The organism is Methanosarcina sp. KYL-1, assembly GCF_024372725.1.
GTDB lineage: Archaea > Halobacteriota > Methanosarcinia > Methanosarcinales > Methanosarcinaceae > Methanosarcina.
Genome location: NZ_VOUA01000001.1, coordinates 228,450 through 285,816 on the forward strand (window position 1 = coordinate 228,450; position 57,367 = coordinate 285,816).

Consider the following 57,367-nt stretch of genomic DNA (forward strand, 5'->3'; position numbering starts at 1 on the left):
CAAACCCGCCCCCGAGAAGGGTGACCGAATTCTTTATTATGTGGTCAAGCACGGCAACCGTAAACCCCACTTCCGGTTTGATTCCACCAAGCCCGAAAACCGCTGTGAGGGCGACTTCGTATGTCCCGATCGCTCCCGGGGTTATCGGGAATATCTTTGCAATATTTCCGATGGCAACTGCCAGGAAGACGAGGGAGATCATAAATGTGGAAGACAGGTCGGTTCCTGCCGCTGAAAAAGATTTCAGGACCAGGAAACAGGTGAGGATGTCCGTTCCCCAGATAAGGAGGGAAGACGCAAGTACCGCCGCAAACGCACCAGGACGGACGGCAACAATGCTCATCTGGCGGATAAAACTGGCTACAAAGTCCATTATTTTGTCCAGGTGCCTGTCGTGAGTTTTTTCCTGGATTTTGTTTTCTGGCTTTTTTTTCAGGCTTTCCTCCCTGAAAGATACCGAAAAGAGGGCTGCAAAAAACAAGATGACCGCAATCCCGGAAAACCTGATCAGGGACTCCATCCAGGGAGCGAGTTCGAGCCCGGAAGCTGCGCCTGAAGAGGCAAGTACGGCAATTAAAGTAATTGCAACTATGTCAAAGACCCGTTCTACTGTCAGGGAGGAGAGGCCTGTTGTGAGGGCAAGCCCTTTGTTTTTTTTCAGGATATACAGCCTGCTCAGGTCCCCTATACGGGCCGGAAGTACCACGTTTGCGGACTGGCTGATGAAAATGCTGCCCGTTAGAAATCCGAGGCCAAAACTGTTTCCCAGCCTTTTGAGGATTTGCTGGAAACGGACTCCTCTCAGGGGCCAGGAAATGCAGTATACGAGGAAAGCCAGGGTCAGGGTCCGGGGGGAGGCTTGCCTGGCATTTTCCAGGATTTCGGACACCCCAAGAAGGGTTGCTATAAGTGTAAGGATCAGAAGTGCGAGGAGGGCTGTTAGAAGGATTTTTCTTTTTCCCGTAAATAAACCTGCAGCAAAGAGTTCCCACCAGAGCCGGAAAATCTCCGACCCCATTCCTATGACATCTTTTACAATGTTTACCTTGCTTGACCCGCCGTGCCTCCAGTACACTGGAAATTCCAGGACCCTGTAACCTTTGTGCTGGGCCCTGACGAGTAGTTCCGTATCCCAGAACCAGTGCTGGTTTTTTATTTCATCTAGCAGTTCAAAGAGGGCTTCTCTCCTGAAGGCCTTAAAACCGCACTGATGATCGTAAAGTTTTGAATGCAAAAAAAGACGGACCAGGAAATTATAACCCTGGCTTGCAAATTCCCGCTTGAAGGGCCTTCTTGAATCGCTTTCCGGCATCATTCTCGAGCCCGTGGCAAAGTCATATCCTCCGGTGCTCACCGCCCTGACCAGTTTCTCAAGGTATTTCATGTCGGTTGCAAGGTCCACATCAATATAGCAGAGCACCTCCCCGGAAGCTGCCTTAAATGCCCTGTTCAACGCCCTGCCCCTCCCCTGGCGTTCTTCCGAGTGCAGGTGGATGACATAGTTGTACCGTTCCGAAAGCCCTGCAGCTATCCGGTCCGTGCCGTCCGTACTTCCGTCCTCGGCTATGATTATCTCAAAACAATCCGTTATTTTTGAAAGGGTATCTGCTGTAATGGACACGGTATTTTCTATTCTGGCTGCTTCATTATAGGCAGGCAAAACAACAGAAATGCTTGTAATGGTTAAAACCTCTTGATTTTCATTTCGGGCTTTTCCGAAACAGGAACTTCAGAAATCATTTTTTATCCGGTATATTTTGACAGAGCCAAGGTAAACCAGTTCGAAATAAGTTTCGTCTTCGAATTTATCCAGTCTACCTCCGTATCTATCCCTTTCAAGTTCCCCTATGTATACGTAACTTATATTATATTTTTCGATAAGTTCAATGGCTTTTTCTTCGCTGTCTGTGTTGTAGATGGAACTTATATCTTTTATCCTTGTCCTTACTTCAGCGCGGTCCCTCCCCCAGAACCTCTCGTGCCTTGCCCAGCCCAGGACTGTGGGAAGCCCGGTGTTTGCAGAGACCCTTGAGGTGTAGGAATAGCTGCTCTGGTCTGAGGCGGCTTCGAGGATTACGGGAGTCCCCTCTATATTTTCCTGCATCCATTTTATGGCGTTGTAATCTCCCCTATCAAGTTCTTTCATGTATTCCATCCCGTCAAGGGCCGGTTTGGCCTGCATATCCTGAATTCTCGTAAGGGTCCCAACGACCGGAAAGAAGGTACAGGAGATAAGCAGGAGCAAAAATAAAACTGTCCAGGCCTTGTTTCCGGCATTTTCCGGGTATTCAGGAAAAAAAGCATGTTCCTGGGTCCGGACTCCATAACGGGAACGGATTTCATAATAGGAATAAGAGGCTGCGATAGCCAGGAATATCCAGGCGTGCATGTAGAATTTAAAGACCGTGTTCATGCGGGCATAATTCCCCGGACAGGGGTCTTCGAGATAAATGAATTCACACATCAGTGTGATGAAAGCGGCTGCCGCAGCAAGCAGGGATACGAACCCTGTGGAACTCCTTTGAGAGAGGTCTTTTAAGAACGATATGAAGGAGAGGCCGAGCAGAGGCAGAAGGACCAGTAACAGAGGAGTTCCCCACTCAATGGAAAGCAGGGCAGGGATTCCAAATCCCAGGGTGAAGTACCTGACTTTTTGCTTGAAGTCCAGATGGGTGCTAAGGTGTGTAATTAGAAAAGAGAATATCAGGTACAGGAAAAGGCCGAAAAGAATGAAGAATTTGTCAATTCCTGTCCGAAGTTCCGGGTCCAATAAGCCGAATCCTTCTGCGGCTTGAGGATGAAAGGACAGGTAAAAGGGCAAATATAACAAAAAGCTGAGGGTGGAGATAAGGACTAATGTCCTGGAAAAGCCTGAAAAGGCCCGGGAAATATCTTTTTTCCGAATACCTGATCCGGAATAAAATGCGGATCTAGAATAAAATGTGGAGCTTGAATTAAAGACGGAACCAGAATAAAAGGCAAAGATAACCGATACCATAAGGCCGAAATATATGGGGAAATCCCAGGCGTTGGCGGGGAATAAAAAACCAAGAGATATTGAGAAGGCAAGAAATGCCGGAGCGTTTTCAAATGCCGAATTTCCGTTTCTTCGGAAATAGATGTTGAGAAGAAAGGCAAGTACGAGCAACTGAAAGGGGATCGCCAGCATATGGGCGTGAAGGTCTCCGTGTATGAAACTGAAATATGGGAATTCGTTTATGGTGTAGGGGATCACTCTCGAACTGCTCCAGTAGTATCCCATGGAAACTGGATTTTTGAGGATGTAGATGGAGACGAATCCTATCAGCCCCTGTATATTCCCGAGCAGCGCTCCGAATGCTGCCGTTATCACCCCGAATTTCACATTTCCGCGAGTAAGGTTGTACCCAATCCCAAATAACAGGTTGAGGGAAAGGGCGAAGGTAAGTGCGATTGCCAGGTTAAACAGTATGGAAGGCTCGACAGCGCTTAGTTTTCCGGGAACTCCCACGGAGAGGTACCCTAAGTAGTAGTAAAAATCAAGGGTTCCGCCTGCAAACCAGGGGTCCGGAGGAGGAAAAGAAGAAGTCCTTATCACCGTATTCAAAAAAGCAAAATCCATAAACTTTTCGTGCCCGTGAATTTCGGGGAGGTACATGCGCACGAGCAGGAAAAAAAAGAACCCTGCGGTGAAGACAAATTCGTTCAGGAGCACGACATTCCTGTTCGGTAAGATTCTTTGTTTCCTGTACAGGTTTATTGATATAAGGCAGAGTACAAGGATCGCAATTATGACCGTACTTACTTTAAAGCTCCAAATATACGAAAAAATCCACGACAGATAGGTGACAAGTACAATCCCGAGGGTCCTGGATGCCGAATACCCCCCATCAGCAAGCCGGTTTCCGAGAGCCCCGGCGAGTGGAATGGAAATTAAGCCCAGGCCCTGGATAAGAATAAACCATAAAATTACGTGAAGATAGTCTGACATTGTTTTATGTCCCTGAAAAATACATTCCCCTAAATTCATTTCCCTATATGCATTCCCCTAAATTCATTTCCCTATATGTATTCTTTACTTTTAAATAGCTGGAATCTTCCCCCCAAACGAATCCCCATCCCCAACGTATTCTTTTTTTCAGGGGGCTGCCTTGATAGGTAGCATACATCTTGTTAATAGGCTTATATTCCTGTTGAATGGGAAATTTTTTTCTCTTTTCCTTTCTCTCCCTCTTCTTCCTCTCTTCCTCTTCTTCCTCTCTTCCTCTTCTTCCTCTCTTCCTCTTCTTCCTCTCTTCCTCTTCTTCCTCTCTTCCTCTTCTTCCTCTCTTCCTCTTCTTCCTCTCTCCCTCTTCTTCCTCTCTCCCTCTTCTTCCTCTCCCTCTTTCTCCTTCTCCTGCCTTTTTTCTTCTTGCCCTTCTCCTTCTTCTTCTCCTTTCTTTACTTCCAGGTTATTATCTATACATTCTTCTCTATTATTATTCAAAAGTTCCTATAAACCTTGTTATCTTAAAATATATGCTCGCAAATAGTGGTAGTTATGAAAATGCAGATTAATGGAAAAGCTGTCGAAGCATGCGGCGGGGAGTTTTTTGATGTTAAAAACCCGGCAACGGGTGAACTTATTGATAGGGTTCCCATGGGTTCCGAAAATGACGTGGATATGGCGGTTGGAGCCGCTGCTGCAGCTTCTGGCGGCTGGGCTGCAACTTCTCCCCAGCAGAGGGGCGTTATTCTTTACAGGGCTGCCGGGATCGTAAGGCAGAAAAAGGATGAACTTGCCGTCCTGCTTACGCGGGAACAGGGAAAACCTCTTTTCGAAGCTAAAAATGAGATCGAAGGTTTTGCAAATGTCCTGGAATATTATTGTGGGCTTGCAGGCAGCCTGCGGGGGGATTTTGTTACCGTTCCCCAAAACGGCTATGCTTTTACTGCAAAAAAACCCCTGGGGGTCTGCGCGGCAATAATCCCCTGGAACATGCCTGCCCTGATCATGGCCTGGAAAATAGGTCCTGCCCTTATTTCGGGGAACACTGTTGTGCTGAAGCCGGCAAGCAATACTCCCCTTACCAACCTTGCCCTGGCTTCGGTCCTGAATGAAGCCGGGCTGCCTGCCGGAGTGCTGAATGTTGTCACAGGCCCCGGAAATTCCGTTGGGGAAGCCCTGGTCCGCAGCCGGGAAGTGAAGAAAATCTCTTTTACTGGGGAATCAGGGACTGGAAAGCGTGTGGCAGAACTTGCCGCCGGTGGGATGAAAAGAGTGACCCTGGAACTCGGGGGAAGCGACCCCATGCTGGTCTGCGACGACGCTGAAATTGAAAGTGCGGCTATAGGAGCTCTCAGGGGGAGGTTTTACAACTGCGGGCAGACCTGTACTGCCGTCAAGCGAGTTTACGTTTTTGAGTCCGTGGCTGAAGAATTCATAAAAAAGCTTGAGGCCGGCATCCGGAATTTGAGAGTCGGAAACGGTCTGGATGGAAATATCAGTGTCGGGCCCCTTAATAACCTATCGCAGTGGGAATATGTGAAAGGGCTGGTAACCGAAATTAAGGAGAAGGATGAGGGTAAGGTCCTTACCGGAGGGAAGGTCCCGGAAGGCTGTGAATATGAAAAAGGGTATTTCTTCGAACCTTCTCTTGTCGTGGATGTGCCCCGGGATTCCAGGCTCCTGAATGAAGAGGTTTTCGGTCCGGTGTTGCCCGTAGTTACTGTAAAGGACCTTGACGAGGCAATTGAAGAGGCAAACAACACACGTTACGGGCTTGGGGCATCTCTCTGGACAAAGAATCTTGACAGAATCCGTACGGGCTGCGAAAAGTTGAATGCGGGAGTTGTGTGGATTAACCAGCACCTTAAGGTAGCTCCTGAAGTTCCTTTCGGGGGGGTTAAGGAGAGTGGTATGGGAAGAGAAAACGGTCCTGACGCTCTTCTCGAATATATGGATACGAAAACTATAATGCTAAAAGTTTGAATATGTTGCAAAGGCAAAAACAAAGAAAAAGATAAGACAAGTAATGATAAATCAAGACAGTCAAAGGAAAAGCTGCAAGGAAACAGAATTCCCGTGGATTCGCATATTTCAAAAGAATAAAATAAAGAAGTTTCGATGAGTTCAATATCGATCAGCAAAACCATCTTATGAACTCACTGTCGATTAATAAAAACATCTCGATGAGCCTAACATCTGTTGGCCCATCGAATTCCCCTTTTTTCTTTAAACAGGCTATTAATAAGCTTTTGAAGTTTACTTCTTGTACTTGGGCAGGAGCTGCATGAATTCGGCAGCTTCCATCACGGGAACACTATCTATTATGCAGATGTCGGACCAGGGCAGGTTGAAGGCCCCGTAAGCTTCGGAACTTTCGGCTTCGTAAAGGATAAAGTATCGGTTGCCTGAAAGATCAATCCACTGGTTGATAATATCGATTCCCTCAGGTACCTCCAGTTTCTTGAAGTGTTCAAGGATCTGATCGCGGGTCGCTGGGTCCCAGGTGCTAATGTCCATGAATAACATCTTTTACCACTCCTTTTCTTTGTTGCACAGTGCTGCCAATTCCCCTCCCCGGAAACCAGGGCAGCCTTTATACAGTATCCGGGTTTTTTAAGAGCTCCGCTCCAAGTGGAAAACATATCTGCTTCCCCCGGCTATGCCATCCCCACAGGTGCAGGTGTGACATGCGTGCCCCTAAAAGGCCAATATGCGGCCAAAGTTTCAAAGTTTCTTTTTATTAAATTATTAACTGTCCTTTCCTAATTCATCATTCCCCAAAATCCCCTCAGGATGATAAACTCGGTCAGACAGGTAGTCGTGCAGATAGTTCTGCAGGTATAGGCAGTATAATATCCTCCCTTAGACTATATAATAGTTAGTCCTAAAATTTATATCGATCTTGAAAATGGAATTAAGTCCTCATAAGAAACTCTTCATTAGCAGCCGGGCGCATTCAAATCCGGCTTTAACCGACCCGTTTATGCTTCTTTCAGGGTAATTCTCGGGAGAAAACATGCCTGCAAGGTAAAGCCCCCGGGGCCCCGGAGCTGCAGGAAGTACTTTTTCAAGATATCCCTGCTCGTACACCGGTGCGGTATCCAGTCGGCGGAAGAGTTTTTTCCAGCGCACTTCTTTTCTGGAAAAGGCAGGAAATATCTTTTCAAGCCCCGAAAGATAGGAATCAAGGACCTCTTCTTCCTTTTGCACCCATAGGGGGTCCTTTTCATTCTGGAAATAAGAAGCCAGATAGACCAGGTGTTCTCCGTAGTCCTCAAAGGGTAAAAAGTTAGTGTGTTCGATAACGGCTCCGAAAGGCACGTCTGCTTTTATGTTCAGCCAGTAAGTCCCGTCCTGCATAAGCCCTCTATCAAGCCCCAGGAGAGCGCATGCGGTTCCCTGGTACCGAATGCCCCGGAGGGTCTCGTGCAAAGCCTCAGGTTTGCCTTTTGTAAGCGCATCCAGCACTCCGGGTTCTACGGTTGAGATCACCGCATCACAGGCTACAAAAGTTCCGTTAGCGACCACCCCCTGTACAGCGTTATCCTGGATGACGATTTCGCTTACAGGGGTATTTTTCTGGATTATGCCGCCATTTTCACGCACTTCCTCTGCCAGGGCTTCTACCAGGGCATTGAACCCTCCTTTCATGTATCCAAGTTTTTCCCCGCCTCTGCCCCTGTCCGACCTGATTTTCACGCGCCCGATTAGCCAGGCTGCGGAAACGTTTTCGGCGTTGTCCCCGAATTTGCTTTTCAGAAGGGGGGCAAAAAAGTTTTCGTACACGTTGCTCCCTGCGGTATCGAGGATCCAGTCCTTTGCCTTTATTTTGTCATAAGGGGCCGTATCTTTAATGCCCCTGATCCTGAGGACCATCAGGCCCAGCCTTACAAGGTCAGAGAGGGAAAGGGGCTTGAAGCGCAGGATTTCCAGGGGTGTGTTCATCGGGTAAGCTTTTCCGTCCACAAAATAGGCATTTTTTCCCTCAAGCCACAGCATTTTCCTCTCGAGCCCCAGTTCCTCTATCAGGGCAAGGAGTTCGGAATCACTCCGGAAGATGTGGTGGTAGTATTTTTCAATGAAATATGGATTTTCCGCACTTTCCTGGCAGCAGCTTGCGGCCATTCCCCCAATTTCCGCATCTTTTTCAAAAATAAGGACTTCATTCTCTTTGCAAAGTCTGTACCCGGCTGACAGCCCTGCAATTCCGGATCCGATTATTGCTATTTTCATAGATTTTTTCCTCTTTCGTAAGACTTGCGGCAAGTTTGCCTCTCAAGCCTTTCTCCTTTTTAAATTTTTACTTCGCCTGAGTGCCCCAGGAACTGAGTGTCCCCCGGATATTTTCTTTTTTCCTGCTGTGGAAAAGGCTTCATTCAGCCCTTTCCAGGCTCCTTTTGTAATAAAGGGTGAACTCTTTTCCGGGACGCAGGGTGAAATTGTAGGATGCATAGTCTTCTTCCGGAATCTCCCTGTACATCTGGTATGCTGCAGGCACGATTATTGCATCATATTTTTTGTTCATGGGAAGCTTTGACATGTATCCTGTTTTTTCGTAGTCCCGAAGGTACCAGGGCAGGGGCCAGTACAGGTTTTTCGGGTCCACCACGTAGATCTTCATACTCTTTGGCCCGAGTTTTAACCCATCTATCTTTTCTATGAGCTCACGGATGTCCGGGGATGCTTGGGTGTAGGTCATCGGTTCTGCCGGCTCCATACTCCTGTAGTAGTTTACCGAGATGCCCTGTACCAGGGAAATTACCAGGGTGAGGGCAAGAACCCCTGCCAGTATAGTGCGGCTTCTCCTAAAAAGCTCTGGCCGGAAAGCTGGAAAATGTTTTGGTTCGGAGGTTTTTGGTTTTGTCCCATCGGCATTTTCCACGGGACTGCTTTTAAGTCTTCGGGGAAACATTTCTCCAAGGTATGCTCCTGCAAGAATCCCGAAAGGCAGGATGATATGCACGACTAGCCAGGGGACTTTTTCCTGGAGGTAGGAATAGAGCAGCAGGCTTGCAAGGGCCCAGTAGCAGAGGAAAAGGAAAAATTGGGAATTTTTCCCTCTCTTTTTAAGGAAGTGCAGGAAGCCTGCGGTCCCGAAGAGCAGGACGGGGATTTCGTACACGAGGAGAAGGGGGAAGTAGTAGTAAAAGGGTCCTCCTATGCGCTCGGTCCTGTGCATTGCCATCCAGTGGGAAAAAGCCCTTTCCACGATTGAGAAAAGGGATTCCGGGTTCCTGAAAAGGCTTGTGTAAAACAGCATTACAATGAAAATGAAGAGTGCGCCTGAAAGGAGGACATCAGGAATATAGGGTAAGAGGACAGAACTTTTGAAAAGAGCTTCACGCCCCTTTTTGGGTTCCGATGGCCTAAACTTTCCTTTCCTCCATCCGGAATAAATTCCGTATAAAATGCTAAGCCCTGCATAGCTTCCGAAGATAAGGATTATCAGGTAAGCGTTTTCCTTTGCAGTCACTGCAAGGGCAAGGGCCGATACGGCAAGGATGAGATACGGATATCTCTTTAGACTGTGAAGGTTCTCGAGGTATCGGACCCCTCCTGCGATGGCAGCAATAGTGCAGAAGACGATTATCATGTCATTTCTGAAGAACCTTGAAAAGTAAACCATGCTGGGAGAAGCTGCAAGCAAAAACGCTGACCAGAGGACGCCTCTTTTCCCCAGTTCTTTCTTCAGCAAAAAAAGCACCAGGATTGCGGCTGTTCCGAAAAGTACCGGGAGCAGGCGGGCTGTGGAGTCATTTATTCCGAGGAAGTGAAAGACCAGGGCTGTGGAATGGTAAAGGAAGGGGCCGTGGTAGGCGGGGTCGTAACTGTACTGCCCGTGTTCGAGGAGTTTCAGGGTAAGGCTGGAGTGTATACTCTCGTCATGGTGGAAAACCCGTTCCCCCAGATGAAAAAACCTGAGGAAGAGGGCAAAAAGGATGATCAAAAGTCCAAAAACCCTGTATTTTTTCTCCGAAAGCTCCGGCAAATTTGCGGGATCTGAACTGGAAAACCGAATAAACCCAGGGCTCTGGCCGCCGTCAGGCTCTGCCCCGTTTTCCTCGTCCTTCATGCTGCCCGTAGTCTGCATTATTTCCAAACCCTCCAGAACTGGCTCTTTTCCTATATGCACAGCTATATTTAAGGAATGGGGTGAAATAGCTTCCCCATGGCCGGATAAATCAAATCCGTTCCTTCTTTATTCTCCGTGTGTAAAATAAGTTTCAGTTCAAGACCATGTTGTTTTTGTGAGGGGTGAGGATATCACTCAAAAAAACAAGGAGTTCCAAAGCTCAACAGAAGCGGTTTCCCTGACCTTAAAGGGTTTTGAACTTTTCATCTCCGGCTAAAATGCCCTTAAAATCTTATGTGGTAAGGGACATCTCCTGCGCCCGGATCAACCTGTTCTAATCCGGTTTAAATGCCCTTCGGAACTTCATTTGCTAAGGATAGTTCATAATAATAGGGAAAGGACACTTATGAAACCGAGAATTATGCAGAAATTAGAAAAATTGACTTTTTGGGTTACTTTTAATAAGAAGTTGATAGTAAGCAGTCCGAATACAAAGGAAAAAATTAGTGCAAGAAGCGAGGGGATGTCTATCGCTATAAGGTCCATAATTCCGATTCCTATTTCGGCGCCAAGGACTGCGGGTATACTCATCAAAAAACTAAATTTAAGAGCCCTTTCGGAATCAAAGTCTCTGAAGAGAAGGGCTGCAACTGTAATTCCTGAACGGCTGATTCCGGGAAATGCAGAAAAGCCCTGAGCCGCGCCTACAAGCAGAGCATCCTTCGTATCCGGTATTTTTTTTGAATTTTTCGTATCTGCTGAAATTCGCTGGAATAAGCCGGTTAGTATTAAAAAAATTCCTACGGCAGCGGTAGCAAGTTCCCCGGAAACCTCTGCTGCCTCGGTTACGAACAGCATGATTGGCAGCCCGATGCACCCTGTGAGAAAAGTGGAGATTATAAGGAAGCTAATCAAAAGGTTTGTCTCCCCCGAATTTTCGGAAGAAGGCTTTTCCTGTTCCTTTTTCCCGGAATTTACTTTGCTAAATATTACTTTGCTAAAATAATCTGGGAGCTTCCTTATAATCAAAAGCACTTCTTCTCTAAAGTAGACAAGGGCCGCCAGGAGGGTTCCCATGTGCAGCCAGATGGCAATAGGAATTGCCTCTGATATCGATTTCCCAAAAAAGTTGATCATAATAAGGGAAGCTACCCCTTCACTGCTTACCGGCAGCCACTCTGCAACTCCCTGAACAATACCCAGGACAACAGCCTCAAAAAATGTCAGCATCCATATTCAATATGTTTGCCCGCTATATATACATTAAACCTTTTTTATAATGGGTAAGGACAATCAGTGATAACGAATCAATGATACGTAATTAACGATACGTAATTAATGATACAGAATTAATGTTAAGGACAATTAAACAAAAGGTACTATCCTGAAGATAAGGGAATATGAGGAATTCCAAGTGTATCACGACCAGGAAGTTACATCCGTTTTTGAGGTGCTGGAGACATCTGAATCCGGGTTGAGTCCCGAAGAAGCCGAAAAGAGGCTTCTTGAGTTCGGAAAAAACGAACTTGAAGAGGAAGAGAAAATTTCTGTCCTAAAACTTTTCCTTTCCCAGTTCAAAAGCATCCTTATAATCATTCTTATAGCAGCAGCAGTCGTCTCGGCCTGGCTTGGGGAGCTTGTGGATGCAGTCGTGATAATGTTTACGGTCTTTCTGGCAGGGATACTGGGTTTTGTGCAGGAGTACAGGGCAGAAAAGGCAATTGAACTCCTTAAGTCCCTGACAGCCCCCGAAGCCCTGGTTATCAGAAACGGGGCTGAGAAAAAGATCCCTTCGAAAGAACTGGTCCCCGGAGACATCATCCTGCTCCAGGCAGGGGACCGCATCCCCGCCGACTCAAGGCTTGTCGAGGGCTTTAACCTCAGGGTGGACGAATCCGCCCTGACCGGGGAATCCGTGCCTGTTGAAAAGCATAGTGATCTCCTGCCCCCGGAAACTCCCGAAGCCGACAGGAGAAACATTGTCTACACCGGAACTGCAGTCTCCTATGGGAGAGGAAAGGCAGTGGTCACGGCAACCGGGATGAAGACCGCCTTTGGGATGCTTGCGGGGCTTCTTGGGCAGATCGAACGGAAGCGGACCCCTCTGCAGGAAAGCCTGGACAAGTTCGGGAGGTGGATTGGCATCGCAACCCTTGTGGTTGTGGCTTTTGTCGCTTTGCTTGGAGTCCTTAACGGTTTTCCTCTTTTTGACATGTTCCTCTGGGGCGTTGCCCTGGCAGTTGCTGCAATCCCCGAAGCCCTCCCGGCTGTTGTGGCCGTGGGGCTGGGGCTCGGGGTCAGGCGGATGGTCGCCCGGCACGCCCTTGTGAGAAAACTGCCTTCAGTGGAGACACTGGGCGCAACCAATGTTATCTGTTCGGACAAGACCGGAACCCTGACCCAGAACAAGATGACGGTTGAGCGGATATACGTCAATGGAAAAGGGCTGGATGTCACAGGCACAGGGTACGAGCCTGAAGGGAAGTTTTTAAGCGGGGAAACCGAGCTTTCTCCGGAAGAGCCCCACCTCAGGAGGCTGCTGGTCACGGGTGCGCTTTGCAATGATTCGGGCCTTTTTAATGAGGACGGGGAATGGGATATAAAGGGTGACCCTACCGAAGCCGCTCTTGTGGTCGCTGCTGCCAAAGCAGGTTTCCGAAAAGCCGAACTTGAAGAAAAGTACAGGCGGGTCGGAGAAATTCCCTTTTCTTCGGAAAGCAAGAGGATGACCACCCTGAATGCTCTTGATGATACGGAACGTGTGTCGGGAATCAGGCTTTTTGCCTGCTCTAAAGGGGCTCCGGAAGTGATCCTTGATTCCTGCACAAAAATCTTTCTTGAAGGTGAGGAAAGGTCTTTAAGCCCTGGCCTCAGGGAAGAGGTCCTCGGGCAGGTAAGGGAGATGGCAGACCAGGCCCTTCGGGTGATGGCGTTTGCCTTCAGGTTTCTGGAAGAAGAGCTTCCTTCCGGGGAAACGGAGCAGGAAATGGTTTTTGTAGGGCTTATGGGGATGCGCGACCCTCCAAGAGAAGAGGTTAAAGCTGCAATCCTTACCTGTGCGAACGCCGGCATCAAGACCGTGATGATCACCGGAGACCATAAAATTACGGCATCGGCTATTGCAAGGGAACTCGGGATCTTCGGGGAAAACGACCTGATCCTCACGGGCAGCGAACTGGACAGCCTGGGAGCCGTTGAGTTTGAGGAGATTGTCGAAAGGGTCTCGGTCTATGCGAGGGTGTATCCCATCCACAAGCTCAGGGTTGTGGAAGCCTTAAAGAAAAAAGGTTATGTTGTGGCAATGACCGGGGACGGAGTAAACGATGCCCCTGCCCTGAAAGCTGCGGATATGGGCATTGCCATGGGCATCACGGGTACGGACGTGAGCAAAGAAGCCTCAAGCATGATCCTCACCGACGACAACTTTGCGTCAATTGTGGCTGCGGTGGAGGAAGGGCGAAACATATTCAAAAACATTAAAAATTTTATCGCATACGGGCTCACAACCCATCTTGGAGAAGTCCTTATCGTCCTGATCGCGGTTCTGGGCTGGCAGGTCCTTCCCCTGATCGCCGTGCAGATCCTCTGGATAAACCTTATCACGGACGGCCTGCCCCCCATGGCCCTTTCCGTAGAGCCTCCCGACAGGGGGCTCATGAAGCAGAAGCCAAGGGATGTTAAGGAAGGGCTGATTACCCGCCGGGAGGTCGCAGCGGCGCTGGGAATCGGGGGTCTGATTGCCCTGCAGGGCCTGATCGTCCTGCTATGGTCTCTCGACAGCGGTTTTCCCCTGGCTAAACTGCAAACCCTTATCTTCACTCTGGTGGTCTTTTCAGAGCTGTTCAATGCCTTTAACTGGCGCTCGGACAGGTATTCGATTTTTGCCCTGGGGCTTTTTACGAACAAACCCCTCCTATATGCCGTGGGAGCCACGGTTGGCCTGCAGCTCCTTGTGGTCTATGTCCCGTTCATGCAAACGGCTTTCCGGACAGTGCCGCTTTCGCTGGCCGACTGGGGAGTCATCCTTCCCCTTGCATCGACCACGTTTATAGCCATGGAGCTCGTGAAATATCTCCGGGCAAGAGTGTATAAATGAAATGTGGAGATACCTCCATTTTGTTCCTTTTTTGGGGGTATTTCGTTCCTTTTTGGGGGTGAACTTCGCTTCAGTCCTGTTCAATCTCCTGATTTCTTTTTCTTCTTCAGGATTGCCCATTTCAAACAGACCGGGGAGACAATAATCGACACTGCAACCATCACCACGATAGCCGAAAAAACCTCCTTGCTGATGATTCCCAGCCCCCTTCCTATGGAGAGCACGACAAGCTCGACTCCGGCCCGAGGCATCACTCCTATCCCGAAAATCAGGCTGTCATAGAAGTCGAATCCCACGGCTTTTGACCCTATGAAGCCTCCTATCAGTTTTCCGGAAAGGGCCGCAACGGTCACCAGCAGGGTGAAAAGTCCCGTGCCTTCGAGGGAAGCCAATTCTATTGAGTATCCTATGAAAGCAAAAAAGAAAGGGATCAGGATCCCGTAGGCAAGCCCGCTTACCTTGCTCTGGACATCCTGGAGTTTGGCAAGGGGAATTTCGGAAATAAGGACCCCGCCTATGAAGGCCCCTATGACGGCATGCAGTTCGAAGAGTTCGGCAAGGTAGGCTGAAAAGAGGGCGACCATTACCACGAAAGCAAAAATGGCTTCTTTTGCGTGCATGCGCTGGACGTACACAAAAAGGCGGGGGAAAAAGTATTTTCCCAGCAGGTACATGAGCCCCAGGAAGGCCAGGATTTTTCCTGCAATGAGCAGGACCTGGCCGGCCGAAGGCACCTGCTGGAAACGGGCAAAAGTGACCACTATGGAAAGGAAAAAGATTCCTATGATGTCGTCCAGGATTGAGGAGGAGAGCATTACCGTGCCTGGCCTTGTGGAGAGATAGTCCAGGTCGATAAGGGTCCTGACCACCACTCCTATGCTTGTGGGGCTGAAGGCAACTGCCATGAAGAGGCTCTCAAGGAAACCGAAGGAAAAAAGTCTGCCTATCCCGAAACCGAAAGCAAAGGCAAGGATAATCTGGAAGAGGGTCGGGACAAGAGCTATTTCGGATGCAGATTTCAGATCCTTCAGGTGCACTTCTTTGTACCCTGCGGTAAAGAGAAGGAAAATTGCTCCCAGTTCGGCAAAAAAAGATAGGACTTCAAGGTCTATGTCCAGAAAGAGTACTCCCAGAGTCACTCCGGCGAGGATCTCTCCCAGAATTGCCGGGATTCCGATCCTTTCGAATATTTCTCCGAAAACCTTTACGGTAAACAGGAGAAACAGTACCTGCAAAAGGGCACTCACGTCTTTCGGACCTCCCCTCTTTCTTTTTAACCCATTTCAAGGGCTCTTCTTCTGGAAACTTCCCTTACGATATCTCTTTTGGATATGACTCCTACCAGTTTTCCTTTCTCGGTTACGCAGACGCGGTCAAACCGGTGCTTCATCATCATTTCTGCTGCATCTATGAGTGTAGATCCAGGAGGGATTGTCACAGGGTGTGTGATCATGACATCTTTTGCGTGTACCCCAAGAGACCTCACAGCTACAAGGTGGGTGTGCTTTGCCCTCGGGATATGGGCAAAAAGCAGAATTTCAAGTACAATATCCTGATCGATTATCCCTGCCAGTTCCCCTCTGGAGTTCAATACCGGTAAGGTATGGTATAAGTACTTTTCAAAGAGGGTAAAGATTTCTTCAAGTAGAGCATCTTCGTGTACAGTGACCACTTCCCGGGTCATGAGCTCCTCTATTTTTATTTCAAGGCAGCTCTTGCAGTTCCAGGCCCCGGTTTCAGATTTCCCTTTTTCGGATCCTCCAGACAACTCGCCAGCCTCCGGGCTTTCAGGAGAATCAGGATCTTCCGGGTTTTCTATAGAAAAATTTTCCTTTCTTTTTGGTCCTTTTTCCGTTCCTCTGCCCCCTCCGGAATTGAAGATTTTAATTAGATTCCCCACTTAATGTGAAAAATTCTCTTTTAAGGAACCCCGGTTAATTTCTTATTTTTAAGCACTTTTAAGCACTTTCAAGTTATGTCCTCTGTCCCAATATAATATCCGTTTTCCTGTATTATGACATTTCCGTATCCGGAATGCCCGCTGCTTTATCCATAGGTATTTTAAGGAATTGTGAAATACTGTACCTCATGGCTGAGGTGAAAATCAAATTATTTGCAAATCTGCGTGAAGCTGCGGGGACGTCGGAACTGCAGCTTTCCGGAGAAAAAGTGAGTGATGTCCTTTTATCCCTTGCGGAAAAATTTCCCGAATTAAAGAAACTCATTTTTGAAAACGAATCTCAGGAAGTCGAATGTAAAGACCCGGTCCTCTGCGGAAATATTAATGTCCTGATCAATGGAAACAATGTCCGCCATCTGGAAGGGCTTGACACTCTTCTGTCCGAGGCCGACGAAATCGCAGTTCTGCCCCCGGTTTCCGGAGGCTGATTTTTTCGCGGGAGGTCCTGATAGCATGGGCAGGATATTCAAAGCGCGCACTCCGGTTGAAGAAGCCGGGCAAGTCTTCCTTGAACATATCTCCCCTCTTCGGGAAGCTGAGGAAGTCGCCCTTGAAGCTTGTGCAGGTAGGGTGCTGGCAGATGAAATTGTTGCAGGAAGGAATGTCCCCCATTACAGGCGTTCCGCAATGGATGGCTACGCTGTAAGGGCCTCCGATACCTTCGGGGCCTCCCCGGCAAGTCCCGTGCTGCTGCAGCTTTCCGATCGGGTGGAGGACGGGAGCTGCACCTGGGTCCATACAGGGGCAGCCGTGCCGGAGGAAGCCGATGCCGTGCTCATGGTCGAGGATACGGCTGTAGTCGGAAACCTGGTCGAAGTCAGGGCCCAGGTCTACCCTAACAGGAACGTGGGGCCTGTCGGGGAAGACATAAAAGCCGGAGACCCGGTCTTTGAAGTGGGACACCTCCTCCGTCCCTGTGATGCTTCAGTGCTTGCTTCACTCGGCCTTAACAGGGTCAGGGTTTTCCGAAAACCGGTCGTTGCGGTCATCCCCACAGGGGACGAACTCATAAGCCGGGAAAAAGCCGGTGAAGTTCCGCCTCCCGGGAAGGTCCTTGAGACAAACGGGTTGATGGCCGCCCTCTATGTGGAGAAATGGGGAGGGATCTCCCGTTGTACCGGGATCGTGCCTGACGACCCCCGGAAGATCAGGGAGGCTGTGGAAGCTAATCTGGATGCGGACATGATCCTCCTCTCAGGCGGCACTTCGGTGGGAAAGCGGGACCATGCCCCCCAGGTAGTTGAGGGGCTGGGAAATCTGCTCGTACACGGGGTAGGCTTAATCCCAGGAAAACCCACGGCACTTGGTGTCATAGGTGAGGTTCCGGTTGTCTGTCTTCCCGGCTATCCCGTAGCAGGGCTTGTTGCAATGTACTTCTTTGTCCGGCCAGGACTTCGAAAGCGCGGGTCAATCCCGGAACCTCCGGAAATTCCCCTGAGAAGGCAACTGGCTTCAAAAATCAGCTCAAAGATAGGCTATGTCAATTTTGTCCGGGTAGTCTTTGAAGGCGACCTCGTGCGCCCCCTGATGGGAGCCGGAGCAGGGGTCCTTAGCTCCGTTGCAAAAGCCGACGGCTTTGTGCTTGTGCCTGAAAATGTGGAAGGGTACGAAGCAGGAGAGGAAGTAGACGTCTTTTTAATTGAATGATTCCGGAGAATCCCGGATAACCCCTGGCAATTATGGGTTCAGGCTTGCAGGCCAAAGCCGCAAAAGCGGTGGAAACTCCACAAACAGGCCGCAAGTTCCCTGAATCGGGTTGAAATTACCGGGCTTTGTGGGCACAGGAAGGCTTCAAGCAGGTTTCCGCCTGCCGATAGATAAAATTTTATATACATAGCCATAATATGCGGGAAGAATTAACAACCTTCAAAGTGAAGACTATGTCCTCTCCGGAAAAAGACACGGACAAAATCCTCCTTATAGGGGTCGGCGGATTTCTTGGAGCCGTATGCCGGTTTTTGCTCTGCGAGCTTGTGGAAGCGCAGCTGGGCATTCTTTCGGTAAACGTACTCGGGAGCTTCATGCTTGGGTTGATCATGTATGATACGGAGTACCTGGGGTTTATAGGCCCTAAGGGAAGGATTGCATTCGGAACCGGTTTTATGGGTGCATTTACCACCTTTTCCACATTTGCAGTCCAGTCTTTCGAAATGTCTTTTTTCCCGGCCCTCGGAAACATCAGCTTAAATCTCTTTTTGACCCTAACCGGGGTTTTCCTCGGCAGGAGCGTCATAAAGTCGATTTCAAGCTGGAGGGCCTGAAATGTTAGAACTTCCGGTTTTCGGAAAACTCTTCCTTGTAGGTTCGGGAGGTTTCATTGGGGCATCCCTGCGCTATGCGGTCTCAAGCCGGATCCCGAAAATCCAGAACATTCCTGCCGGGACACTTTCCGTAAACTTCCTGGGCAGCGTCTTGCTCGCATTTCTTACTTTTTCCTCGGAACCGGAATCCATGGTCTACCTGGTAAACATCGGGATGCTCGGCTCCTTTACGACATTTTCCACTTTCGCCTATGAAACCTTCAGGCTGCTTGAGGAAGGAAAAAATGTTTCTTTTTTCCTGAACATCTTCCTGAATGTCGCGCTCTGCCTTGTAGGGGTTAGTGTTGCATATCTGGCTTTCAATACCTGGGCCTGAACTCGTGGCGGAAGGTCCGGAATTCACAGTGGGTAAATCAACCCTGGGCAATTTTCCAATACAACCATCATACGTTCCAGGGGCGGCCAGCCGATAAATAAACCCATACCACAGGAAAAATCCAATATAAACAACAGAATAAATCCAATATAAACAACAGAATAAATCCAATATAAACAACAGAATAAATCCAATATCAGTAACAACAGGATAAATCCAATATAAACAACAGAATAAATCCAATATCAGTAACAACAGGATAAATCCAATATAAACAACAGGAAAAATACAAGAAAAAGTAAAAAAGAAAAAGCCCTTCAAATCACTTCACAAGGGCTTTTGCGGATCTCTTCATGAAGCGTCTCTTGTGACCTGATGAAGTGAAACGCTGTGCGGGCCCAGGGTGTGCCTTGTGGGCCTTTGACTTCTCGATCTTGATTACTCTTCCTTTTCTGCCTTTTGCTTTTATCCATTCAATGCTGCCGGTTTTGCCCATTGTCATGCCTCGTTAATTTTCAATCTGGATTTGCTATAGATTCAGTGATAATTTCTTCGTATCCCATATCTCTTTATTGCGGGCCACTGCTGACTGCCGCGGATTTCTATCCTTCTCAGCGAGCCCTGGCAATATAGCATCATGATACGATTAATATACAATCGATAATTTCTCAATGATCTTGATGAGAATTTCCAATGTCCATAATAGCCTGAAACTGTGAAATTATATGCTATCAAGCTTTGGGTTTATCATAAAAAGAAATGCTAGTAATTAAATGTTACGGACACGGACCTAAAATCGGACACAATATCTCTGAAAGAGGCATGCAAAATAGGTTACTAAGGTATAAATCGTGTAAGATATAAATAGTGTATGACTCTTTTTTGAAAAAGGTGATCAGCGTAAATAACAATTCCATTGAAACCAGGCTTGCAGAAGCAAAAGAGGAACTTACTGGCGTAAGGAGTTTCCCGGACCCGGAATTTGTCAGCATCATCAAAGAACTGGGGTTCAAATGCGAACTCTGCGCCCGCTGTTGTACGAAAGAGTTCAACGACCATGTCTTCCTGCTCGATGCAGACCTGGCAGTGATTCTGGAGATCGATCCCGATGCCCCCATCCCTGCTCCTTATTACGAGTTTTGTGATCAGAAAGGCAGGTTCTATGTCTCGGGTTATGCCCTTAAAACAAAACCTGACGGTTCCTGCATCTTCCTGGAGAACAATCGCTGCAAAATATATGGGAGCCGCCCTTTAATCTGCAGGGTCTACCCCTATATGCTCCACAGAGAAGCCGACGAAACTGGTCGGGTGGACTGGAGGCAGATAAGCGGCTTAAACGAGCACGGGAGCTACCACTGCGATCTTTCGGATTCCGAATGCGAATCAATTGCCAGGGAGACAAAAGCATATGAAGAAGCCTACATTCGGCAGATTATAGGTTTTTTGGAGGCAGTGGATGCTCACTTTACGAAAAATGGCTTGAAGCATGTCCAGCGTACCTATGACCGCAGGATGAGGGACTTCTTGAAAGGGGGATGCGAACTCGAGGTCTTCGTATACAGGGAGGGTGGGTTTGAAAAACACCTGCTCAGGCCTAAAGCCGATTGATCGGGTTATGAAAAGCCGGGTAAAAAAGCAGAATAAAAAAGCAGAATAAAAAAGCAGAATAAAAAAGCCGGGTAAAAAAGCCGGGTAAAAAAGCAGAATAAAAAAGCAGAATAAAAAAGCTGGGTAAAAAAGCAGAATAAAAAAATGATTAAACAGGGAAAGCTTCAGGTCCGCTTTCCTCTGACCTTCCATTTCAGGAGCATACCATCTTCGACTTTTTCGGCTGAGAGCAGTTCAAGTTCCAGAATTTCGTTTTCCTTAAACCCTTCTCCGTCCGTGAATGTGGGGGATGTCGCCCCTCCGATAATAAGGTTTCCTACGAAGGTATAGATCTCATCCGCCAGGCCTTCGGAGAGCATGCCCCAGTTCAGGGTTGCGCCTCCTTCGACCATCAGGGTGTTTATGCCCATCTCCTTCAATTTCCTTGCAAGTGCGGAAAGGTCAACTTTCCGGTCTCCGGTTTTGATTACCAGGGCTTTTTCTTCTAACTTTTTGACTTTCTCAGCAGGGGCGGAATTTGAAACTGCAATGATCCTTTTTCCTTCCCCTTTTTTGAAAATGTCTGCTTCAAGTGGGGTCCTGGCAGCACTATCCACAATGATCCGGATGGGGTTCTCATCTTTACCGGCAGCTTTCCTGGCTGCCTTTCTCTCGGGAGACTTTACGGTGAGACTCGGGTCATCGGCCATTACGGTCCCGATCCCTACCATGATGGCATCAGTCCCGGCCCGGAGTTCGTCAACCCGCTCAAAATCCAGTTTTCCCGAGATCCTTACCTGTTTCCTCTCCTTTGTTGAAAGCTTACCGTCAGCGGACATTGCTGAATTTATGAAAATAAAAGGCCTGTCCATTTTTTTGACTCCTTAAAAAAGTATGTTTTGGAAGGCCCAGCCTCGGGAAAAGGTGCCTTCCTTATTGTTTTTAAACAGGATGTTTTAAGGGCGTATTTTAATCAGAGTTTTTTGAACCTGATGTTTTTTACTCCGCTTCCATCAGTGGTTTCAGGAGGTCGCGGTCTCTTAAGAGGCCCTGGAGTTTTCGGTTTGCGTTGATGATGGGGATCTGGTCGATCCTGTTGCGTTTCATCTTCCGGGCGCAGTCACTGACCGAAGCGATATAAGTGGCAGTGATCGGTTCCCTTATCATAATGTCGCTGGCAAGCAGGTTCGGGACTTTGATCCTTGATACGCTGTAGTATATGCTCATGGTGTCTCTCATGGATTCCCAGGTCCAGGCATCATCGTCCGAGCCTGCGGACATATCAGACATCTCAACGCTGTCTTCGATTACACTGGCAGCAATGATGTCTCGGTCCGAGATGATTCCCACAAGTTCCAGGTTTGCATCAAGCACCGGCACGGCTTTGACGCCGGCAAGCTCCATTATCCTGGCGACAACAGGCAAAGGTGTTTCACTGTAGGCCGCAACTACCTCCTCATCCACATAATCCTTTATCGGGGTATCGATGTTCATGTCAGCGATCGTACCTATAACGTCCGCTATCGTAACAAGCCCTACGAGTTTTCCATCGTCTACGACAGGAAGTCTGCGGATCCTGTGTTCCAGGAGTATGCGTGCAGCAGTTTGCAGGTCTGAATTGGGGGATATGGTCATCGGGTCCCGGGTCATGAGGAGGGCCAGCTGCTCTTCTTCCGGGTTTTGCAAAAGGTTTGTTCTGGTGACAATCCCTACAACCCTGGAATCTTTGAGCACGGGGACCCCCGATATCTGTTTGTTCTTAAGGATCTTAAGAACCTCGTCTCTAGAACCGGGGAGAGTCGCGCATGCAACGTCCCTCACCATGATGTCTTCAATGAAAATGTTTTTTGGCATCTCATCTACACCTTTGTTATCATCTGAATCCTGGATTCTTTTCCCTGAAATCCTGTTTCCCTGGAAATTTCTTTTCTCCATGTGCACAGGCTCAGGTTTTTTCTTCACTCCGGACGACCATTACCGGAATTTTGGAATTTCTCACCACTTTTTCTGCAACACTTCCGAGGAGGAACCGGTCGATTCCGCTTTTCCCCAGCGTGCCCATAACTATCAGGTCTGCGTTGTTTTCTTCCGCAAAACTTATTATCTCATTACTTGGATGCCCTTCCCCGAGCACTTCTTTTACCTCAACCCCTGAAGCTTCCCCTATTTCTTTCACATTGGAAACCGCTTTTTCACCTTCCTTTCTCAGGAGTTCGTACATTGCTTCCCAGCCGGCATCCATTGGTATTGAGGAAAAAGAAGATGTATCCAACACGTAGAGGGCGTGGACTGTTGCCCCGCTGAGTTTTGCAATCTCAATCCCGTAGGAAATGGCCCTGTTGGTATTCTCGGATCCGTCTGTTGCAATTATTATGTTTCGGTAAAACTCGCCTGTCATGTCATGTTCTCCATCTGCTTTACGTATGAAGCACAGATAATATGTCGTCGGGCCTTGCCCTCCTGACGATTCCGTTTATCGGGTTCTTTATCCCTGAAAGATTGTTTGAATTTCCATTAAGGATCATCAAATTAGCTTTATTCCCCTTTTCTATCGAACCCGCGGAATCGAGCCCCATTACAAAAGAACCATTAAGTGTGCAAATTTTAAATACTTGTCTGTCATCTATTGAAAAAACTTTAGACATAAATTCCATTTCGGAAAACATATTTACAGAATTTAACATTACATTATCTGTTCCTGCAGCTACCCTGATTCCCGCTTCCAGCATTTCGGCAATAGGCGCCATGCCAACCCCTGTCATAAAATTCGACCTCGGGCAAATAACTACGGGAATCCCGGCTTCGGCTATTTCATCAAGGTCTTTTTTTTCGGCTTTTGTAAGGTGGATCAATATGTCGGGGTCCAGGGATAGGGCTTTTTCTATATCACTCCTGTTTTTTTCCCCTGCATGAATGGCGAAGATTTTTTTGTGTTTTCTTGTGCAGGAGGCAATCTCCTTAAGCCGTTCAAACTCCAGGTCGTTTGCTCCGCTCATCCCAAGCCCGTCGGAATGCAGAAGAACCCTCTTTACCTCATTCAGTACGATTGGCAGGGGTAATTCGGGTTGAGTGGGTCTCCCAAGTACCAGGGAATCTAGCTCCATCCCTTCCAGAGCTTTATTCAGAGCTGCAGCCCCTACAACTCCTCCTTCCCTGAAATCTGCAAAAGCATAGGTGCCGGTTTCTATCATGTCCAGCAGAGATCTCCTTATGCTTTCTATTAATTTTTTGTAGGGAGTTTCCTGAAGTATTCTGTGTTTAAGCCCGTCAGGTGGTTTTACGAGGGAGTCAAGGTCCCTTTCTACCCTAAAACCGGATACCTCTCCCATTCGGGGATCCTTGCACACGGAATCCCCAAGGTGGGTATGGGCATTGACAAAGCAGGGAGCTACAATGTTTGCAGACCCGTTCCTTTCCTCTCCTATCTCCGTAATGGTCCCGTTTTTTACACAGATATACCCTTCAATGGGCTCCAGTTCGGGACCTGCGATGATAGTTCCGGAAATTATCTGCTCAGTGCCGTACATAAAATAGTACTCCTGCCGTTTATCCAGCACCAGGGTTCAGTTTATGGAAGACCAGATATATGCATAATATATAACTTTACCTTAAGAATGTTATTTTATTTTGTAATTTTTTCATCCAGTTTGGCCATTTCCGGGAGATTTTAAAATGATATTTGAATATATCCTAATAATGTCATTTGTTTCTTAGTAGTATGACAGGATATTTTCTGACTCCATACGTTTAACATAGTGTCTGATTTCCCGATCCCACACCTTGATACGTATGTATTAATTTCTGGTCCCACATCCTTTATATATAGTATATATATGTATGTGGCGCTACCTTTATATCTTAATAAATGTATATAATTTCTAGGCGCATTGTATAGGTCCTTGCACGAGAGAATGGGAATCCCTGACTGTGAGTGTACAGACAACCCCAATGCGGTACATCGATAGTGTGATATTGCCCGGCACGAGGGTAACTGAAAGGGACTGCGGAATTCCAGAGGATGAACTTTCGGAGTTAGTGCGTCCGGGCTACAGCACTATTTCCTCTCCGTTTTTTCAAAATCCTTATAATTGCGTGCGAGTGATTTAATTGCGTGCAATTGATTTGTTTGACCAACAGTTATTGTTTTGTCAATTTGTTCTATCAATTCGCTATTGATTTATATTATCTACTGGAAAACTGACAAACATGCCTTTTGAAAATGCGATTAAAATGCTTGATTCCGGTGTAGGCGTGGATATTGAAGTCACTCCTGGTTCAAAAGTGCTTTCCGTTCCCAGTGGTTACAATGAATGGCGCAAAAGAATAGAAGTAAAGCTGACCAAAAATGCTCAGAAAGGGAAGGCAAACGAGCAATTGATCGAAAGCCTTGCCGAACTTTTCGGGGTAAGCAGTTCGGATATATTTATCAATAGCGGGGCTACAAACAGCAAGAAGTCTGTCGTAATAAAGGGAATTTCATATGAACAGGCAGTTTCAGTTTTTGGAGCTCATTTGAAGGAATAATAAAGAAGTTACAGAACAAGGGAATTACAGAACAAGGAAATTATATAACAAGGAAGTTACAGAAGATTTTTAAAGTTTTAAGAAGGGTTTAGTTCATTAAGGTTTTAATTACAAGAACAGGTTGCATGTAACGTGGTTGATGTTGAAATATACCGAAAAAGGCTTGAAAGGGTCGAAGAGCTGCTTTCTGAGCTTTCAGAATATGCCAGGAAAGGCGCTATTATCATAGTAGAGGGCAAAAGAGATGTCCTCTCGCTGAAGAAGCTTGGAATAGAAGGTAGTTTTGAGCTTGCAACCCGGCATTCTCTTTTTAATTTTTCCGAACGGATTGCGAGACAGGACCGGGAAATAATTGTGCTCACGGACTGGGACAGGAGAGGGGAAATTCTTGCTTCAAAGCTTTCCGAGTATTTCGGGAACCTTGGCATAAAACCCGAACTTCAGATCAGGAATAAGCTGAAGCTAATAACGCAAAAAGAAATAAAGGATGTGGAAAGCCTCCATACCTATGTCTCAAAACTCCGGTCCATAACCGGTTCGTGTTTGGACCTGGACCTGGAAGTCGAAGTGAAGTCCGGAAATGATTGAAAAGTTGAATTATGAATCTCTAACTTCAAAATCTCTAACTTCAAAATCTCTAACTTCAAAATCTCTAATTTAACAGTCTCTAACCTGGATAATCTTAATTCTTGAAATCCGGAATATAAAGTAAAAAATAGGAATAAATATCAGAAAACAGATTAGTCTGGAAGAAAAGGAAAATCAGTTTTATTCTTTCTTCATGGATCTTCCTGGCTTCCCTTTCTTCTTAACTATATCAGTTTGTCTGGTTGTTTGCTATAAGTGGGCGCTCGGCTCCTTTTTCCTGGACCATATCCAGGTTTTCCGATTGTTTGTTATGGTTGAAAGTTCGATCGAACTCCGGATATTTCAGGAACTTGCCCGAAATTTCCTCAAACATTTTGTGTCTCGGACTGATGATTATTATGTGAGCAGGAGGATGAATTTTCTTCAGCCTGCTAATCGCTGCCCCCGCATGGTTATTCAACTCAACCAATGCCGCAGAGTTGCATTTTGACTTGAGGGGCACTCCCATTACGCTAACAAGAAGTTCGTCAGCATAGTTTGGTTCTATGCATCTGGGAGTCGCTGAAAACTGAATGTGTCCGTATCGTTCAAGATCATGTAATGCAATTTTTACTTTGTCCGAGTCGTCCGCCCGGACTAACGCGAATGATTTCATTTTTTACACACCACCAATCTACTGAAGTAATCCCCATGACCATATAGCTTTACACCTATAATAATCTTTGTACATGAATGTGACCAAATATGATTGCGGTTGAATGAATTGCCGGATTTTTTTTCCAGAAATAATGCAGTATTCTGTAGCGCTTTTTACTGTTCCGGAAAATTTCTGCTTTCGGACAGTAAAGTTTACCCGCTTCTTTTCTTCTTGCCCGCTGGTCAAAATTACACAGGTGTATTGCCAGCTCATTTTTCAGTATTCTGTATGCCAGTTCTGTGCTGGAGTGGCATGTCTTATAGTTAAGATTCCCCGAATATATATTCGTTTTGAAATAATATTTCCCAGAAAAAAGCAAATTCGGTATATTCTCTTTTTCCCGAAATCCGGGGACAGATGAGGACCATTCAATCTTTTTTCCCCCATAACCCGAAGGGATTTGAGCAGGAGAAATTGTCTACTAAAATTAATGGATTTAAAGCTTTGATCTATACCTTTCTTCTGAATATTGAACTCTTTTCAATTCCAGGTGTTTTTCGGATTCCCGGTTCCTTCTTTAATTTCCCGGTTCCTTCTTTAATATTTGTGAATTCAATAGATTCCGGGATCATTTAATTTAGGTACATCGAATTTGCCTCTTAGAATGGTACCTTTTATTTAGGTCCTGACTGTATCATATACCTGCACAATACGCAAAAATGTACGGTAAGGAACCTTTATATTATCTTTTCGGAAAAACAAACGAAATAATTGAAAGGTTCTGGTCTACCTTCTTTCTTTAACTTGTTTCGTTATGTATTCAAATAAGTCTTAACAAGAGCCTCAATACGAACATAGGATATGCATTAAGAAAGAAACGGTACACTTTTTGAAGTATGAGTACAACCTGTAAACGCAAGGACATAAATCCAGAACATATGAGCAACATGAGGCTCTTTATGGGCGGGATTCTGCGAAAGTTTTCATTGAATTGTATCTGGTAAACGAGATTAGGTGGTTGGATAGTATCTTGAATCGGATTTGATGGCAAACTTATTGAATCGGATCTGATGAGTTAGATTGGTCGTGCTACCTGAGTTGATGCAGTTACGGGTTATTAAATAAAGTTGGTGATTATATGGCTAGCGATATTGAAAATAAAGTAATTGCGGCAAAAAAGGCATCAATAGAACTTGCCAGCATAAGCGGAGATGTCAAAAACAGGGCTCTAGAAGCTATGGCGGAAGCCCTGGACCGGGAGAGAAAAGCAGTCCTTGAGGCAAATGCAAGGGACATTGAATATGCCGGGGAATTGAAACAGGCCGGAAAGCTCACTCAGGCCCTCGTGGATAGGTTGAAGGTTACCGACTCGAAGATAGACGGGATGATTGCAGGAATCAGGGATATGGTAAAACTTAAGGACCCTGTGGGAGAGACCCTCTCTACCCTCGAGCTTGATCAGGACCTTATTCTCTACCAGGTAAGCTGTCCCATAGGTCTGATTGCGGTAATCTTTGAGTCACGGCCTGACGTGGTGCCTCAGGTCATGTCCCTCTGCCTGAAGAGTGGAAACGCAACTATTTTCAAAGGCGGAAGTGAGGCCAGGGAGTCAAACCGCACGATTTTCGATGTCCTTGTCAGGGCCATCGAATCCACAGAAGGTATGCCCACAGGGGCTTTTCAGCTGATGGAAACCAGGGGAGAGGTTATGGACCTTTTGAGCCTGGATGCGTATATAGATCTCCTTATCCCTAGAGGGTCCAACGAATTTGTGAAGTTTATCCAGGACAACACAAAGATCCCGGTGCTTGGACACACTAGCGGCATCTGCCATATCTACGTGGATGAATTTGCTGACCTCGAAACGGCATGGAAGGTCTGTTTCGATGCGAAAGTCCAGTACCCTGCGGTCTGCAATGCAATTGAAACCCTGCTCGTCAACAGCAGGATTGCCGAAACTTTCCTGCCGAATATGGCAGAAATGTACCTCAAGGCAGGGGTAGAACTGCGCTGTGATGAGGGCAGCTATGCCCTGCTCGCAGGAAAGGGGCTTTCTCCTCTTGCAAAGGCCACGGAAGAGGACTGGAGTCTTGAGTACAATGACCTTATCCTTTCAATAAAACTCGTGGATTCCATCAAGGAAGCCATCAACCACATAAACAGTTTCGGTTCCCACCACACCGACGGGATAATAACGGAAAACGCTTCCCGGAGGAAAGAATTTATCGGGCTTGTGGACTCTTCAAGTGTCATGATTAACGCTTCCACCCGTTTCGCTGATGGCTATAGGTACGGGAAGGGGGCTGAAGTTGGGATCAGCACAAATAAGATCCACTCCCGTGGCCCCGTGGGCATGGAAGGGCTGCTGATCTATAAATACATCCTTATGGGCAGGGGTCAGGTTGTTGCGGATTACTCTGGGACTGATGCGAAGCCCTATACCCACCGAAAAATGGACCTCAGGTTTGAGGATGTGGAGTGAAGTCCGGGCCTGTGGAAGGAACGGCCTGGAATATTTATGATATTTTTATATATTTGAACTGAAATACTTGCGCAAATTGAGTGTAAGCGATGAAATCCGGATTGCGGCGGAAATTATTTTAACTGCCGCACATTCCAAAAATGACTTGTTGAGGCATTGCGATTGACAGATAGAAACCAATTCTTCCGCGATGTTAATAAAATCGTTATCAAAATCGGAACTTCTTCGATCACCCGAAGGGGCTGCGACAACACCAGGGAAAACTGCAGCATTGATCCTGTTTTCATGGAAGGTATTGCGGCCCAGGTCTCTGAGTTACGAAAGCAGGGAAAGGAAGTAATCCTGGTAAGCTCCGGGGCAATCGGCGTGGGGCTTAATGAACTGGGAATCTCTCCCAAACCCCGGGAAATCCCGATCAGGCAAGCAGCTGCGGCTGTGGGTCAGAGCATCCTGATGCAGGACTGGATCAGGGCTTTTTCAAAGTACGGGATGAAAGTTGCCCAGATTCTTCTTACCTATGAATTCTATTCGGACAGGGTGACCTACCTGAACCTCCGAAACAGTATTTCCACCCTTCTCGAGTACGGAGTCGTCCCTATTATCAATGAAAACGATTGTACCTGTACAAATGAAATTGAAGCTATTTTCGGGGACAACGACAAGCTTTCGGCAATGGTGGCGAGTAAGATCGATGCTGATCTACTGATAATCCTTTCGGATATTGACGGTCTTTTTGACCGGAACCCGAAGACACACAGCGATGCAAAGCTTCTTTCCCTTGTAGAAATGATCACGCCTGAAATCGAAAGTTTCGGAGGTGACCCCACCAGTTTCAAGGGTGTCGGGGGTATGCGGACCAAGATTAAAGCAGCAAAGATCTGCAGCATGGCAGGCTGCTATGTCGTGATTGCGAATAGTGAAATCGAGAACGTTGCCCTTAAAGTCCTTGCCGGGGAAGAGATCGGGACCCTTTTCCTGGCTGAAAGGCATATCCAGAAGAACCGTGCCCGCTGGCTCATTCTTGCAAGAGCTTCCGGTACGGTCCGGGTGGACGCTGGTGCAAAGGCTGCAATCCTGGGGAAAAATAGCCTGCTTCCGGCAGGGGTTGTGGATGTGGAGGGTTCTTTTGATAGGGGTGACGTGGTAAAGCTTGAATGCGAGGGCAGGGTTTTTGCGAAAGGGATTACGGACTACAATTCTGAAGAACTAATGAAAGTAAAAAGGGCCCATACGAATCAGATAGAAAAAATCCTGGGCTATAAAAACTATGATAATGTGATAAAGAAAGAAAACATCGGGATTCTGGAAGAGATGAGGTTAGTCTAACTCTCTCTCTTAAAAAGTAAGTTGAGGCGGGCAAAACTTCCTCACCTTATTCTTTTCAAACCTCCTGATATTTTCAAAAATTCTGGTTCATTTTCAGGAATCCTGATTCTTTTCAAGTATCATGACATCCTGATATTTAACCATTCAATAATTTTTTATAAAAAGTGGAGAAATCAGATATGGCAGTTCAGAACAGAAAAATCGGATTCATAGGGGCGGGAAAGATGGGTTCTGCCCTCATGCAGGGCATCATTAAGGCCGGAATCGTAGAGCCAGGAAGTGTAGGGGCAAGCGACGTGTACCTTCCTTTCCTGGAAGACCTGAAAGCACAGCTAGGGATCCGGGTATCCACTGATAACAGTGTGATTGTCCAGGCCTCCGATATCCTCATTCTTGCCGTAAAGCCTCAGACTCTTGGGTCAGTGCTTGCAAATTTGAGGGCTGACATAACCCCCGAAAAACTTGTGATTTCAATTGCTGCAGGTGTTCCCCTTTCCACTTACGAAGAAGCCCTGCCCGAAGGCACCCGACTCGTGCGGGTGATGCCCAACATTGCAGCCACGGTTTCGGAAGCTGCTTCCGGGATCGCACCGGGCAAAAATGCCACCCCCGAAGACCTGGATGCCGCCCTTGAGATCTTCTCTGCCGTGGGCACTGCAGTCCAGGTACCTGAGTACCTCATGGATGCGGTTACGGGACTGTCGGGCAGCGGCCCTGCCTTTATTTTCCCTGTGATAGAGGCTATGGCTGACGGTGCTGTCCTTGAAGGAATGGACCGGAAAAGTGCCCTTACCCTTGCCGCCCAGACCGTACTAGGGGCTGCAAAGATGGTACTTGAAACAGGCATGCACCCCGGGGAGCTGAAGGATATGGTCACATCCCCCGCCGGGACTACAATTCAGGGCATCCATGCCCTTGAAGAAGCCGGGATAAGGGCTGCCTTCATGAACGCTGTGATCAGGGCAAGCGAGCGCTCGAAAGAACTCGGAAAAAAGTAAATTTTCTTTTTCCCCCTTTCCCGTTCTTTTTTCTTTTTTTCTAATCTGCATCTCTTTATAATTGGCGGATTTTGTTATTTATTTGATTCATTTTCATATTTTTTTAACGGCGTTACTATTTATTCTTTTATTAATTTATAATTTAGTTCATGATTATTTGTTATAAATATTGAGAACTTTTATATATCAGTATTTCCCTATATTTATCCTGTCTAAAAATAGAGTGAGTCTAAATTCGAAGACCTGAGCATGTAAGATTCGGAGCGTGGAGTTAAACTCCTGGGGTCAAACTCCATATTTTCGTGCCTGGTTGCTTTGTAAGAGTACGTGGGGGGTACTCATCTGAACCTTTGTCTTCCCGCTGGCCTTTGACAGGTGTTAACAGGCTATCAGATATTGGGTTTATCACAAAGCACACAGATACTGCCTGCATAAATTATGGGCTTCTAGCTGCCGGAAGTTTCCTGCCTGAGTTTCCTTGGTTTACTGGTACAATCGCGATGAACTGTGGGGGATTGGAGTTCTGGACCTTCTCCATTTCCCGCCTGTGGGGATCTCTTATGGGGGTGAGAGATTCCCTCCTTCTCATTCTTATTTTTCTATCTTTCTTTTGGATTTTTATTCACAAAAACCAGTTTATAGAGGGTGGTATTGAAGTATTTGACAGATTTTAATGTATTAGGATATCATTCTCTCATTTAACATTTTTTCTAAGTTGAAATCCATCATTTGCCTTCAGGCATCCGGCTCTTTAAACATTTATTTATTTATTTATTTATTTTTGAAATTTCGTTCTAGAAAAGTCACATGTTTACTTTATGTCCTTTAATATTTGATAGTTTATTGTGGGTATATCCAGATTAATTCTATACAAATTATGAATTCATATAAGCAAATCAATGATTGAATATCATTGATAATTAAACGGTGATGACTGAATACGAATGACTGAATATATAGACTGAAAACGGATGATTAAACTGGTGAATTAAAACTGGTGGATGAAAACAGATAACGAACAAATTGTGAAATGAATTGATTAACAGGGATAGTTTCAGGAGGTGCCCTATTGTCACGTAATCGTGAAAAATAGAAATCTGCCATTTCCCTTACCGTCCCCGTAAAGACTCTTTCATTTTATTTTCATTCATATTTATCGTTTTCCAAATACGGGGAAAATTGATTTTATTTTGGCATTTGTGCTTTTGTAATCTTTAATTGGATCACAGTTTCTAAACTAAAAACAGTATCAAGTGCCTTATTATTTGGAAAGCGATTTATGCAATCAACTCCTTTTTGTATTGGGGGTTAAATGAGGGAGTTCGTTCGGCCAAAGGTTGTGGTGAGTAAGTGCCTTGAGTTTGACCACTGCCGCTACAATGGAGATATGATCAGCAGTCCCATTGTAGCAAAACTTAAAAATTATGTGGATTTCCTGCCTGTCTGTGCAGAAGTGGAAATAGGGCTTGGGGTTCCCAGGAACCCTATCCGGATCGTGCTGGATAATGGGGCATACAGGCTCGTACAGCCTGCAAGCGGCAGAGACGTCACTCAAGACATGAAAACTTTTTCTTCTTCTTTTCTGGATTCTCTGGAAAACGTGGAAGGTTTTATCCTCAAATCCCGGTCTCCGTCCTGCGGGCTAAAGGAGGTGAGGGTTTACCCTTCTTCCGGAAAGTCCGGGGCAGTCGAAAAAACTGCAGGGTTTTTCGGAGGTGCGGTCCTGGGGATGTATCCTTTTCTGCCCGTTGAAGACGAAGGGAGGCTCAGGAATACCAGGATAAAGGACCATTTCCTGACAAGGCTCTTCATGCTTGCCAGTTTTCGGAAGGTGAAAAATGAAGGCAGCATGAAAGACCTGGTAGCTTTTCACACGGAGAACAAGTTTCTTCTCATGGCCTACAATCAGACCGAACTCAGGGAGCTTGGGAAAATTGTCGGAAACAGGGAACATAAGTCTTTCAAAGAACTGGTTCCCGACTACCAGGGACATCTCCACAATGCCCTTTCCAGGGCTCCCAGGTACACTTCAAATGTCAATGTGCTCATGCACGCTCTCGGGCATTTTTCAGAGGACCTTTCGAGCCGGGAAAAAAGCTTCTTTTTTGACTGGATCCAAAGGTACCGGGAAGGGAAAGTCTCGCTTTGCCCTGCAATAAACACGATCAGGTCCTGGATAGTGCGTTTTGAAGATGAGTACTTGATGAGCCAAACTTTTTTCGAACCTTATCCTGAAGGCATGATGGAAGTAGACCCCATACACTCTCACATACGAGAAGACCTCTGGAAATGAAAATTTGTGATAATTCTGTGGAATCCGAAAGGGGGGAAGTGTCCGTTGAAATCCTGGGCCAGGTCCGTGTTTTTCCTTCTGGTTCTTATTTCCATAGGGTATCTCTTTTTTTGTTCCCCTCCTGATGTTTCCAGTTCTCCTGATTTCCGGCACCATGGGACGAGTTTCGTAGGGGAAGTTGACCTTCGTTCCGAACCTTCTGCTGTCCAGGTCACAGAAAAGTCCGTGGTTGCAGGAAAATCTTCCCGTACTTACTCCTGGAATTACGAGGGTTACTGCTGGCATCTTACGCTGCTGCTTGATGATGAGCTTTACAGTGTATATGAGGAACGAACCCGTAAAAGGGATTATGACCTTTTTGCCTCGGACCCCTATGATGACAGGCTGATTAAAAGCATTGCAGATACCCTCTTTTCCCTCTCAGGGGACTACGGGCTTGAGGAGTCCAAAGTTCCCGGGCTTTGTATCTCTTTTGTCCAGTCCCTTAACTACAGTTCAGACCTTACAAGCGCAGGTTATGATCAGTATCCCCGCTTCCCTTACGAAACCCTGTACGAAAGTGGTGGGGACTGTGAGGACACTTCCATTCTCTCTGCGGCAATTCTCCAGGAGATGGGTTATGACGTTGTACTTCTGGAACTCCCTGAGCATATGGCTCTCGGTATAAGTTGCGACCCCGTGTCCGAGGGCAGGAGTTTTGAGTATAAAGGTACACGTTACTATTATCTGGAGACTACGGGCCGGGACTGGCAGGTTGGGGAGATGCCTGAAGAATATCAGGGCCAACCGGTGCGTGTCATCCCTATCTACAAAAGGCCCCTTATAGCTCTGGATTTCAAGGCTCTGTGCGAATATTCTAATGACGGGGGTACCGTAGATGTCAACGTCACGTTGAGGAATGTGGGCTCCGAGAGGGCTGAGAACACTACTCTTTATGTTGCCCTCCAGGCTCCTGACGGAAGCGGGGTATGGGATGAGGTAGAAAGTCCTCCCTTCAAGGTCGAGCCGGAAGAAATCTATTATTTCAGTGCAAAAGGGCTCCACGTTTCCAGCGGAGCAGCTTTCAGAGTATTTGTGCGGGCTTCCGGGGAAAATGTTCTCTATGAGGAAATAATGAGTGAATGGGTTGAGATTTGAAAACTCCGGATGCCGGATAATTGCAATATGCTCTCTGGTTTTTTGCCTTAGATTAAAAGAGGGGAAACAGTTAAGTTATGAGCTTTCAAATTCAAAGTAATTTAAAATGGTGAGCAAATGAATAAATTGTATCGTTCAAGAAAGAACAGGATGATAGCTGGCGTCTGCGGCGGCATAGGTGAATACTTTGATATCGACCCGACTCTCGTAAGGCTTCTCTGGGTACTTTTCTCTTTGAGCGGAGGGGCCGGAATAGTGGCGTACATCATTGCCTGGATAATTGTCCCGGAAGAGCCCTGAAACAGTTTTTCCTTTCCTCTTCCCCTTATTTTTTCCTTTTTTCCTTCCTTTTTTTTCTTCCGGAATGATGGAATTCCGGAATATTTCCGGGAAACTCAGTTCATAAAGTGGGCATAAAGGGGGAAGTCCCTTCCTGGACAGCCGAAGGCTGGCGGGAAGGGTAGTTCTCAGGGCTTATTGTAAATTTACTGGTTGAAAAGCTGGCCCACAAACCATTCCGGATCGAATTTTTTAAGGTCTTCATACCCCTGCCCTATCCCGAAGAAGAGGATGGGCTTTCCCGTGATGAAGGCAATGGATATGGCAGCTCCGCCCTTGGCGTCAGCATCGATCTTTGTAAGGATGGACCCGTCAATGGGCACGGCTTCGTTAAACTGGGCAGCCCTCTCAACCGCATCGTTTCCTGCTACGGCCTCATCTACGAAGATGATAAGGTCCGGGGAACTTACCCGGCAGATTTTTTCCATCTGCGCCATGAGGTTCAGATTTGTGTGCATGCGGCCTGCGGTGTCCGAGAGTACAAAATCGATCCTGTGGGCTTTTGCGTACTGGACAGCATCGTAAATGACTGCTGCGGGGTCGGCTCCTGCCTGGTGCTTTATCATCTTTACCCCGAGCCGGTCGGCATGGATCCCGAGCTGGTCTATGGCGCCTGCCCTGAAGGTATCTCCTGCAGCCAGGACTACGGAGTAGCCGGAATTAAGCAGCCTCTTTGTCAGTTTTGCGATTGATGTGGTCTTCCCGGTTCCGTTAATTCCCACAAAGACAATGTGAACAGGTTTCTGTTTGTTCTTCACATAATCGTCGAAATCAAAGGTGTTGGCAGATACCACGTCGAGAATAGCTTTTTTCAGTGCCTCCTCAACGATTGCCCCGGTATCCTTCCCAATGTGCTTTGTGGTGCCTGCAAGCTGGTTCTTCACGGATTCAGCAATTGCTTCGGACACTGAGAGGGCAAGGTCGCTTTCAAGAAGTGCCATCTCAAGTTCCCATAAAGGTTCTTCCAGGTCTTTGTCATCCAGGTAGACTTCCCTGCTGAAGACTAGGGCTTTTGCCTTCTGCGCAAGTCCCACTTTCGGGACCTTTTTGAAGAACGATTTTTTCTCGGCAAGGATTTCTTCTTTTCCGGGTCTCTTTTCTCCGGTTCGGGCTCTGGCAGCAGTGGGGCTTGAAGGTGCTTTCGGTCCGGTTTCGGGCCCTTTCTCTTCCTGAGCCTCTTCGAGAGCTTTTTCCCTTTCTTCTGCCTCTACTGCCTCTTCAGGGAATTCTTCGGCTTCCGGCGCAAATTCCTCCCCTGATTCAAGGGCTTCTACGTCGGGTTCTACAGCTACTGCTTTTTCGTCAATCGTTTTGCTGAGTGCCTTTTTAAAGTTCCCGAGTTTCTCTTTAAGTTTGTTGAACACAGGACCAATCCCGAAAAAAATTCAATAAAAAATAGATAATGAGTTTAAATTTTTGATTTCAGATAAGGTTTTCGAATTCTTCGAACTCCTTATCTTTGAACCAGTTCTTGTTTGCCTGAACCGGGCCTGGATTTCTTCAGGCCTGTCCGGGTTGAAGTTTTGCAGCTTCAGCTTCCAGGGCCTGCATTCCCTGCACGAATTTAGTCAGTGAAGCGTTCATCTGTTCAAGGATCTTTGTAAGCTGCTCCTTGCGCCGGTTCAGGGTTTCGATAGCTTCATCTGCAGTTTTTTCTGCGCTGAATCCTGCTCCCAGGTTTACGATGACCCTGTCCGCATTCTTGATTTCTGCGTGGATGAATGAGCCAAAACCAAGCGGAACCATCGTTTCTGCGGTCTTGCCCTCTTCTGAGGCCTTTCTCAACTCGTTGATAGTCACGATGGTCTGGTCGCAGCTTGCAATGGATGCCTGCACCATGCTCATTTCTTGCTGAAGAGCTTCAGCCTGTCTCTGGAATTCCTGGTGCCTGGCTGCCAGACTTCTGATCTCTTCACTGACTTCCGCCATGTCCTTCACTCCTCGGCGATGCTTTCGATCTCTACCTGGCTTCTTTTGATTCCGTGCTTGCTTCCGAAGATCGAATAAACCTTATCTTGCGCATTCTTTTCATTCTGGCTTTCGATCGTCTTTGTGAATTTTTCCCAGGTAAGTCCTGCTTTAAATTTGCCTTTGACAACAAAATTCTTCATCATAAATCACCATGCTCTTACTGTAGCTTTAATCGGGAACAGACGGATGATATGATGTTCATTCAATGAACCCGAAGGCTTCATCGACTCTCCCTAGTTCGGGCCCTGTGGTTTCCGAGCCTGCAACGAATCCTTTCGAATTGACAAGCAGGCCTGAGCCAAGCATCTGAGTCCCGAAGTTCGTTGTCCCTATGTCTACCGGAAGCCCGAAGACCTCTTCTAAGAGTTCCCTTTCCGAGGGGGTCACCTTTGGATGAACCATGAGGCCTTTGTTTGTAACGGCTCCCGCCATCCCCACGGTTTTTATTCCGGCAATAGTTCCCCTGAACACTTCCACCTTCAGAATCCTGGCAATTGTCTCTATAGCGACGTCAGACAGCTCAGGGTGCACAAGGGCTGCAGAATCGTTTGCAAGCACAATGTTTCCCACCGCATTCAGCTTGTCCGGGAGGATTCCCACAGTTACTCCGGTAAGTTTTTCCATCTTCTCAGCGCTGGCGCCGTGAGGCAGCAGGAAGCCGTTCGAGTTCCCTCTGGAGAGGGAACCCAAAACTACACTCCCGTTTACAAGGGTCTCAACGACCCTTACACCAAGCAACTCTTCAAGTATGGCACATACTTCGGGATTTGTCCGGGGGGGAACCAGGGCAACGTCTTCGGTGCAGGTTGCAAAGACCCCGATCAATGGGTTATCGTAGATATCCACTGTTCGAATCATATCTTTTGACGCTTCGCGTTCTTCTTTTTATTTATTTGGCAAGTTCCGCCTGTACCTCACCGTCTGCGAATTTCACAGCGCGGACCCGGATGGAGAGCGGGGCTTTCTCGCAGCCTCTCTCCCAGAGGCGTTCGTTGATGGATTTGTCCAGTTTGACCATGGAAGGCTCTACTTTCATGTGCTTCCCAAGGAAACTTCTTACTTCACTTACTGCCCTGTTGGCCCTTTTCCAGCTAGGGACTTTCTTGATCACTCTAAGGGGGACAGTATAAATCTGTTCTTTAACCATGTCGTCTGCCATTTTACCCACCTACGTCTCTTATTTCACATCAAGGCTTCTTCTTCTCCAGTGCCTGCGCCTCGGATGGCTTACTACCTTCCGGTTTGTCTTCACAATAACCCACACAGGGACTCGTGTGTTCTGATTATGCGCCTTTGCAAGGCGTTTCTTCTGTCCTTTCATATTATGACTCAAGTGGATCACACCTGTTAACCTGTAAGCGATTTAATTCTTCAATTTACTGATTGTATCCGGTAATAGCTGATTGTGATCTAACCCTTATCCGATTGGGCTATCCCGCCTGATTGAAACACACAGGCTCCAAGCCATATGTCCGATAAATTCGATAAGAGTTTCTGGTTAACCTGCAGCAGTACAGGGGTTGAATATACTTGATTATTGTATAAATCTTTAATCCAGAATTTTTCCTTCCGGACACTCCCTGACCTCTGACGTTACCTGCTCCTTTTTGTTACCTGTTTCTATTTACTTCAGAAGCCTCTCTTTTCTGGCAAGGGCATGGGACTGGATATGTTCCGGGAATAGTTCACGGATTTTTTCCTCTCCCTGCTTCTGCCGGATAAGTTCCCGAAGCTCTGTTTCATAATCCGCTTTCTGGGTACTTTCACTCGGCCCTTCTTCAATTACCAGATAGCGCTCGACAAGGATGTTCACGGCCTTCCTGCTGTACCCTTTAAGAGGGCAGATATACTGGGTCCCGAACCTGTCTTCAATGCTCCTTACCTGTGCTGTCGAAAGCACCGGGACCCTATCGTCCCTTCGGGTGCCGTCCGCAACAAATTTCACTTTCGGGTCCGAAGCAAGGGTTTCGACGGCTTTCTCATGGATATAATTGATTGCGTTTTTCGGGAAACCGTCGCTTACTATCATCTGGTATGCTTTTTCCAGAATGTTTCGTTCAAGGGAGAGTACCCGGTGGGAAAAGTGCAGTTCTCTTGCGGTTTTTGCTGCGACCTCTCCTGTGGGGAGCAGCCCGAAATTGCAGGTTACAAGTTCGATCTCAAAAAACGGTTCCAGCAAAAGCGCAGATAGCGAACTGTCCTTGCCTCCGCTAAAGAGGACCGAGGCTTTCATTTTGCTTAGACCCGAGTAATGGACGTCTTGCGCTTTTTCGGCTGCATCCGCATGAGGAGCGTTTTCAGCTGTTCATCATCGATTTGAGACTGGAGCCTACCGCTCTGTGCAAGGGATATCAGTTGCATTTCAAGCTGTTCCCCCAGGGCTGCCCTTGACATCTTAAGGGTTGTCAGGCGTTCCCTGGCTTCAGGGGTCAGGATTTGCCTCAGGATGGCTTGCTTTTGTGCCTCCATTTCAGCTTTGGCCTGTTCCTGCTGGTAAGCCGCCTGCACATCCGACTGTTGGTGCTGCACCTGCTGCTTCTGGAGTTCTGCAAGCCGTCTCTTTCGGAGCTCTTCTAATTCATCATCCATTGTAGACATGGTAATCACCGAAAAAAACCGGTTTCTTGGAACAATCCGGATTGGGTTAATTTGTATAAGAAAGGGTCCTGAATCTCTCCGGTCCCTTTCGGAAGGAATTACTTTTTAGTACTTTGCAAGTCCCGGGATCTTTTCAATCAGTTCCTGCTTAAGCTCGTAAGCGGCGTTGTCGAGCATGGAGCGCCCCTGGGGGGACACTGTGCGCCCGTCCTTTACCTTCTGCAGGAAACCTGCAGCTTCGAGCTGCTGTACGGCCTTCCGGGCAATCGAGCCGCTGCCCTTTGCCTTGTGGTAGGGGCTTGAGCCGTTGTCTTTCTTCCCGCCATATACAGATCTAAGCCTTTCAATTCCGATAGGCCCGTCAGCATATATTTTCCTCAGAACTGCTGCGCACCTGATGTACCACCAGTCGTCTGCAGTAGGGGGAAGTTCCTTGTGGACTCCGGTTTTCACGTTCTCTGCCCATTCAGGGGGAACTACCTTATCATTTTCTTTCAGCATGCCTGCAACCTTTTCGATCAGTTCCAGTGCAGGGACGTCATATACGGTTGTCATACTCTTCTCCTTTTAAATTACTTTTATTTTTGCTGGGCCGGGAAATTGCCGATTTTTCCCGAATCCGGAAAGGATGTAACTCTTTTCTCCCGAAATGAGGTAACTCTATACTCTTTTGGGAGTTCAAATTGCTGGCATGTATCGCTGGACTCTATGGACTCTTAGAATTTGGGCCTTCAGGCCCGATAATGCCGGTTAATATGATCTAGTCTAAACTGGAAATGAGGTTGATAAACTTATTGGTTATTATATACTCTTTTCGGTAAGAGTATCGAACCGGTTTACTAATGGCGTTATTCTTTTTTAAAGGTTTGTGCTCTTCCCGGGCCCACGGAGATGTAGCGGACCGGCACTCCCATTAGCTTTTCAAGCCTCATTACGTAGTTCCGGGCGTTTTCCGGAAGGTCTTCGAAGGCTTTTACCTCTGTAAGGTCAGCTTCCCAGCCCGGAAGGTCCTCGTAGACTGGTTCGCACTCCGCCAGTTCTTCTGTAAGTTCGGGGGGGTATGCAGTGCCCTCTCCATTAAAGCGGTAACCCGTACAGATCCTGACCGGGTCAAGTCCTGTGAGCACGTCAAGTTTGGTAAGGGCGATTTCCGTGTACCCGTTAAGGGCGATGGCTTTTTTCAGGAGGGGGAGGTCAAACCAGCCGCATCTCCTACCCCTGCCGGTTGTGGTCCCGAATTCTCCTCCGGCTTTCTGGAGCCTTTCTCCCAGTTCTCCTGAAAGTTCTGTGGGCAGGGGGCCTTCACCTACTCTTGTGATATAGGCTTTTACGATAGCTATTACATTACCCACTCTCGTGGGCCCTACTCCCAGGTTGGCACAGGCCGAGCCTGCAATTGTAGAAGAAGATGTCACGAATTTCTGGGTCCCGTGGATGACGTCAAGGTGAGTGCCCTGGGCAGCTTCGGCCATTACGTGTTTCCCGGCATCAAGCGCTTCGTTGATCTCTCTTGACACGTCGGTCATGAAAGGAGCAAGCTGCTTTCCGAGTTCCACATATTTCTCTATCAGGGCAGGGTCCCTGACAAGCTTCGGGTCTCCTCCCATAACTGCAATTTCCTTTTCTTTCTGGGGGGCCAGTTCTTCGAGCCTGGCAAGGAAGCGCTCCCTGTCCGCAAGCTCGGCCAGGCGGACCTCATCCCTTGCGACCTTATCGATGTATGCATACCCGATCCCGCGCTTTGTAGTCCCTATTTTCGTTTCCCTTGCAGCTTCCCGGAGCCCGTCCATCTCGATATGGTAGGGCATAATAATACTTGTCTTGGCATCAATCCCTAACTTTGCCGGGTCCACCCTTACTTTATGCCCTTTGAGCATTTCGATTTCTTCCATAAGGACTTCCGGGTCCAGGACAACCCCCGGGCCTATCAGTACCCTGGACTCGAGCAGGATTCCTGAAGGAATCAGGTGCAGTTTGTACACCTCGCTTCCTACCTTGACCGTGTGGCCTGCATTGTTTCCTCCCTGGAAACGTGCAACAACATCATAATCTTTTGCAAGAAGGTCTACAATCTTGCCTTTCCCTTCGTCACCGAACTGCGCGCCTGTGATTATTGTGAACATAGAGCCCTGATTCTAGCTTAATCATTAATAAGGTTTTGTTTAGTTTTTCCTGGAGCTTTGCCTGGCCAGATTCTGATTTGTCCGGCTTGAAGAGACGGGAAAAACACAACATTAAATATTATATTACTGTGATTCATGACTCTCCCCTGAGTGACGGACCCTTTGTAGTCTCTCCCGGAAATCATTGCATTCGGCAGCTAACTCCTTGGTCCCATTCAGGAATCAATTCTCTTCTGGGAGATGCATGTTCTATACGGTTCCATGTACGAGTTTTGAAGACTTGAGGTAAGAAATAAATTCGGGATTTCAAGTCTGGGGAGTAAAAAATGGGGCCATTTCTATGGGACTTTGAAGTCAGGTATGTATCCAGTGTATGTAACACTATGTATTACACTATGTATAATACACATGTAAAATATCGTGTAATATTTACCTGTACAATGTCATGCAAAATCTACCTGTACAATATCATGCAAAATCTACTTGCAAATTTGTCAATATTCGGTAATTTGTTACTCTCCGGGTAAACTCTTCAGGCCTAAAATATGTAATCTATTTCTTGGAGTTATGTACGTTGGAGGTTATGTACACTTTTTTTATGCCTGTTATCTGTTCGGAGCTTCCTCTGCAGAAGTCCCTGGGACAGGTCTGAGAAAAGCTGAATTTATCTTTAAAGGCGGAAATGCCCTTTCACAATTCCCTCGTTTTTCAGGATAGTGTGCCTCTGAACATGATCAGGGCAAGGAACATAAGAAAAATTGCAAGGATTGCTGCAGTCTTTGCACTATCCCCGTCGCTTCCGAATATGATGGGGATGGGTCCGAGCATTATAACTCCCCCTCCTTTGATCCTTGATTCGGATTTTCTTTCCGGGGAGTTTCCATCTCGGGTTCTTTCAAAATCAGATGTCCTTTTAGAATAACTTTCTTTTTCGAATGGGTCCCTTCGTTTGCTTTTTTCCCATTCGGTGTTCGGGCGGGTTCCGAGAACCGTGCCTAACATGAGGATCAAAAACCCGATGAATATGATGAGGATTCCGATTAAAACAAGAACGTTTCCGATCATCTTTTAGTTTTCCATAAGAATAGATAGAGAATCATTATTAGTAACCCGAGTCCTAACATATTTGTCGTTATTTCAGGCGATGAACCAAAGGCAATCGGTATAGGCCCGAGCATTATAAGCCCGCCCATCTGGCTGCTTCCAGGATGCTGTAATATTGTGAGGACTATACCTAATGCTACTACCATAAATCCAATAAATGTGACTGTTGCGCCTACTTTTAGAAAATCTTCCGAGGTTCGCATGTGAAGTGATATTGTGCTTTTATTATTAAATGTATCCTTTGAATTTTTTAGGGCTGTCATCGACTCCTTCTTTTTTTTTATTCTAATCGGTAAATTATAAATAAAGTTCATATATATTAAATGCAAAGCAAAACAAATTCCGCTTTGTTTTTAAAGGGGTTCTCCAGGTTACCTCTTTCCGGCCAATGCCTGCCCGTTTTTCCGAGGGTAATTATTATATATCTCTTTTCCATTCGGGCGGGAGCTATTAATACAGGTTTTCTTTGAGGGCTCAGGAGCCGGAAATCCGGGAATGCCATTTCGAATAAAATAGCAAAATTCCTGGTTTTATAATATGGAAAGAATCGATATTTATTAATTGTATACCTTACCATAATTGTACGCCTTAAGATGAATTAAGTGTAAGCGCGATTAAGTGTAAGTGCGGAAGTGGGCTGCAGTTGCCACAGGAACTTATATATATCCTTTTTATAATTATGGTGGTATATATTTCCGGTATGTTTATATTAAGCTGGCAGTATGAGAAAGCCTTTTCAATGTGTATCCTGACTCTCTGGTGTCTGAAAACAAATCTGATGCATGCGTTGAGTTACGAACCGTATGTTTCCTTCAAGCTTCCATTTTCAAAGGCTTTGTGCCTTTGAGTTTCGGCAACTGCCTGGCCGGAATCTATAATCAGGAACTCATCATCGAACAGACACTCATGATCGTCAAATCGTTAAATCAATCGGTAAATTCTTTGCTAAATAACTGAAAGCCGGTTACTTAATCAACAGTAAACCGGTCACCATCTTGACACTAAACCTATCACCAAATCAGTCTAATTAGATAAAACAGGTGTTTTCAATGTCAGAAGACAGTGTTCTAAGGTCTTCCCTGGAAGATATTAAAACCAGGGTAGAAACTCAACTTGAGTGTGGGGAGATTGAAGCTGAAGATGTGAAATCTCTCTTAACCGAAATCGAAATCTTGAAAGTCCAGAATGAAAACATGAAAGCAAGGCTACTTGAAGCCAGCGTCGCCACTGGCAGGCACCTTCAGGAGATTAACAAGTTAAAAGCCCACCTGGAGCAGCTTACCGAGCCTCCTCTCTTCATAGCCACCATTCTTGAGGTAAACGGGGATATTGCCCTCATAAGGCAGCACGGCAACAATCAGGAAGTCCTGACCCAGATCCCTGAGGAGTGCCGTGGAAAGATAGAGCCCGGAATGCGGGTTGCGGTAAATGGTGCCTACTCTATCATCTCTATCGTCAGCCGGGCTGCCGATGTCAGGGCCCAGGTAATGGAACTTATCAATTCTCCGGGCATTGACTACAGCATGATCGGCGGGATAGATGACGTGCTCCAGGAAGTCCGGGAAAGTGTGGAACTCCCGCTTACCGAGCCTGAACTCTTCGAGGACCTGGGAATCGAACCCCCCTCCGGGGTCCTGCTCCACGGAGCTCCAGGTACTGGAAAAACTTTGATTGCAAAGGCGATCGCTTCCCAGGCCAAGGCAACCTTCATCAGGATGTCCGGCTCAGACCTGGTCCAGAAGTTCGTCGGGGAAGGCTCAAGGCTCGTAAAGGACATTTTCCAGCTTGCCCGGGACAAGTCCCCAAGCATCCTCTTCATTGATGAAATCGATGCTGTGGGTAGCATGAGGACCTATGACGGGACAAGCGGTTCGGCTGAGGTAAACAGGACGATGCTCCAGCTCCTTGCCGAGATGGACGGTTTTGACTCCAAGGGCAACGTGAAGTTGATTGCCGCCACCAACAGGATCGACCTCCTTGACCCTGCCCTCCTCCGCCCTGGCAGGTTTGACAGGTCAATCGAAGTCCCTCTCCCGGATGAGCGGGGAAGGGTCGAGATCCTGAAGATCCACACCCGCAAGATGAAACTGGCCGATGACGTGGATTTCGAAAAGCTCGCAAAAGTTACCACTGGCATGAGCGGGGCAGATCTCAGCGTCATTGTCAAGGAAGCCGGGATTTTCGTTCTGCGCAGGCGTGGCAAGCAGATCACAATGCCGGACTTTTTGAAGGCCTACGAAAAGGTTGTCAACACCGAAGAGCCCTCAATCCCGCAGGCCATGTTCGTGTGACCGGCTTTTCTGAATGCTGATTTTCAGAAAGCTGAATCAGACTGCGGCTCTGGCTGGAAGTAAAAAGAAAATTTATTCGTTCAGTTGTGCGCCGGGTAAGGACGCTGTCCACTCCCGGCCCTTCTTCCACCAGTTATTTCATTATTTTACACTTTCAGTCGAAAGGTTTATATTTTATAAATCACTTGAAGATATGCTGCCTGAGCAGCAAAGAATAAGTGACAGCGTGCTCCGATAGTGTAGCTCGGCCAATCATTCAGGACTCTCACTCCTGCGACTGGGGTTCAAATCCCCATCGGAGCACTTAACTTTTTTACACTAATTTTTCACATCGATTTTTGCATTAATTTATGATTTTGCACTGGGTTCACTTTCTAATATGCTTCGCTTAAAAGTGTATCTTATGCCTTTTTTCTCATGATATAAATGCCTTCTATCCTGGCATCCGGCTTTTTATAACTGTACCATTCCCTGTGTTTCCTGTCCCAGCGCATCCCGGCTTTTTTAAGCAGATCTTTTACAGGATATGTGTCCCCTTTTGCAATCCATTTATAATCCTCTTTCGCCGTTTCCTGTATTGTGGGTGCTGTTTTTCTATTTTTGTGAGTTTCCTGTTCACTTGTTTTACTCACATCTTCTGACTTCGGAACCGATGGAAAGCTGACGTGCTGTTTAGTTATCGGGTCTGCAATTACTCCGGACAGGTTTTCCTCTGACCTTCTAGTTCTTATATGATCATCTACATCAAAACCGCCGTCTGACAATGAAATCTTCCCCCTTTTACATCTTATATTCTTTTATCGATGTACCCATCTTCTCTATTTTCATTTCAATGCATATCCTGTTTATGTTCCCGGGGTGAAAGTATTAATCTAAAAGCGATTAATTGCAGGAAAACAAAATAACTGGTAAATATGGACTCAAGACCTATCGATATCGAAAATAAACTCCGGGGTTACCTCTTCGGCAGCGCCTGTGCAGATGCCCTCGGGCGCCCTGTGGAGCACCTTTCCCTTGAGCAGATTAAAGAAAAGTACGGGGATAGGGGTATTCTTGAGCTCTCCCCAAATTCCCCCTGGACTGACGATACCCAGCTCATGCTTGTCCTTTCCCGGGGACTGCTGCGGGGGGCGGAACTTGAACTTTCCGAGCTTATGGATAAGATTGCAGAGGAACTTGTCCTGTGGCTGGATGAGCCAGACCTTGGGGCCGGTGCAACCTCAAAAGGTGCTGCACTTCGCCTCAAGGCCGGGACCGATAGGGGTGAGTCCGGTATTGAGTCTAAAACCTGCGGCAGCCTCATGCGCGTGGGAATTCTGGGCTTCATCTACCGGAATGATTCGGAGAGGCTTGTCAGGGCAGCTTCTTTCTCAGGGAAAATGACCCACTCCCACCCCACCGCAGATGCGGCATCCATTGCAGGTGCATATGCCGTAAAACTCGCCCTTGACGGTGTTGAACCCGTAGACATGTTCGGGTCTCTCCTTCAAGTCACGGAAGGGATTTCGGAAGAGTTCACGGAAGCTCTTAATTGTTCTTATGAACTGGCTTATGGGGGCCTGGATGATGAAGGGGCTCTGAGGAAAATTGGTCAGGGCTGGTATGCGGATGAGACCTTTGCAATGGCATACTTCTGCATGCTGCGCTATCCCGATGACTACAAAAAGGCGGTCCAAACTGCCGTGAACATTACCGGGGACTCGGATTCCGTGGCCAGTGTTGCCGGAGGCATCCTCGGTGCCCTGCTGGGAATTGACGCGGTGCCTATTGTCTGGGTCGAAGCCCTCAAATGGAAAGGGGAGCTCGAAGCAATGGTCGGGCCGCTGCTGGGGAAGTATCTTGAGGTCTCCTCAGGAGGTTCCGGAATCCCGGGACCTTAAGCCCCTCATGGGCCTTAAGCCTCTTCAAGGGCTTTAAATCCCGTTACCGCACTCTTCAGAATTCCGTACTCTTCAGAAGTAAGTACATACATCTTTGAAGATGTGCATCTTAAAGGCTTGAAAACTTTAAAATGGGGCCATGAAATGGATTTTTCGGAAAAGGGTGTCTACTGCCTTATCTTTGAAAACCGGGGGTGTACGCTTACGGTAGGACAGAAGGGCGAGTTTTCCTTTCGGGAAGGATTTCACATCTATGTTGGCTCGGCTCTCGGGCCCGGCGGCCTGAAGCGCGTCCTGAGGCACATCGCCCTTTCCCGGGACCGGGACAGGAACCCCCGGTGGCATGTGGACTATCTGCACCTTGGCCCTGCATTCAACCTGGTTTCGGCAGTTTGTGCCCCTGCCTCCGACCGTCTTGAGTGCATACTTGCCTGCAGGATAGGGGGAGATTCCGTGCCGGGTTTCGGGTGCACGGACTGTAAGTGCGGGTCTCATCTTTTTTACAGGCCTGATAACCCGCTTCCTGAGTTGGTGAGGGCTTTTGAGGACCTCGGGCTTTCAGCCTTTGTCTTTAAAATTTGAATTGGCCGGTTTTATTTTTTGATTATCTCATTTTTCTTTTTATTTTTACTCTATCTATTTTTATTTCCCCTTTCCAATATAATACAGGAAAGCTTAAGGGAAGGCAGGATTCTATTTGAATTATTGAAAGGAAGAGGACCGAGTGTTATTTGACCAGGTGGGCTCTCATGGAACAGTTCTCGTTTATCGCCTGCATGCCGGACAGGCCCGGCGCCCTTCACAGGGCTGTCGAGATTATCACGCGGCACGAAGGGAATATTACCAGGATCCAGTATGACCGGAGGATTGACCGGAATACCGTATTTTTTGAAGTGAAATGTGTTCCCGGGGCCTATGGAGAAATCATGGAGGAGCTGGAAAAAATCGGCTACCTCCAGACTTCCCTGCAGCCGGTAGCTTTCCTGAAGTTCCATATCTACCTTCCGAACAGGCCGGGTGCTTTGTTTAAGTTTCTGGACCACCTTACCTCTGCAGGGCCGAATATCACCTTCCTGGACTTCGATGACCGGGGGCAGCACCCGGAAAGGCTGGTTGTAAGCCTGAACATTGAAAACACGGAGCTTATCGACACCCTCCTGAATGTGCTCAAATCCCGGTACAGGCTCGAGATCGTGGAATACGATACAACCGGGGAAAAGCTTGACGATACGGTGTTTTACCTGCGCTTTGCCCAGAAACTGAGGACATTTATCGGGGATGCCGAAGACGTTTTTCTTATGCGGTTCCTGCAGGACATTAACCACATTGCCCAGGAACTTTCAAACCTGGGGAAGGATCCAAAAGAGGTCTTCGAAAGTATCCTGAAGGTCGGGGAGACCCTGAACCGGACTTCAGGGGAAGGCTTTTATGCTGATGTCCAGAGGGTCACGATACGGGATGGTCTCGAACTGTTTTGCTTCCAGCTTCCCTGCGGGGGCAACATCTATCTCTTTGACACTCCGGGCGAGAGGGTAATGATCGATGCCGGATACGGGATCTACTTCCAGGATGTTGTGAACCTGCTCCAGTACTACGGGCTCGGCGACCTTACACGGCTTAAGAGAATCTACATCACCCACGCGGATGCCGACCACTGTGGGGCTGCAGGTTATTTCCCTGCCCCTTCTTTCCTCAATAGGGAAACTTTGAAGGTCGCAAGGGAAACAAGCAGGGCTTATGGTTCGACTCATCAGGAATGCATCCTTGAAGAAGTTTATACAAAGATGATTAACCTTTTTTCTAGGTTTAATCCCCCTGAAAACTTCGAACTCTTCCCTGATTTGCCGGCTTCAGGCGAAGGAATCGAGATGCGGGGTGCTTTCCCTGTAATTGCCCGTTTCTCTGTAGGCGGCCTGGAATTTGAAGCCCTGCAGGGGCTTGGAGGGCACATGCACGGGGAAGTCCTCTATCTCTGCCCGGAAGAGGGGCTGCTCTTTCCCGAAGATACTCTTATCAACTTCCGGAGCCTCAGCCCGGAGCGGACCGAGTACAACGTCCTTGCGGACTATTTGATGACTTCCGTGAATGTGGACAGCAAGCTTGCCCGGGAAGAGCGAAATGCCCTCATATCCCTTATCTCCGAACTTAATGAGGCTCTTGCCGGAAAGGAACAGAAGTGCGTGGTCTGCTGCGGGCACGGCGCGATTTCCGTCCTTGAGAATGGAAAATTTATTGAATTCGGAAGTTCCGAGAGGTATGTGGCAGGAAAGTGTATAAAGTGAGTTCAGGGGGAAATATGGCAGTTCAGGAAATATGTGGCAGAAAGCTGTAGAAAGTGAAATAAGAGGGGAGTGAGTAATTAAGAGAACAGCAGTAATAATCAGAAATGGTTTAAAAACAGGGTGCCGAAAGTGGTTTAAAAACAGGGAATCGGAAATAGTTAAACTACATGGAAATGGGGAATAAATTCTTTTTCCGGCCTGAATATGGTGTAAAAATAAAAAAGGAGTTTTTCTGTTCATGTTTTCCGGGTTTGATTACCAGGTATTGTTGGCCCTTAATTCTTTTTCTTTCCTGGATCGGTTTATGCTTTTCATAAGCCTGAGATTCGATTATTTCCTCTTTCTCATTCTTGTTTTACTTTTTTATTTCCGGGGTAGGGGGGATACTTTCCTCTATCTTGCCGTGCTTTACTCGGCCTGGGCTCTGGCAATGGTCCTTAAGCCTATTTTCGCAGTCCCTCGGCCTGAAGATGTCCGATTCGTTACCTGCACTACCGGGTATTCCATGCCAAGCGGGCATACCCTGATGTCTTTTGCCTCGGCAGTCTTTTTACATCCCCGCGCAGGGAAGTTCAAGCTGCTTATCTGGATTTTCGCCGTGCTGGTCAGCCTGAGCCGGGTCTTTATAGGAGTCCACTATCCTTCGGACGTTCTTGTGGGGGCAGTGCTGGGCTGCATGCTTGGGTTTTTCTGGTTGTATATGGAAAAGTGGCTGGTAAATTCCGGCTTTTTGCGGGATATTCTTTTCCCTGATGTGGAAAATAAAAAGTAAGCAATAAGTAATGGGGTGGGAAATGGGGCTGCCTGACTTCCTTCTTAAATGGGGTAGTCCGATATAGACAGGCAGGTAAAAACAGAAGGTCTGTAGGTTATTGAGGGCAGGTCAAAAGGTCCGGCAAATAAGAGCTTTTTAGGGTTCCAGATTTATGCAAAGTGAAATGCGAGGGGTGCGATTCGAACGCACGAATTCCTACGAAAATGGGTCCTAAGCCCATCGCCTTTGACCTGGCTGGGCAACCCTCGCACTAATGGTGTCTTTATTTCGGGTAAAATAAGAGAAGAGATAATTCAAAATTATTTGAAAAGGGTTAAATGCGCCGACCGGGATTCGAACCCGGGTTTTGGGCTTGGAAGGCCCAAGTCATAGCCACTAGACCATCAACGCGAACTGCAACACATCTAGAGGTATTTGTCAGATATAATGTTTTCGCTTGACATCTTTTATTCTTTTTTATATTACCCGGTTATTTCTAAATTTCTTTTGTTTTCTCCTTATTTTGTCTTTGTTATTCTTCATTCTTTTCATTTTCTTCATATGAAGGGTGCGGATTGTATCCCGTACATTTCACAGGGACGTTAAACTCAAAAGAATACGGCCTTTTTACCGGTACATGTTGTATCTGGTAACTGTAGCTTCAGGCCACAAAATTCAGGCTTCAAATTCATGCTGCAAAATTGGGCTTTGAATTTATATTTTAATGTTAACCTCTTTTGGAGGGGCCCGATGTTCACATAAGGGGTTTTTCAACGGGTTATTTGGGGTGAATCCTGGGCTGTGCAGACCTCTGGAGAGATTTGCTGAAATCTTTGACTCCTGTTGAGAGTATTTTTTATTCCCGGGCAAAAAAATAGGTTCTATAGCTTCAGTGGTAATAATTTTGGAATTATTACTCAATCTATTTTATAATTGTAGTTTTTATTATATTGTTAACCTTGTTTCTCCAAAAATACATTTTTTGACGTGTATATTAGGGGATAAATCCTTCTAAATATACCTTCAACAAAATAATCTAATTGAGTAAGTTTAAGGCGCAATTTTCCCTGAAAATCGGTTATTTTTTCTCTTTTACAGGTATTAATATTCCCTTTCTTTTTATATTTTTTATTTTTATTTTCTCACTTTTAAATTTTACTTGTTATATCAAAACTGTATGATATTTATTGCTATATTACGCTCCTAACTTGTATATATTATCAATTCTGTTAGTGGTAGAGTTGAGGTTGTCGCTTCTCCTCCCGGCTTTCTCCCTCAGAATTTTATTTCTCTGATTAAGAATATATATCCTTATATAGGTCTAGGCATAAGTTTTCAAAATAAGCTTTTATCTTTATGCCTCCGAAGCTCGCCCTCGGGGTCTGAAGCGATACGGTAAATTGTAGAAGATGTGATTGGAATGGAACCTGTTATTCTGGCATTTGCACTCAGCTGGCTCCTTATTCTTGCGTATATTCTCTCTCTGTTCAGGGAGCGTGCGAAGCTCAACAAAAAGTTAATGTAATGATCGCGTTATACGGGGTTTTAGATGAATAAAAAAAAGAAAACACTGCTCGCAATTGCTTTTATTGCCGGTGTGACCCTTATCGCGCTGTACGGCGTTGATTCAGGAGGGTACCTTTCGGTATCCGAACTTCTAACTGACCCCCAGGCCCATGTAGGGCAGAAGGTAAATGCCGTGGGCATTGTGGAGTACGGAAGTATCGAACTGTCTCCCGGGGCAACCTCTTTTGAACTCAGGGACGAAAACGATGAAAGCCTGAAGGTCCGGGTAGAGTATGTAGGGGATCTCCCCTCTAACCTTGCGGAAGGAAAGCAGGTGAGCATCAGCGGAGCCATGGTTTCGGAAGATACCTTTGAGGCAAACAAAATCGTTACTGGATGCCCTTCCAAGTATACGGAGTAATACGATGAATATTGAAGAATGGGATGAATACAGATATGTCGAAGCCGGGATTGAGGCCTTCCTTAAGGAAATGGAGGACTCTCGCCTGAAAAAAATGGTGGGGCATGTCTGTCATTCCGGAGGAAAACGGATTCGGCCAATCATCCTTCTGTTGGCCAGCGAGATCTGCTCCGGCTCTTGTGAAAAGAGCCTTGACGCAGCTCTTGCTATTGAAATGATGCATTCGGCTTCCCTTGTCCATGATGACCTGCTGGACCAGGGCCTTATCCGAAGGAACCTGCCTTCTGCCCCGGAGAAATTCGGGCCTTCAAGGGCTCTCCTCTGCGGGGACTACCTTATTGCCCGGTCCATTGAGTTCATCTCTCCTTTTGGGGAAAATGTAGTCCGTATTTTCGGAAAAGCCGGAATGGACATGGCCGAAGGGGAAGTCCTTGACCTGCAGCTTGAGGGTGAGGAGTTTACGGAAAGTGATTACATCGAGTGCATCTATAAGAAAACTGCTTCTCTGTTTGCGGTCAGTGCGTCCATCGGGGCCTATTCCGGAGGGGCCGATGCTGCCCTTGCCGGACGTTTCTCTCTCTTTGGGGAGAATCTGGGAATTGCATATCAGATAGTGGACGACGTGCTTGAATTCCTCGAAATCGTCGAGGGCAAGGAGTCGAAAATCACATCAGAAACCCTGCCCATGATCTACATGAAGAAGATGTCTAAAGAGGAAGCCGTGCAAAAGTCTATTGGAGAAGTCACGAAGTATGTGCGTGCCGCAAAAGAGGTCCTGGACTCTCTCAGGGCGTGCCCTGCGCGGGATAAACTCTTCCGGATTACTGATTATATGACCCTTGATCTGCTTGAAAAGGCTTGATGTCTTTCATCGCTTCCTGAATCTGATTGAAACACTGTATAAGCAGTAATTCGATGCGCAAACGAAAAACTAAAATGTATCTTCTGATTTTTTTATTTTAAATCTCAAATAATTTCCAGTTTTTGCTAATAACTTTGTCAGGTGAATCCATGCGAGTATATGACAGTCCGGTGCTTAAAGTAAATGCCAGTACAGAAAACGAAAAAGTGGTGCTTGATGCGGAGGGCCCTCTCTCCCAGCTTGCAAAACCCTTCCTCAGGCGCATAAACGGGATCTTTGCGGAGGAAAAACCTATCTCGGTTAGTGAGGACGAGCTCATCTTCTCGACGTGGATTCCTCCTATCCCTGGCCCTGTCTTCAGTCGGGTCATCAGTGCGGAAATTGCGGCAATCCGGAAAAAAAGGGTCCCTGACCAGTTTTCCATCGGGATAACGGCCCGCTGCCCTAACCGCTGCATCCACTGCGGAGCTGCGGATATCAAACCGGAAAAGGAACTGACCTTTGAAGAGATCTGCAGTGCAGTGGACCAGAGCCTGGACCTCGGGGCTTACCTGGTCTCCTTTGACGGCGGGGAGACAATGATGCGAAACGACATAGCCGAGATGGTTGCCCGGGTGGATAAGTCCAGGGCAATTGCCACCTGCTTCACTTCCGGTTTCAAGCTTTCCGAAGAAAGGGCAGAAGCCCTCAAGGCCGCAGGGCTCTATGCTGCCAGGGTCAGCCTGGACAGTCCCTTCGAAGCCGAACACGACCGCATACGCGGAAGGAAAGGAGCATACGAAGATGCACTTGCAGGAATCAGGAATGCAGGTGCAGCAGGGATCCTGACCGACATGTTTGTGGTGGTTTCCCCGCACAACATTGATGACCTTGAAGAGTTCTATTCCCTTGCCGTTGACCTGGGCATGCATGAAGTCTCAATCTATGAGATCATCGCAGTCGGACGCTGGCTTGACCATGAAGACGAGGTTATCGGGCCAAAGGATATCACGAGGCTTGAAAAATTCCAGAAAGCCATGAACAGCAAGCCAGATGGGCCCCGTGTAACCGCTTTTCCCTACTTTATGGGTCCGGAACTTTTCGGTTGTTTTGCAGGCAAGCGCTGGATGCACGTCGCTTCGGACGGAGAAGTTATGCCCTGTGCATATACGCCTCTTTCCTTCGGAAACATCTGCGAGGAGCCCCTTGAAACTATCTGGAAACGCATGGGTAAGCACAGTGCCTACAAAAAAGATGCAGCATACTGCATGATGCGCAACCCTGATTTCAGGCAAGAGTATATTCACACCATCCCTCAGGGCGCAAAAATTCCTTACAGGCTTAAATAAAAAGTTCTTCAATTTTCTCAAAAAAGTTTTCATAACTTTTTTAGTTCCAGTTTTTCTGGTTCTTTTTTCCTTTTTCTTTTCTTTTTTCTTTCCCTTTTTCTTTTCTCTTTTTCTTTCCCTTTTTCTTTTCCCTTTTTCTTTCCCTTTTTCTTTTCCCTTTTTCTTTCCCTTTTTCTTTCCCTTTTTCTTTTTTTTTTATTTCCTTATTAAATGTCTTTCTTTTGAGTTGGAAATATAGTTGCAGGTTTCTAAGCAATTATCCACAAAACGATGACAGAAATAATGTCCTTTTCCTGGGGGCATATGCAGGATGTCGATTCTGATATTCGTTTTTTCAGATTTATTTCATATATCTAATGATTCATTTTTTCAATAGCAGGATCTCATAAACTGAGTTCGTAACGCTTGCTCGTAATCCTTGCTCAAACCTTGCTCAAACTTTGCTCAAAACACGGTTTAATGCATGATGACCTTATTTTTAATATGTATTTCATTGGTCATCGGTTAAGAATTTTCTTGCCTGATAGCTATCGATTTTGTACCGAAGCATGCCTTAAATTTTGGTCTCGTAACGTGAAATCGATACCTTGTTCCAGTTCGCAACACGTTGACATTTTTTACAACTGTCGTGGGAATGGAGACAATTTATCACAATTCCTCACTAACCGAAGACACATGAAATGTATTTCGAATAAAGCATTTGTTATAAGTTCTGGTAAAAGGGGTTAATCTCTGAGTCTGAAAAAAGGTCCGATTGCCTGCTCAAAAGGCAGGTTTTTACAAAATATGTTGGATCCCCCTCTCCCCATTCTGTTTTTATGCAGTTATTTTAGGAGGGATCTCTTAATTATTCTGTTTTTATGCAGTTATTTTTTGTAAGGTATCTCTTCCTTTTGTCTTGTTTTTATGCAGTTATTTTTTCAGGAAGCGCTTCCTTATTACTTAACAATATATTACAGTTTGCACTCAATTATTTTTTACAGTAATATTTAATCTTTTGGATTTTGCCCATATATTTTGCTATTTATATTTCCATATTTCTTAAAAATTTCTTCAATTGTTTTTACCTAATGATTAATCATTACAAATAACATCATCTTCTTTGATAAAACCGAAGCTGTTATATAGTTCTTTCACGAAGGATTTGTTAACTACCTCCACTGGAGTAGGGATTTTTAATTATTAATTTATATATTAAATTTTGAGAGACGGAGATTCACATGGCTAAAAATGAAATCTTATCTGAAATAAAAAAAGCAGAAGGGAATGCAAAATCGGTGGTTGACGAAGCCATCGATGCAAAAAACAAGCGCATTTCCGATGCTCGGGCTGAATCCAGGGAAATCCTGAAGCAAGCCGAAATCGATGCACACAAAGCTGCACAAGACTCTTTTAAGGAAGGTGAAGAAAAGATTCTGGAGGAAAGAGATAAGATCGTCAACGATGGTGAGCAAAACGCATTAGCCATGTCCCAAAAAGCTCAAGCTAACATAGACAAATCCGTCAATTACCTTGTACAGGAGTTTGAGAGGGCGGTCCTTAATGAGTAGACCTAAAGAGATGACAAGGGCCGTCATTGTCGGACATAAAAGCATTTTTAAAGAAACCATCGATGCACTACATGATACGAATCTCTTTCATGTCGAAGATTTTGTCGAAGACGAATCTGGTTTTAAGATCAGCAAGCCATTTAAAAACGCAGACGAAGTCTCTAAAAAGCTTGTGAAGATCCGTTCTATCGCCAATTATTTGGGGATTGTACAAAAAGAACCGGTAGTTCAGAAATCTGACGCCGTCTTACGCGACCTTGATTCAAAGTTGAATGAACTGGACAGGGCAATCATGCAAAACACTGAAATGATTGCCCAGCTCGAGAACGAGCTGAAGGATCTGGATTCCCAGAAGCGGGAACTTCTTCCTTATCTGTCCATTCCCCTTGACTTTGATTACTATCGTGGCTACGAGAGCCTTAAGGTTTTCGCAGGTGCTATAAAGGGAAGCCTGGACGGAAGTCAGGTTTCAAGCATCACCAAAGCTTACGAACTGTACTTTGACCCTCAAACAAAAACGGTCGTACTGTTTGTAGCCAAAGGGGATGCCGACAAAGTCTACGAATTACTTCAGGGTCTTGGATTTAGAGAACTCAGAGTTCCGGAAAGAGGTGGTGTCCCAAGCGAGCTGTTAAAGTTACTCGAACAGAAGGAAGCCGAAGTCACCAGGAAGATCGAGTCCTTGAAGGCTGAGATCGAGTCCTTGAAGTCCAAGTACGCCGATTTCATCCTTGCCAGCGATGAGGTCTTGAGTATCGAGAGTCAGAAGGCAGAACTGCCTTTGAGAGTTGCTACGTCTGCAAACGCATTCATAATTGAAGGTTGGGCTCCTAGCGAGGAGTACGATACCGTGGTCAGTGCCGTCAACAGTGCCACCAACGGTCGGGCATACATCACCAAACTCGAACTTGAAGAAGAGGAGGAGGAGCATGCCCCTGTTGAGTACAACAACTCCAAAGTTGCGGCACCGATGCAGCAGATCATGGACCTGTATTCTCGGCCCAAGTACACCGAAATCGATCCATCATCAGTGATCCTTATCACTTTCCCGCTGATGTATGGTTTAATCCTCGGAGATATCGGGTACGCCTTGATTCTGGGAGCGATTGCGCTGGCGATCAAAAAAGCAGTAAAGTCAGATGCAGTAAAGCCTCTTATGGATATTCTGATTTATTGTCAGATATCAACATTTATCTTCGGAATTATATATGGTGAGTTCCTGGGATTCTCCCTCGCCAGTCTACACACTGCACATGGTGTGGTGCCTGGTTTGATTCCCGGATGGGAAACCATAACACTGTTCCCCGGACTCGGAGGCGAACATGTAACGTTCCCTGTCCACAGGACTCACATGGTAATGACTATGATTGCAGCAACTGTCATAATTGGGCTGCTTCACTTGAATCTCGGGTTCCTGCTCGGATTTTCAAACATCAACAGGCACCATGGATTTAAGCATGCATTCCTTGAAAAAGGCAGTTGGATCGTTATCGAGCTCGGTGCAATCGTTGCGGCTGCCGGCTATCTTGGAGGAAACTCCGGGTTGACCTACGTCGGTGCTGGCGTTCTTGTTCTCGGAATTGTGCTTCTCACCATGGGTGAGGGTATCAAAGGTCCGATCGAGTTGCCATCTCTTATGGGTAATGCGCTGTCGTATGCCCGTATTATCGCAGTCGGTCTGTCTTCGATTTACATCGCAGGTACGGTTAATGATATTGCTTTCAAAATGATCTGGGCTGACCATTCTCAGATCGGTTTCGTAGCAATAGCTGCAATACTTGTGTTTATACTCGGACATGCTCTTAACACTGTTCTGAGTATCATTGCTCCCGGACTACATGCACTCAGGTTGCAGTACGTCGAATTCTTCGGAAAGTTCTACGAAGGCGGGGGTAAAAAATACAACCCATTCGGATACATAAGAAAATACACGGAGGAATAAAAACATGGTAGGAGAAGAAGCAATAATTGGTGGACCAATCCTTGACGCAGACGGAATGAAAGCACTCGGTGCAGCACTCGCAATCACAGTAACCGGCCTTGCATCTGCATG

The 57,367-nt window shown here is 46.7% G+C and carries 55 protein-coding genes, 3 tRNA genes and 2 pseudogenes (2 of these 60 only partly in view); 28 read left to right on the forward strand and 32 right to left on the reverse strand.

All coding sequences use genetic code 11. From position 1 onward, the window contains the following. The 3 genes from FTO70_RS01055 to FTO70_RS01065 all read right to left on the reverse strand — a co-directional run. Positions 1-1,660: the 5' portion of a flippase-like domain-containing protein gene (locus FTO70_RS01055; protein ID WP_255333840.1), read on the reverse strand. Its footprint begins 113 nt before the window's first position; only the first 1,660 of its 1,773 coding nucleotides appear in the window; the start codon lies at positions 1,658-1,660; its stop codon lies off the left edge, out of view. 69 nt (positions 1,661-1,729) lie between these two features. Then, on the reverse strand, positions 1,730-3,970 hold the full coding sequence (locus FTO70_RS01060) for a DUF2298 domain-containing protein (RefSeq protein WP_255333841.1): 2,241 nt from the start codon (positions 3,968-3,970) through the stop codon (positions 1,730-1,732). A gap of 147 nt (positions 3,971-4,117) precedes the next feature. Beyond that, a complete protein-coding gene (locus FTO70_RS01065) occupies positions 4,118-4,465 on the reverse strand; it encodes a hypothetical protein (protein ID WP_255333842.1) in 348 nt (115 codons plus the stop codon). A 54-nt stretch (positions 4,466-4,519) separates the two neighbouring features. Here FTO70_RS01065 and FTO70_RS01070 point away from each other — a divergent pair, with 54 nt between their 5' ends. Then, positions 4,520-5,950: an aldehyde dehydrogenase gene (locus tag FTO70_RS01070; protein WP_255334029.1), complete on the forward strand. Its 1,431-nt coding sequence runs from the start codon at positions 4,520-4,522 to the stop codon at positions 5,948-5,950. 273 nt (positions 5,951-6,223) lie between these two features. On the opposite strand, the gene FTO70_RS01075 is transcribed toward FTO70_RS01070, so the two are convergent. From FTO70_RS01075 to FTO70_RS01090, 4 genes are all read right to left on the reverse strand, one after another. Beyond that, positions 6,224-6,493 (reverse strand): DUF3303 domain-containing protein, encoded by a 270-nt coding sequence (locus tag FTO70_RS01075; RefSeq protein ID WP_255333843.1) that lies wholly within the window; start codon positions 6,491-6,493, stop codon positions 6,224-6,226. Between the two features lie 396 nt (positions 6,494-6,889). Further along, the gene (locus tag FTO70_RS01080; RefSeq protein WP_255333844.1) at positions 6,890-8,200 is read right to left on the reverse strand and encodes an NAD(P)/FAD-dependent oxidoreductase; all 1,311 of its coding nucleotides are present in this window, start codon (positions 8,198-8,200) and stop codon (positions 6,890-6,892) included. A gap of 139 nt (positions 8,201-8,339) precedes the next feature. Next, the gene (locus FTO70_RS01085) at positions 8,340-10,058 is read right to left on the reverse strand and encodes a flippase activity-associated protein Agl23 (RefSeq protein ID WP_255333845.1); all 1,719 of its coding nucleotides are present in this window, start codon (positions 10,056-10,058) and stop codon (positions 8,340-8,342) included. Positions 10,059-10,421: 363 nt separating this feature from the next. Then, a complete protein-coding gene (locus FTO70_RS01090; RefSeq protein WP_255333847.1) occupies positions 10,422-11,270 on the reverse strand; it encodes an undecaprenyl-diphosphate phosphatase in 849 nt (282 codons plus the stop codon). Between the two features lie 184 nt (positions 11,271-11,454). On the opposite strand from FTO70_RS01090, the gene FTO70_RS01095 reads away from it, so the two are divergent. Next, on the forward strand, positions 11,455-14,136 hold the full coding sequence (locus FTO70_RS01095) for a calcium-translocating P-type ATPase, SERCA-type (protein WP_255333848.1): 2,682 nt from the start codon (positions 11,455-11,457) through the stop codon (positions 14,134-14,136). Positions 14,137-14,216: 80 nt separating this feature from the next. Here the strand turns inward: FTO70_RS01095 and FTO70_RS01100 are convergent, their stop codons facing one another. After that, on the reverse strand, positions 14,217-15,383 hold the full coding sequence (locus FTO70_RS01100; protein WP_255333849.1) for a cation:proton antiporter: 1,167 nt from the start codon (positions 15,381-15,383) through the stop codon (positions 14,217-14,219). 26 nt (positions 15,384-15,409) lie between these two features. Further along, positions 15,410-15,904, reverse strand: a complete 495-nt coding sequence (locus FTO70_RS01105; RefSeq protein ID WP_255333851.1) for an HPP family protein — start codon at positions 15,902-15,904, stop codon at positions 15,410-15,412. A 320-nt stretch (positions 15,905-16,224) separates the two neighbouring features. On the opposite strand from FTO70_RS01105, the gene FTO70_RS01110 reads away from it, so the two are divergent. From FTO70_RS01110 to crcB (FTO70_RS01125), 4 genes are all read left to right on the forward strand, one after another. Then, the gene (locus tag FTO70_RS01110) at positions 16,225-16,524 is read left to right on the forward strand and encodes a ubiquitin-like small modifier protein 1 (RefSeq protein WP_255333852.1); all 300 of its coding nucleotides are present in this window, start codon (positions 16,225-16,227) and stop codon (positions 16,522-16,524) included. 25 nt (positions 16,525-16,549) lie between these two features. Further along, on the forward strand, positions 16,550-17,743 hold the full coding sequence (gene glp, locus FTO70_RS01115) for a gephyrin-like molybdotransferase Glp (RefSeq protein ID WP_255333853.1): 1,194 nt from the start codon (positions 16,550-16,552) through the stop codon (positions 17,741-17,743). 233 nt (positions 17,744-17,976) lie between these two features. Beyond that, complete coding sequence (gene crcB / locus FTO70_RS01120; RefSeq protein ID WP_255334030.1) at positions 17,977-18,357, forward strand: fluoride efflux transporter CrcB; 381 nt, start codon at positions 17,977-17,979, stop codon at positions 18,355-18,357. A gap of 1 nt (position 18,358) precedes the next feature. Continuing rightward, the gene (gene crcB / locus FTO70_RS01125; protein WP_255333855.1) at positions 18,359-18,733 is read left to right on the forward strand and encodes a fluoride efflux transporter CrcB; all 375 of its coding nucleotides are present in this window, start codon (positions 18,359-18,361) and stop codon (positions 18,731-18,733) included. A 322-nt stretch (positions 18,734-19,055) separates the two neighbouring features. Here crcB (FTO70_RS01125) and FTO70_RS01130 read toward each other — a convergent pair whose 3' ends face one another. Then, positions 19,056-19,229 (reverse strand): DUF5350 domain-containing protein, encoded by a 174-nt coding sequence (locus FTO70_RS01130; protein WP_255334031.1) that lies wholly within the window; start codon positions 19,227-19,229, stop codon positions 19,056-19,058. Between the two features lie 395 nt (positions 19,230-19,624). Between FTO70_RS01130 and FTO70_RS01135 the strand changes: the two genes are divergently transcribed. Beyond that, positions 19,625-20,341 carry a YkgJ family cysteine cluster protein gene (locus FTO70_RS01135; protein WP_255333856.1) on the forward strand — a complete coding sequence of 239 codons (717 nt, stop codon included), beginning with the start codon at positions 19,625-19,627 and terminating at the stop codon, positions 20,339-20,341. Between the two features lie 164 nt (positions 20,342-20,505). Here the strand turns inward: FTO70_RS01135 and FTO70_RS01140 are convergent, their stop codons facing one another. From FTO70_RS01140 to FTO70_RS01155, 4 genes are all read right to left on the reverse strand, one after another. Next, complete coding sequence (locus tag FTO70_RS01140) at positions 20,506-21,192, reverse strand: 2,5-diamino-6-(ribosylamino)-4(3H)-pyrimidinone 5'-phosphate reductase (protein WP_255333857.1); 687 nt, start codon at positions 21,190-21,192, stop codon at positions 20,506-20,508. A 127-nt stretch (positions 21,193-21,319) separates the two neighbouring features. Next, positions 21,320-22,174: a CBS domain-containing protein gene (locus FTO70_RS01145; protein WP_255333858.1), complete on the reverse strand. Its 855-nt coding sequence runs from the start codon at positions 22,172-22,174 to the stop codon at positions 21,320-21,322. 91 nt (positions 22,175-22,265) lie between these two features. Then, complete coding sequence (locus FTO70_RS01150) at positions 22,266-22,718, reverse strand: universal stress protein (RefSeq protein ID WP_255333859.1); 453 nt, start codon at positions 22,716-22,718, stop codon at positions 22,266-22,268. Between the two features lie 19 nt (positions 22,719-22,737). Beyond that, on the reverse strand, positions 22,738-23,847 hold the full coding sequence (locus FTO70_RS01155) for an amidohydrolase family protein (protein WP_255333860.1): 1,110 nt from the start codon (positions 23,845-23,847) through the stop codon (positions 22,738-22,740). A gap of 670 nt (positions 23,848-24,517) precedes the next feature. Here FTO70_RS01155 and FTO70_RS01160 point away from each other — a divergent pair. Together FTO70_RS01160 and FTO70_RS01165 are read left to right on the forward strand one after the other, a co-directional pair. Further along, entirely contained in the window at positions 24,518-24,844 is a 327-nt protein-coding gene (locus tag FTO70_RS01160) for a DUF167 domain-containing protein (RefSeq protein WP_255334032.1), read from the forward strand. Between the two features lie 132 nt (positions 24,845-24,976). After that, positions 24,977-25,432 (forward strand): toprim domain-containing protein, encoded by a 456-nt coding sequence (locus tag FTO70_RS01165; protein ID WP_255333861.1) that lies wholly within the window; start codon positions 24,977-24,979, stop codon positions 25,430-25,432. Between the two features lie 229 nt (positions 25,433-25,661). Here the strand turns inward: FTO70_RS01165 and FTO70_RS01170 are convergent, their stop codons facing one another. Next, entirely contained in the window at positions 25,662-26,087 is a 426-nt protein-coding gene (locus FTO70_RS01170) for a DUF356 domain-containing protein (RefSeq protein ID WP_255333862.1), read from the reverse strand. Positions 26,088-27,183: 1,096 nt separating this feature from the next. Here FTO70_RS01170 and FTO70_RS01175 point away from each other — a divergent pair. The 6 genes and pseudogenes from FTO70_RS01175 to FTO70_RS01200 form a co-directional block, all read left to right on the forward strand. Next, positions 27,184-28,551, forward strand: a pseudogene (locus FTO70_RS01175) (glutamate-5-semialdehyde dehydrogenase); the annotation flags it as partial. Between the two features lie 162 nt (positions 28,552-28,713). Then, positions 28,714-29,877, forward strand: a complete 1,164-nt coding sequence (gene proB / locus FTO70_RS01180; RefSeq protein WP_255333863.1) for a glutamate 5-kinase — start codon at positions 28,714-28,716, stop codon at positions 29,875-29,877. Positions 29,878-30,056: 179 nt separating this feature from the next. After that, on the forward strand, positions 30,057-30,875 hold the full coding sequence (proC, locus tag FTO70_RS01185; RefSeq protein ID WP_255333865.1) for a pyrroline-5-carboxylate reductase: 819 nt from the start codon (positions 30,057-30,059) through the stop codon (positions 30,873-30,875). A gap of 1,312 nt (positions 30,876-32,187) precedes the next feature. Beyond that, positions 32,188-33,168 (forward strand): DUF523 and DUF1722 domain-containing protein, encoded by a 981-nt coding sequence (locus tag FTO70_RS01190; RefSeq protein ID WP_255333866.1) that lies wholly within the window; start codon positions 32,188-32,190, stop codon positions 33,166-33,168. A 45-nt stretch (positions 33,169-33,213) separates the two neighbouring features. Further along, positions 33,214-34,305, forward strand: a complete 1,092-nt coding sequence (locus FTO70_RS01195; protein ID WP_255333867.1) for a hypothetical protein — start codon at positions 33,214-33,216, stop codon at positions 34,303-34,305. Positions 34,306-34,422: 117 nt separating this feature from the next. Further along, positions 34,423-34,605, forward strand: a complete 183-nt coding sequence (locus FTO70_RS01200; RefSeq protein ID WP_255333868.1) for a PspC domain-containing protein — start codon at positions 34,423-34,425, stop codon at positions 34,603-34,605. Positions 34,606-34,790: 185 nt separating this feature from the next. Here the strand turns inward: FTO70_RS01200 and ftsY are convergent, their stop codons facing one another. From ftsY to FTO70_RS01265, 13 genes are all read right to left on the reverse strand, one after another. Continuing rightward, positions 34,791-36,008 (reverse strand): signal recognition particle-docking protein FtsY, encoded by a 1,218-nt coding sequence (ftsY, locus tag FTO70_RS01205; protein ID WP_255333869.1) that lies wholly within the window; start codon positions 36,006-36,008, stop codon positions 34,791-34,793. Between the two features lie 136 nt (positions 36,009-36,144). Continuing rightward, positions 36,145-36,573 (reverse strand): prefoldin subunit alpha, encoded by a 429-nt coding sequence (gene pfdA, locus FTO70_RS01210; RefSeq protein ID WP_255333870.1) that lies wholly within the window; start codon positions 36,571-36,573, stop codon positions 36,145-36,147. 5 nt (positions 36,574-36,578) lie between these two features. Continuing rightward, positions 36,579-36,755: a 50S ribosomal protein L18Ae gene (rpl18a, locus tag FTO70_RS01215; protein WP_255333871.1), complete on the reverse strand. Its 177-nt coding sequence runs from the start codon at positions 36,753-36,755 to the stop codon at positions 36,579-36,581. Positions 36,756-36,813: 58 nt separating this feature from the next. After that, a complete protein-coding gene (locus FTO70_RS01220) occupies positions 36,814-37,473 on the reverse strand; it encodes a translation initiation factor IF-6 (protein WP_255333872.1) in 660 nt (219 codons plus the stop codon). Between the two features lie 31 nt (positions 37,474-37,504). Then, positions 37,505-37,774: a 50S ribosomal protein L31e gene (locus FTO70_RS01225; protein ID WP_255333873.1), complete on the reverse strand. Its 270-nt coding sequence runs from the start codon at positions 37,772-37,774 to the stop codon at positions 37,505-37,507. Between the two features lie 18 nt (positions 37,775-37,792). Beyond that, complete coding sequence (locus FTO70_RS01230; protein ID WP_082088016.1) at positions 37,793-37,948, reverse strand: 50S ribosomal protein L39e; 156 nt, start codon at positions 37,946-37,948, stop codon at positions 37,793-37,795. Positions 37,949-38,239: 291 nt separating this feature from the next. Then, positions 38,240-38,848, reverse strand: a complete 609-nt coding sequence (locus FTO70_RS01235; RefSeq protein ID WP_255333874.1) for an alpha hydrolase — start codon at positions 38,846-38,848, stop codon at positions 38,240-38,242. Between the two features lie 5 nt (positions 38,849-38,853). After that, positions 38,854-39,222 (reverse strand): DNA-binding protein, encoded by a 369-nt coding sequence (locus tag FTO70_RS01240; RefSeq protein ID WP_255333875.1) that lies wholly within the window; start codon positions 39,220-39,222, stop codon positions 38,854-38,856. 96 nt (positions 39,223-39,318) lie between these two features. Further along, positions 39,319-39,768 (reverse strand): 30S ribosomal protein S19e, encoded by a 450-nt coding sequence (locus FTO70_RS01245; protein ID WP_255333876.1) that lies wholly within the window; start codon positions 39,766-39,768, stop codon positions 39,319-39,321. A 293-nt stretch (positions 39,769-40,061) separates the two neighbouring features. Then, a complete protein-coding gene (locus FTO70_RS01250; RefSeq protein WP_255333877.1) occupies positions 40,062-41,336 on the reverse strand; it encodes an adenylosuccinate synthase in 1,275 nt (424 codons plus the stop codon). A gap of 708 nt (positions 41,337-42,044) precedes the next feature. After that, complete coding sequence (locus tag FTO70_RS01255) at positions 42,045-42,401, reverse strand: DUF131 domain-containing protein (protein WP_255333878.1); 357 nt, start codon at positions 42,399-42,401, stop codon at positions 42,045-42,047. Then, positions 42,398-42,703, reverse strand: coding sequence for a DUF131 domain-containing protein (locus FTO70_RS01260; protein WP_255333879.1), 306 nt, complete (start codon positions 42,701-42,703; stop codon positions 42,398-42,400). The genes FTO70_RS01255 and FTO70_RS01260 overlap by 4 nt, the downstream gene beginning before the upstream one ends. A gap of 56 nt (positions 42,704-42,759) precedes the next feature. After that, positions 42,760-43,017 (reverse strand): hypothetical protein, encoded by a 258-nt coding sequence (locus tag FTO70_RS01265; RefSeq protein WP_255333880.1) that lies wholly within the window; start codon positions 43,015-43,017, stop codon positions 42,760-42,762. Positions 43,018-43,489: 472 nt separating this feature from the next. Here FTO70_RS01265 and FTO70_RS01270 point away from each other — a divergent pair, with 472 nt between their 5' ends. Together FTO70_RS01270 and FTO70_RS01275 are read left to right on the forward strand one after the other, a co-directional pair. Next, positions 43,490-44,731, forward strand: a complete 1,242-nt coding sequence (locus FTO70_RS01270) for a proteasome-activating nucleotidase (protein ID WP_255333881.1) — start codon at positions 43,490-43,492, stop codon at positions 44,729-44,731. Between the two features lie 228 nt (positions 44,732-44,959). Further along, a tRNA-Glu gene (locus FTO70_RS01275) sits at positions 44,960-45,034 on the forward strand. Between the two features lie 98 nt (positions 45,035-45,132). Here FTO70_RS01275 and FTO70_RS01280 read toward each other — a convergent pair. After that, positions 45,133-45,495 (reverse strand): hypothetical protein, encoded by a 363-nt coding sequence (locus FTO70_RS01280; RefSeq protein WP_255333882.1) that lies wholly within the window; start codon positions 45,493-45,495, stop codon positions 45,133-45,135. 150 nt (positions 45,496-45,645) lie between these two features. Here FTO70_RS01280 and FTO70_RS01285 point away from each other — a divergent pair, with 150 nt between their 5' ends. From FTO70_RS01285 to FTO70_RS01300, 4 genes are all read left to right on the forward strand, one after another. Continuing rightward, positions 45,646-46,611 (forward strand): ADP-ribosylglycohydrolase family protein, encoded by a 966-nt coding sequence (locus tag FTO70_RS01285; protein ID WP_255333883.1) that lies wholly within the window; start codon positions 45,646-45,648, stop codon positions 46,609-46,611. 144 nt (positions 46,612-46,755) lie between these two features. Further along, complete coding sequence (locus FTO70_RS01290; RefSeq protein WP_255333884.1) at positions 46,756-47,193, forward strand: DUF123 domain-containing protein; 438 nt, start codon at positions 46,756-46,758, stop codon at positions 47,191-47,193. A gap of 167 nt (positions 47,194-47,360) precedes the next feature. Further along, complete coding sequence (locus tag FTO70_RS01295) at positions 47,361-48,893, forward strand: MBL fold metallo-hydrolase (RefSeq protein ID WP_255333885.1); 1,533 nt, start codon at positions 47,361-47,363, stop codon at positions 48,891-48,893. A gap of 238 nt (positions 48,894-49,131) precedes the next feature. After that, complete coding sequence (locus FTO70_RS01300) at positions 49,132-49,665, forward strand: phosphatase PAP2 family protein (RefSeq protein ID WP_255333886.1); 534 nt, start codon at positions 49,132-49,134, stop codon at positions 49,663-49,665. Between the two features lie 167 nt (positions 49,666-49,832). Here FTO70_RS01300 and FTO70_RS01305 read toward each other — a convergent pair. Both FTO70_RS01305 and FTO70_RS01310 read right to left on the reverse strand, forming a co-directional pair. Then, positions 49,833-49,917, reverse strand: a tRNA-Leu gene (locus tag FTO70_RS01305). 69 nt (positions 49,918-49,986) lie between these two features. Then, positions 49,987-50,058: transfer RNA gene (locus FTO70_RS01310), tRNA-Gly, on the reverse strand. Between the two features lie 1,009 nt (positions 50,059-51,067). Here FTO70_RS01310 and FTO70_RS17990 point away from each other — a divergent pair. From FTO70_RS17990 to FTO70_RS01325, 4 genes and pseudogenes are all read left to right on the forward strand, one after another. After that, complete coding sequence (locus tag FTO70_RS17990) at positions 51,068-51,172, forward strand: CcmD family protein (protein ID WP_369694308.1); 105 nt, start codon at positions 51,068-51,070, stop codon at positions 51,170-51,172. Between the two features lie 24 nt (positions 51,173-51,196). Beyond that, positions 51,197-51,574: a cytochrome c maturation protein CcmE gene (locus FTO70_RS01315; protein WP_255333887.1), complete on the forward strand. Its 378-nt coding sequence runs from the start codon at positions 51,197-51,199 to the stop codon at positions 51,572-51,574. Next, a pseudogene (locus FTO70_RS01320) lies at positions 51,550-52,436 on the forward strand (polyprenyl synthetase family protein). The gene FTO70_RS01315 and the pseudogene FTO70_RS01320 overlap by 25 nt, the downstream one beginning before the upstream one ends. A gap of 149 nt (positions 52,437-52,585) precedes the next feature. Next, positions 52,586-53,764 (forward strand): radical SAM protein, encoded by a 1,179-nt coding sequence (locus FTO70_RS01325; RefSeq protein ID WP_255333888.1) that lies wholly within the window; start codon positions 52,586-52,588, stop codon positions 53,762-53,764. Positions 53,765-53,804: 40 nt separating this feature from the next. On the opposite strand, the gene FTO70_RS01330 is transcribed toward FTO70_RS01325, so the two are convergent. After that, the gene (locus FTO70_RS01330) at positions 53,805-54,020 is read right to left on the reverse strand and encodes a hypothetical protein (RefSeq protein ID WP_255333889.1); all 216 of its coding nucleotides are present in this window, start codon (positions 54,018-54,020) and stop codon (positions 53,805-53,807) included. Between the two features lie 964 nt (positions 54,021-54,984). Here FTO70_RS01330 and ahaH point away from each other — a divergent pair. The 3 genes in view from ahaH to FTO70_RS01345 are tightly spaced (at most 4 nt apart) and all read left to right on the forward strand, a layout consistent with a single transcriptional unit that may run on beyond the window. Further along, positions 54,985-55,314: an ATP synthase archaeal subunit H gene (gene ahaH, locus FTO70_RS01335; RefSeq protein ID WP_255333890.1), complete on the forward strand. Its 330-nt coding sequence runs from the start codon at positions 54,985-54,987 to the stop codon at positions 55,312-55,314. Continuing rightward, positions 55,307-57,256 carry a V-type ATP synthase subunit I gene (locus FTO70_RS01340; protein WP_255333891.1) on the forward strand — a complete coding sequence of 650 codons (1,950 nt, stop codon included), beginning with the start codon at positions 55,307-55,309 and terminating at the stop codon, positions 57,254-57,256. Before ahaH ends, FTO70_RS01340 begins: the two co-directional genes overlap by 8 nt. A gap of 4 nt (positions 57,257-57,260) precedes the next feature. Beyond that, positions 57,261-57,367: the beginning of a V-type ATP synthase subunit K gene (locus tag FTO70_RS01345; protein WP_255333892.1), read on the forward strand. The gene runs 145 nt beyond the window's last position; only the first 107 of its 252 coding nucleotides appear in the window; it begins with the start codon at positions 57,261-57,263; the stop codon falls past the right edge of the window.

What these genes read in the sequence shown, in the direction of transcription:
- FTO70_RS01060 (WP_255333841.1), bottom strand. Translation starts at nt 3,970, where the DNA reads ATGTCAGACTATCTTCACGTAATTTTATGGTTTATTCTTATCCAGGGC.
- FTO70_RS01070 (WP_255334029.1), top strand. Translation starts at nt 4,520, where the DNA reads ATGAAAATGCAGATTAATGGAAAAGCTGTCGAAGCATGCGGCGGGGAG.
- FTO70_RS01075 (WP_255333843.1), bottom strand. Translation starts at nt 6,493, where the DNA reads ATGTTATTCATGGACATTAGCACCTGGGACCCAGCGACCCGCGATCAG.
- FTO70_RS01080 (WP_255333844.1), bottom strand. Translation starts at nt 8,200, where the DNA reads ATGAAAATAGCAATAATCGGATCCGGAATTGCAGGGCTGTCAGCCGGG.
- FTO70_RS01085 (WP_255333845.1), bottom strand. Translation starts at nt 10,058, where the DNA reads ATGCAGACTACGGGCAGCATGAAGGACGAGGAAAACGGGGCAGAGCCT.
- FTO70_RS01090 (WP_255333847.1), bottom strand. Translation starts at nt 11,270, where the DNA reads ATGCTGACATTTTTTGAGGCTGTTGTCCTGGGTATTGTTCAGGGAGTT.
- FTO70_RS01110 (WP_255333852.1), top strand. Translation starts at nt 16,225, where the DNA reads ATGGCTGAGGTGAAAATCAAATTATTTGCAAATCTGCGTGAAGCTGCG.
- glp (WP_255333853.1), top strand. Translation starts at nt 16,550, where the DNA reads ATGGGCAGGATATTCAAAGCGCGCACTCCGGTTGAAGAAGCCGGGCAA.
- crcB (WP_255334030.1), top strand. Translation starts at nt 17,977, where the DNA reads ATGTCCTCTCCGGAAAAAGACACGGACAAAATCCTCCTTATAGGGGTC.
- crcB (WP_255333855.1), top strand. Translation starts at nt 18,359, where the DNA reads ATGTTAGAACTTCCGGTTTTCGGAAAACTCTTCCTTGTAGGTTCGGGA.
- FTO70_RS01130 (WP_255334031.1), bottom strand. Translation starts at nt 19,229, where the DNA reads ATGGGCAAAACCGGCAGCATTGAATGGATAAAAGCAAAAGGCAGAAAA.
- FTO70_RS01140 (WP_255333857.1), bottom strand. Translation starts at nt 21,192, where the DNA reads ATGGACAGGCCTTTTATTTTCATAAATTCAGCAATGTCCGCTGACGGT.
- FTO70_RS01145 (WP_255333858.1), bottom strand. Translation starts at nt 22,174, where the DNA reads ATGCCAAAAAACATTTTCATTGAAGACATCATGGTGAGGGACGTTGCA.
- FTO70_RS01150 (WP_255333859.1), bottom strand. Translation starts at nt 22,718, where the DNA reads ATGACAGGCGAGTTTTACCGAAACATAATAATTGCAACAGACGGATCC.
- FTO70_RS01155 (WP_255333860.1), bottom strand. Translation starts at nt 23,847, where the DNA reads ATGTACGGCACTGAGCAGATAATTTCCGGAACTATCATCGCAGGTCCC.
- FTO70_RS01170 (WP_255333862.1), bottom strand. Translation starts at nt 26,087, where the DNA reads ATGAAATCATTCGCGTTAGTCCGGGCGGACGACTCGGACAAAGTAAAA.
- proC (WP_255333865.1), top strand. Translation starts at nt 30,057, where the DNA reads ATGGCAGTTCAGAACAGAAAAATCGGATTCATAGGGGCGGGAAAGATG.
- FTO70_RS01190 (WP_255333866.1), top strand. Translation starts at nt 32,188, where the DNA reads ATGAGGGAGTTCGTTCGGCCAAAGGTTGTGGTGAGTAAGTGCCTTGAG.
- FTO70_RS01200 (WP_255333868.1), top strand. Translation starts at nt 34,423, where the DNA reads ATGAATAAATTGTATCGTTCAAGAAAGAACAGGATGATAGCTGGCGTC.
- pfdA (WP_255333870.1), bottom strand. Translation starts at nt 36,573, where the DNA reads ATGGCGGAAGTCAGTGAAGAGATCAGAAGTCTGGCAGCCAGGCACCAG.
- rpl18a (WP_255333871.1), bottom strand. Translation starts at nt 36,755, where the DNA reads ATGAAGAATTTTGTTGTCAAAGGCAAATTTAAAGCAGGACTTACCTGG.
- FTO70_RS01220 (WP_255333872.1), bottom strand. Translation starts at nt 37,473, where the DNA reads ATGATTCGAACAGTGGATATCTACGATAACCCATTGATCGGGGTCTTT.
- FTO70_RS01225 (WP_255333873.1), bottom strand. Translation starts at nt 37,774, where the DNA reads ATGGCAGACGACATGGTTAAAGAACAGATTTATACTGTCCCCCTTAGA.
- FTO70_RS01235 (WP_255333874.1), bottom strand. Translation starts at nt 38,848, where the DNA reads ATGAAAGCCTCGGTCCTCTTTAGCGGAGGCAAGGACAGTTCGCTATCT.
- FTO70_RS01245 (WP_255333876.1), bottom strand. Translation starts at nt 39,768, where the DNA reads ATGACAACCGTATATGACGTCCCTGCACTGGAACTGATCGAAAAGGTT.
- FTO70_RS01250 (WP_255333877.1), bottom strand. Translation starts at nt 41,336, where the DNA reads ATGTTCACAATAATCACAGGCGCGCAGTTCGGTGACGAAGGGAAAGGC.
- FTO70_RS01255 (WP_255333878.1), bottom strand. Translation starts at nt 42,401, where the DNA reads ATGATCGGAAACGTTCTTGTTTTAATCGGAATCCTCATCATATTCATC.
- FTO70_RS01260 (WP_255333879.1), bottom strand. Translation starts at nt 42,703, where the DNA reads ATGACAGCCCTAAAAAATTCAAAGGATACATTTAATAATAAAAGCACA.
- FTO70_RS01265 (WP_255333880.1), bottom strand. Translation starts at nt 43,017, where the DNA reads ATGGTAAGGTATACAATTAATAAATATCGATTCTTTCCATATTATAAA.
- FTO70_RS01270 (WP_255333881.1), top strand. Translation starts at nt 43,490, where the DNA reads ATGTCAGAAGACAGTGTTCTAAGGTCTTCCCTGGAAGATATTAAAACC.
- FTO70_RS01285 (WP_255333883.1), top strand. Translation starts at nt 45,646, where the DNA reads ATGGACTCAAGACCTATCGATATCGAAAATAAACTCCGGGGTTACCTC.
- FTO70_RS01290 (WP_255333884.1), top strand. Translation starts at nt 46,756, where the DNA reads ATGGATTTTTCGGAAAAGGGTGTCTACTGCCTTATCTTTGAAAACCGG.
- FTO70_RS01295 (WP_255333885.1), top strand. Translation starts at nt 47,361, where the DNA reads ATGGAACAGTTCTCGTTTATCGCCTGCATGCCGGACAGGCCCGGCGCC.
- FTO70_RS01300 (WP_255333886.1), top strand. Translation starts at nt 49,132, where the DNA reads ATGTTTTCCGGGTTTGATTACCAGGTATTGTTGGCCCTTAATTCTTTT.
- FTO70_RS17990 (WP_369694308.1), top strand. Translation starts at nt 51,068, where the DNA reads ATGGAACCTGTTATTCTGGCATTTGCACTCAGCTGGCTCCTTATTCTT.
- FTO70_RS01315 (WP_255333887.1), top strand. Translation starts at nt 51,197, where the DNA reads ATGAATAAAAAAAAGAAAACACTGCTCGCAATTGCTTTTATTGCCGGT.
- FTO70_RS01325 (WP_255333888.1), top strand. Translation starts at nt 52,586, where the DNA reads ATGCGAGTATATGACAGTCCGGTGCTTAAAGTAAATGCCAGTACAGAA.
- ahaH (WP_255333890.1), top strand. Translation starts at nt 54,985, where the DNA reads ATGGCTAAAAATGAAATCTTATCTGAAATAAAAAAAGCAGAAGGGAAT.
- FTO70_RS01340 (WP_255333891.1), top strand. Translation starts at nt 55,307, where the DNA reads ATGAGTAGACCTAAAGAGATGACAAGGGCCGTCATTGTCGGACATAAA.